Here is a 55482-nt window from a genome sequence, read left to right on the forward strand (position 1 = left end):
CAGGGCCGGGTCTTGCGGGCAGGCGGTGCAGTCTTTCCGGGCCTATACGCTGCCGGAGAAGTGGCAGGCTTCGGCGGCGGCGGCATGCACGGCTACCGCTCGTTGGAAGGGACATTTCTGGGCGGCTGCCTGTTTAGCGGGCGTGTGGCTGGGCGTGCGGCGGCTGGGGCGGCTTAGGCGATGGTTCGGAGAAAGGGCGTCTAAAGGTCTAGGGTCTAAGAACTGCTTCAAACCCAAATTAAAGGTATTAGCCCTCGCCCATTGCGGGACTTGCAGAGCTGCGGAGCAGAGAGGGGCGCTTGAGTTGCAATGCGGTGAGGGAAATGAGCAACGCGATTGCCCTTCCTTAAACCCTAGACCCTTAGACGCTCTTTATAGGCACCAAGCCCCCAGAAACGCCCCCTATTTCAAATACGGCGCAAACCGGGCCAAAGCTCCCGCATCCGGCGCAGAGGTGCGGGTCAGGCGGTTGCCTGCGAAGGCCAATAGCAGACGCTCTCCCGCTTTGCCCGCCTTTGCTCCAGCCGAGGTAGTTAGGCTAAATGGGCCGCCTAGCAGCGTTTGCATGGTCTGGCTGTCAAAAATCAGCATCGCGCCAGAGAGGGCAGGAGTGGTGGCCTTCACGCCGCCTGTAGCCGTGACGAATCCGGTTTTCACATACAGCGTGACTTTGTTGGCGGTCACGCCTTTAAGTCGTGCGTCGGCATAGGTCACGTTGCCTGTGGCGGTCAGGGTTCCGGCTTTCAGATCGTAGGTCACATTCTGCGCCCGCAGTGTGCCGCCTTGCCGAGTGGTCAGCGTGGCGTTTTGCGCCTTCAGCGCGGTGTCGGGGCTCAGTTGCATGGCCGACGCCACCAGCTTCAGCCCGCCCCGGCTGTCGGTGGCGGTTCCGCCCTGCGGCAGTTCGGTTGCGCCCGTTTCCAAATTCAGCGTTTGGGGGCCACGCGGCGTCACGGTCAGGCCGCCAAAGGTCACTGCCTGCGCCGAGCCTAAGCCGAGGGCCAGCAGGGTCAGGGCCAGCGTGAGGGGAAGTTTCAACATCTCTGTACCCTACCGCCCTGCCCATAAGCGGCGTGAGGATGGGCGTCAGATGACATTCAGAAAGCCTGATCTTAAAGCAACATTTATGGCTTTCCAGATCTCTACGGTAGTGTAATCACCTCACAATCTAAGGTTGTACAAACCTTGTACAGTCTACGTACAAAGGCACGGCAGCCGACCGTCTGGACGCACCAGCGGCCCCGCCGTCCTCACCCTAAGGAGCGCGTCATGGCCCTGTATCCGTCCAACCCAGTCAGCACCACCGGCACCATGTTGCCTAGCGCCCTCGACCTCCGCAGCCGCCCGATTCGCCGGGGCGACACGCTGTACTACGCCGGAGATCAGGCCCCCACGCTGTACCGAGTCGAAACGGGACTGTTGCGGGCCGTGCGCCTGACTCCCCAAGGCCGCAACCTGACCGTGCGCCACATGCGCCCCGGCGATATTTTCGGTGAAGAAACCTTGCACGACCAGCCCCGCAGCCATCAGGTCATGGCCCTCACCGACGCCACTATCACGCCCATTCACTTGCAGCACCTCACGGGCGCAGAGCTGTGGGAAGTCACGCGCAGCCTCAGCACCCAACTCCAGCGCGTGATGAACGACGGCGTTCATATTCAGGACGGCGAACTGCGCGAACGCATTGCCCGCTACCTGCTGAACCTCGCCGATTCCAGCTTGGGCGGATCGCACCCCGACAACCTGCGTTTTGTACGTGCCACACACGAACTGATTGCCGAGGGCACCGGAGCCACCCGCGAAAGCGTGAGCAAACTGATCGGCGAAATGCGCGACGACGGACTCTTGACGCCCGCCTACCGCTGCCTGACGCTGACCGATGAGCGGCAGTTGCGTGCCTTGAGCGGATATCACGGCTAAGAACAGTCAGGAGTAAGTGGGAACAGAGGAGGGCGGGGCACCTGAACGGGGTGGCCCGCCTTCCTCTTTGAGTAAAAGCAACCCCCCAGTCTGCTTCGCAGCCAGCCCCCCTCAAAGGGGAGCGCAAAAGCTGTTGTCCCCACCTCTAAGGGGGGGAGCACAAAAGCTTTCATCCCCACCTCTAAGGGGGGCGTTGCACCAGCAACGGGGGGGGTTCACCCACAACCTCAGCCCACACCCTCCCACCCCACCGCCCCTCTACAATGCGCCCAATGCGGATTAGACTTGACCCTTGGCCTGTAGATATAGAGGGTGGGCAACTTGCCCTGACGCCCTTTGAAGGTGAATTGATAGATATAGAAACGCCGCGTTGGGCAGCAGTGGCGGCGCGGCCTATTCCCGAACGCTTGGAGCGGGTGTACGTGGTAGACGGCAAGCGGCGGATGGAATCTCGCGTCTTTATTGAGGACGACGACGGCGCGGCGGGCATGGGCGGGTTCGGGGCGTATGTGGTGGGCGCGGTAAGCCTGTGCCCACACGGCACGCGGCCCGCCGAACTGACCGACGTGAAGGCGCTGCGGGTGCTGGCCCATGCGCCGGGGCTGCGGCTCGATCCCTGCACCCTTTCGCCGCGTGACCCGCACACTGGCACCCTGCTGTATAAGCCGGTAGAGAACACCACGTCTGACCCACTGGCGGCGCTGCACACTTTGCAGCAGGCAATGCTGGCCGCCGAACAGGAACTCTCGCACGGCTACGCGTCCGCCGTGCCGATAGATGAACAAGATGACCGCGAATGGCTGACCACCCTGAGCGTTCAGGACGGAACATTGCGCGGCAAAAACCTGTACGGCGCGGTGGTGGGCTGTGTCAAAACCATTCAGACCATGTACTTGCCCCCAGACCGGGCCTCACTGCTGGCCGAACTGAAACCCGGCGAGCGCACGCCGATTTTGCACATGCAGTACAACAACAAAACGGTCACCCGCTTTATCTGGTACGTGCGTTTGTGCGAGGCCGCGTTCTATCAGCATCCCATGAGCGGCGTGATGAGGCTGGAAATGTACGCGCCCGACGAACCCGACTTTTTGCCCCCGATTGTCCGGCAGGTGGCGAACCTGAGTGGCAACCTGCTGCTAAGGCTGGGGAGCCACGCCCACAAAGACCCCCGCGCCCCGCAAAACCTGATTCCCACCGCCGCGCTGGAGCAGGCGATGGCCCGCAGCATGGGCAGCGCCGATCTGGTCACGCGCCGGATTCGGGCGCACATTGCCCGCACCTTTGACCCAGCGGTCTTGGCATGAGACTGGTAGAACCCACGCCCACGATTGGCATGGTGTTGGGCACCGAGGACGCCACGCCCACGATCTTTTGGTTTGCCGTCACGCCCGGTTCCAGCGTGCAGCTCGACGACTTGGTGGTGGTGCAAACGCACAAACCAGACGGCCAGCCCGTCAACTTTTATGGTCTGGTGGACAGCGTCCGCAAGCGGCACGAGGGCATTACCTTCGAGTCCGATGTGGCCGATGTGGTGGCCGGAGTGCTGCCCGCTGCCGTGTCGTATGCCGCCCGCGTGCTGGTGACCCGTGTCAGCCCCGAAGACTTTATTCCGCCTCAGCCGGGCGATCTGGTGGCCCACGCACGCGGCGAGGCGCTGCACATGGCCCTCAGTGCCGACAAGATGGAGGAAGCCGCGTTTCCGGCAGGTCTGCTGGCCGATGGGCAAACCCTGCCGCTGAACTTCCGCTTCATCAACGGCGAAAGCGGCGGCCACATCAACATTTCCGGCATCAGTGGGGTGGCGACCAAAACCAGTTACGCGCTGTTCCTGCTGCACTCCATTTTCCGTAGCGGCGTAATGGATCGGGTAGCGGCCAAAAGCGGCGGCCAGATGGCGGGCACAGCGGGTGGGCGGGCCATTATTTTCAACGTGAAGGGCGAGGATTTGCTGTTTCTCGACAAGCCCAACTCTAAAGTGGTAGACCGCGAAGACAAAGCCCGCCTCGGCAAAGGCTTTGCCCAAGACCGCTACAGCATGTTGGGCCTGCCCATGACCCCCTTCCGCGACGTGCAGTTCTTGGCCCCGCCCCGTGAGAGCGCGGTGGGCGGCGTGATCGTGCCACACGTCGATCAGCGTTCCGAGGGCGTGACGCCGTTCGTGTTCACCCTGCGTGAATTCTGTCTGGGCCGGATGCTGCCCTACGTGTTCAGCGACGCGGGCGGCAGCCTGAACTTGGGATTCGTCATCGGCAACATCGAAGAAAAGCTCTTTAAGCTGGCGCAGGCGCAAAAAGATAACAGCGCTGCGCTGCACGTGGACGATTGGCAGGCCGAACCCGACCAGATCATCGATGAAGGCCTCAGCTTCGACGACCTCGGCAAAACCCGCATTCAAACGTTTTCGCAACTGATTTCGTACCTCGAATACAAGCTGCTGGAGGAAAACGACGGTTTGGGCGACAAGCGCTGGGTGCTGAACCAGAATCAGGGGACGCTTCGGGCCTTTACGCGCCGCTTGCGCGGTGTGCAAAAAACCCTGACGCCCCTCGTGCGCGGCGACCTGACGCCCCAGCAGGCTGAACAATTCCGACCCAACCTGATTCGCGGGCCGTACCAACTGAGCGTCGTGGATATTCACAACTTGTCTGGCCCCGCCCAGATGTTCGTGGTGGGCGTGCTGCTGCGCGATCTGTTCGAGCATAAGGAAAAAAACGGGCGGCAAGACACGGTATTTGTTGTGCTGGACGAGCTGAACAAGTACGCCCCACGCGAGGGCGGCGGCCCCATCAAAGACATTTTGTTGGACATTGCCGAGCGTGGCCGCAGCCTCGGCATCATCCTGATCGGGGCGCAGCAGACCGCCAGCGAAGTGGAGCGCCGAATCGTGTCCAACGCCGCGATTCGCGTGGTGGGCCGCCTCGATTTGGCCGAAGCCGAGCGGCCCGAATACCGCTTTTTGCCCCAAAGTTTCCGGGCGCGGGCGGGCATTTTGCAACCCGGCACGATGCTGATTTCTCAGCCGGATGTGCCGACGCCGCTGCTGGTCAATTATCCGTTTCCGGCGTGGGCCACACGTAAAGACGAGGTGGATGATTTGGCGGGGCGGCCTGTGGCGGAGGTGGGGGAGGACTGGCTGCGGTGAGGCGGGGCTTAAGCTTCAGCTTGAATTCGGCGATGTTTTAGGGCTTTTCCCACGTTGGATTCCCCCACCCCCCAGCCCCCGCACCCAAAGGGTGCAGGGGAGTTTGTCGCTCCGCTGAGGAGGATTGATCTTGTCGCGTCCAAACTGGGCTGAATCGTTCCCCTGAAGCGGAATTGCCAGTCGTCTTAGAACTGGAATTGGCCCGCGCGTTGCACGCACGACGGCCTCACACGGAGTTGGGCAGGGCCGATTTCGGGTAGGGAGGGTTTGCTTTTAGCTCCTCGCCCTTGAGGGGGGAGGTTGGGACTCGTAGAGCTACGCAGTAGAGGGGGTGAATGCGCGAAGCGATTGCCCTTCTTTCGCCTACTCTCTTACACCCAAACTGCTTCCGGCTCCATCCCTTCCGCTGGCGTTTTCCCGGCTTCCAAACCGCTATTTTGTACGGTCTGCACGGGTTTGAGGCTCATGTCGTGGTGGCATTCGATTTGGCAAGACAGGCGCACGCCGTCCGGGCCGCCGATTTGCATTCCTTTCTCAGTCAACTTGTCTTTCTCGGCCTGCGTCATGGCTTCCGGTTCGCCCGCGCTGAACTGGACTCGGCAGGTGGTGCAGCGGGCCACGCCGCCGCAGCGGTGCAAAATGTCGACTCCGCCGCGCTCTAAGGCCAGCACCAAACGTTCGCCTTCGCGGGCTTCCATCGTTCCGTACCCATCAACAGTGATCTGAATCATGCGGTCAATCTATCCGACTCGGCCCGCACCACATCTACGATGGCCCGCGCTCCGGCTTCTATTTGTGCCACAGTCAGGCCGCCATAGCCCAAGACTAGAGCTTGCTGGGGCGCTTCCTCCACCATAAAACGGCGCAGGGTTCCCGCAAAGACGCCGCGCAGGGCGAGGGCAGCGGCCACCCGATCGGCGTCGAGGGGCGGGGCCAGATGGAGGCAGGCGTGTAGGCCAGCTTCGATGCCGCCCAACCGTGCCAGCGGGTGTGAATCTTGGGTCAGTGGGGCCAAGGCCGACGCCAATGCCGCTTGCTGCTGTCCGTGCCAGCGCCGCGCCCGCCGCACATGGCGGTCAAGGTGGCCGCCCAACAAAAAGTGAATCAGGGCGTCTTGCGTAACGGTGTTGTGTCCGGCGTCGGTCAGCACCCGCGCCCGCTCCAGCGCAGGCAGCAGGGCCGCCGGAGACACCAAAAACCCCGTGCGAACCGCTGGTGTCAGCACTTTGCTCAGGGTGCCTAAATACAAAACCCGCCCGCCGCCGTCTGCCCCCTCGTCCAGCGCGGTCAGGGGCGGCAACGGCGGCGCACCGTAGCGGAATTCTCCATCGTAGTCGTCTTCTACAATCAGGGCGTCGTGTTGCCGCGCCCATTCCAGCAGGGCCAAGCGACGGGGCACGCCCATTCTCACCCCCAGCGGGTACTGATGAGACGGCGTGACCACTGCCAACCGCGCCGCAGGAAGGTTGTCCGTGATCAGGCCGTTTTCGTCTACGGGCACAGAAATGACCGTGTGGCCCGCATCAATCAGGACTTGCCTCGCGGCCCGGTAGCCCGGATTCTCGAACAGGACGCGGCTGCCACGCGGAAGCAGACCCGCGATCAAGCCCAGCGCACTTAGGCTGCCCGCCGTGACCATCAGCCGCGCCGGGTCAACAGTCAGCCCCCGCGAACGGGCCAAAAACGCTGCCAATGCCACGCGCAGGGGCCATTTTCCTGCCGCCGCACCGTAATCGCCGCCCGGTGGCGTGCGTGCTGCCGCCTGCCACGCAGCCCGCCACGCCCGCACATCCAGCAGGTGCGAGGCGGCCACACCGGGCTTAAACGAAATGCCTTCGGAGGGTTGGCCTGCGTCCACCGGGGCAGGTTCCGGCAGGACGAACCACGCGGGCAGGGCCGCTGCGCTCGGCAGTGTCGCAGGCCGGGCGGCTCCGGTTGCCACGCGCATTCCTACCCCCGGCACCGCGTCCAGCACGCCTTCTGCGGCCAGTTCTGCCAAGGCCAGCGTCACCACACCCCGCGTGACCCTCAGCGCCCCCGCCAACGCCCGCGATCCCGGCAGCACCACACCCGCCGCCAGCGTGCCAGAAGTGACCCCGGCCCGCAATTGGGCGGCCAGTTGCAGGTGCAGGGCGTCCGAGCCTCCCCGGTCAAGCGTGAGAGCAAGTGGCAGATTGGCCGACTGGGGTGGACTGGTCTTTTTGGCCAATCGCGGTACTGTTAAGGGGGCCACCATTTGGATAGTGTAGCGGTATGGGAAGTGATGTGATGATTGATCTACAACCGGGGGCAGTGGGGCAGAGCGGCGTGGCGGCTCCTGATCTTCGCCCGATAACAGCGGCTGAGGCGCATTTGGCCTTGCCTGCCCTACGGGAACTGCGCCCTCACGCGCCTTCTTTAGTCAGTGCTGAAGCTTTCGCTGCACACCTAAAAACCGCAGCACCGGAGCAGTACCGCTTGGCTGGAGCCTTCGAATCCGGGCGTGAGGAAGCCGCAGCAGTGGCAGGCTACCGGGTCATGACGACGTTGGCGTTTGGCCGGATGTTGTATCTCGACGATCTGTCTACGTTGCCTGCTGCACGCGGGCGCGGTCACGCTTTGGCCCTGCTGCGCTGGCTGGAAACTGAGGCACGGCGGCTGGAGTGCAAAGCGCTTCACCTCGATTCGGGTGTGGGGCCGCACCGCTTCGACGCCCACCGTCTGTACCTGAAAGCGGGTCTGAATATTACTTGCCATCATTTTGAGAAGGTGCTGTAAACAGAAGATTCCAAGCGTCTAAGTTTCTTCGCCCCTTACGCCCACAACACTCCAAATCCATGCCCCGAAGGAGCCGCCATGACCTCTTCCTATTACGATCCCCGCACCCGCGACCCCAGCATCAGCCGACGCCCCAACAATCGCCGCGACGATGAATGGATTACAGCGCTGCTGGCCCTCGTGCGCGTAGGCCGGATTTCTACCGTCTGGGTGGGCGACGACGGCGAAGCATTCCCGTTCATTACGCCGCTGGCTTTTGCTTACCGCCCCGACACACACGACATCGTGTATCACACCAATATCGCCGGACGACTGCGGGCCAATACCGAGCAACTTGCCCCCGCCCGCACCACCTTCGAGGCGTCCGAATTGGGGGCACTCTTGCCCAGCAACGATCCCCTCGAACTATCGGTGCAGTACCGTAGCGTTATGGCGTTTGGCACGGCGCGGGTGCTGACCGATGAAGCCGAAGCCCGCGCCGCCCTCACCGTCATGTCGGAGCGGGTCTTTCCGGGCCTCCAAATCGGACGCGATACCCGGCCTATTTCGGCGGGCGATTTGGCGCGAACCTGTGTGTATGCCCTGAGTATCACGCACTGGAGCGGCAAGGAAAACTGGCAGCCCGCCGCCGCCCAAACAGACGAGTGGCCCGATCTCTCACCAGAGTTGACCCATCTGAATCCTGCCCAAGACTGACCAACACAGCACTGACCGGCTTAAGCCTAAACTTTGTCCAATCTTGGCCCCGCTTCCGTCCTACACTGAATAACAATTAGAGCAGGAACCTTCAAGGAGGTCTTATGACCGTACAAGACCCTATTCAGACCGAAACCAACACCGTCCCTTCCAACTGGCTCAGCGCCGAAAATCGGCACGACAGCGGCGTGTACAACAAGCATCAAGTCGTCATGGTGCGCGGCAAAGGCTCTAACGTCTGGGACGAGAGTGGCCGCGAATACATTGACTGCGTGGGCGGTTACGGCGTCGCCACCATCGGCCACAGTCACCCCGACGTGGTGCAGGCCATCCGCGATCAGGCCGACACCCTGCTGGTGATGCCCCAGAGCCTGCCCAACGATAAGCGGGCCGAATTTCTGACCGAACTCGTGAGCGTGCTGCCCGAAGGCTTAGACCGCGTGTTTCTGTGCAACAGCGGCACCGAGGCGATGGAAGCAGCCAAAAAGTTTGCCATTACCGCGACGGGCCGCCAGCACTTCGTCAGCATGAAGCGTGGCTTCAGCGGGCGCTCGTTGGGAGCCTTGGCCCTGACGTGGGAGCCCAAGTACCGTGAGCCGTTCGGCGACGCTGTAGACAACAAAAACGTGTCGTTCGTGACCTACGGCAACATCGAAGAATTGCGGGCGGCCATTACCGAAGACACCGCCGCTGTGATTCTGGAACCCGTACAAGGAGAAGGCGGCGTGCGCCCCGCCAACGCTGATTTTATTCGTGCTGCACGCCAGATCACCCGCGAGAAGGGTGCGTTGCTGATTATGGACGAAATTCAGACCGGATTTTGCCGCACCGGAAAAATGTTTGCCGTAGAACACTTCTGCGCCGAAAGCTGCCAAGACGCCGACGGTATTCGCTGCGGCTGCAACGTGGCCGCCGACTGCTTGGTCAAACCCGACGGAATGACGCTGGCAAAAGCAATGGCGGGCGGCGTGCCCATCGGCGCATTCGTGATGACCGGCGAGGTGGCAGACAAGATGCCCAAGGGCGGACACGGCACCACGTTTGGCGGCAACCCCCTGAGCATGGCCGCTGGTGTGGCCGCAATCCGCGCCATGAAAAACGAAGGCATGGCCGAACAAGCCCGCGTGAAGGGCGAGTACTTTATGGAGAAACTGCGGGCCATCAAGTCCACCAAAATCCGTGAAGTGCGCGGCCTCGGCCTGATGATCGGCGTGGAGCTGAAAGAGAAGAGTGCGCCTTACATTGACGCACTGGAGCATCAGGAAGGCGTGCTGGCCCTGCAAGCCACGCCGCTGGTCGTGCGGTTCCTGCCACCTGTCGTCATCACCATAGAGCAGATCGACAGTGTTGTCGCGGCCTTCGAGCGTGTGCTGAACAGTGTGAATCCCCGTGCAGAGCGTGTGGCGCAATTGGCTGGGCAATCAGGCGAGAAACAAAGCGAATAACAAGCCTTTGTCCTCCCCTTAAGGGGGGGCGTTGCGTGAGCAACGGGGGGATTCACCTTCCATCTCCAATTTGAGTCGCGTGTAAACCCCCCAGTCTGCTTCGCAGCCAGCCCCCCTTAGAGGGGAGCGCAAAAGATGTTGTGTCCTCCGCTTAAGGGGGGACGTTGCACAGCAACGGGGGGGGTTTGCCTTCCAACTTTAACCAACCCAAGCAGGACAGCCCGCCCCTCCCGGCCTGCTGTCCTGCCCCTTTTTGCCCCCTTCATACCTGTTACCCGCCGGGTTCACGTCTGCCTGCCCCGCCAAAGTGCTGATGCTACTCAGGTCTTAACCGTGTAGCGTGAATGCTATGACGGTAACCTCTCCCCCTTCTTCTGAATCGATTCAAAATTCTCTACCGCCGCCTGCCCCGGCTCTTTCGCCTGCCCGTGAAATGGCGAGTATCGCCGTACCCGTCAGCCTCGAAATGGTGCTGCAACTGGTGCTGACTTTTGTGAATCAGGTCATCGTGGGCACGTTGGGCGCGGTGGCGGTGGCTGCGGTGGGCCTCACTGGAAGTGTCAGTTTCATGTTCTTCGTCACACTGGGTGCACTGGGTTCTGGCACCAGTATTTTGGTGGCGCGGCGGGCCGGGGCGGGCGATCAGGTGGGTGTGAACGGCACGCTTACTGTCGCATTAGGCGTTAGTCTGGTGGTTGCTGGCCTGCTGACTGTGCCCATCGTGCTGGGCGCGGGGCCACTCTTGCGGCTGGCGGGCGGCGCGGCAGACGTGACCGCTACGGCCATTCCTTATATGAAAGTCATGATGCTGGCGCTGGTGCCGGGGGTCATGGGCTGGATTCTAAGCGGGGCGCTGCGTTCTTTGGGCCACGCCCGCACGCCGATGGTCGCCACCATGATCACGGTACTCATCGAAAGCATCATCGCGTATGGCCTCGTGTTCGGCGTCGGCCCGCTGCCTGAACTTGGCGTGGTAGGCGCGGCGTGGGCCATTGTCATCGCGCAAACGCTGAAGCTGGCGCTGCTGGCCTATCAGGTGTACGGGCCGCGTCATCTGGCCGCGCTGGTGCTGCCTGCCCGCCACGCTTGGCGCAGCATTGCTGGCCCGCTGCTCACGGTGGCTGCGCCTTTGGCCTTTACCGAGTTTGCATGGAGCCTCGGTGGATTCATGTACGCCGCCGTCTTTGCCCGCGTGGGCACAGTCGCGCTGGCCGCCAGCCAAATCGTGATGACCCTAGAGGGCGTCTTTATCGTGGGCAGCTTTGGCCTGATGAGCGCCGCCACCGTCCTGATTGGCCGCTCGTTGGGAGCCGGAGACGCCCCCGGAGCCGTGGCATGGCTGCGCCGAATCTCGCGTGCGGGCCTGCTCACAGGCGCGGGCTTTGGTCTGCTGTTTGCCCTGAGCGCCCTGTTACTCGCGCCCCTCTTTCCGGCGGTGGGTGAAGAAGTGCGCCACATCGCCTTTTTCGGCATCCTGATCAATGCGGCCACACAGGTCTTCAAGGTTCGCAACATGATCGTGGGCGGCGGCGTGCTGCCCAGCGCAGGCGACGGCAAAGGCGTGATTCTGGGCGATGTGGTGGGCGCGTTTATAGTCGGCCTCCCGCTGGCGATCTGGCTGGGTCTGTATACGCCGCTGGGCGTCTGGGGCGTGTTTTTGGCACGTGGCCTAGAAGAAATCGTCAAGGTCATCATCTTCGAACTCCGCCGCCGCCGCATCAACTGGCCCAAGCTGGCGCAGGAGCAGCAGGGGAAAGAGGTTGTGGGTGGGCACTGATAGGTTTCTCCACTTTTAGAGCAGTTCTCCGAATTACGCCACCGAAAAAAGAGACTTTCGGTGGCTCCATTCTCCGTCCTGCTCGGTAAAACTCACTCGCTTCGCTCGGTCATTATTATGACAAATGCTGTAGAAGGCATAGAGATTTCTAGAACGTCGCGCTGTTTCGAAAATTCTTGGAAAAGACCAATAAGACAGGCAACCTTGCAACGGGTTGCCTGTCTTATTGGTTGTTGGCCGTTCAGATTTACCTACACTTCCAGCGTTTCCCGCAACTGCCGCACGCTCACGTCTTTGGCACGGGCGTCGAGGGCCACTGCGCCGTCCCTGAGGGCCACCACGCGCTGACCTAGATGCAGGGCTTCATCCAGTTGGTGCGTCACGAAGACTACCGTGATTTTTTGTTGCCACCAAATCCCCAACAATTCATCGGCCAACGAGGTGCGGGTCTGGATGTCGAGGGCGCTGAAGGGTTCGTCGAGCAGCAGCAGCCCCGGCTGAGTCGCCAGTGCGCGGGCAAGGCTCACCCGTTGGCGTTGTCCGCCCGACAATTCATGCACGCGGCGTTCTCCGTACCCCATCAGACCCACTTGCCGCAGGGCGTCGGTGATCCGGCTGTCGCGTTCGGTGCGGGGAATGCGCTGGCTCTCCAAGCCAAAAGCGATGTTGCCCGCCACCGTGCGCCACGGGAACAAGGCGGCTTCTTGCTGCACGAGGGTCAGGCGGGGGTGCGGCCCAGCAATGGGCGTGTCGGCCAGCAAAATTTGACCTTCTTGCGGCTTCAAAAAACCGGCCAACAGCGACAGCAGCGTGCTTTTGCCACTGCCACTCGGCCCCACCACGCACAGGAATTCTCCGGCTTCTACCTTCAAGTTCAGCGGCCCGACGCCTGCTTTAGCCCCAGCATTGCGCCCGGAATAACGGTAGCTCACGCCGTCTAGGGTCAGGCTGGCCCCGCGTCCATTGGCGGTTCGGGCGGTGGGTGGGGCCGGAGTCTGCATCGTGGCTGTCATGATTGCACCTCTAGGCCGTAGTCGCGGCGCACCCGGCCCTCGATGGCCCGCAGCACGGTATCGAACAGGCCGCCAATAATGCCGATGATGATGATGGTGCCGAGTACCAAGCCCACGTTGGCGGTATTGCGGCCCACTTCCAGTTGCTCGCCCAAGCTGGCGACACCTGCAATCAGCAGTTCGCCGCCCACCAACGCCCGCCAAGAAAAGCTCCATGCCGTCCGCAGTCCGGTTAGGATATTGGGCACCGACGCGGGCAACAGCACCCGCAAAGTGAGCCCCAACCCGCGTGCGCCGAGGGTGCGGCCCGCCACGCGCAGGGCAGGCGGCACGTTCAGGATGGCTCCCGACACGGCCAACGCCACTGGAATAAAGCCTTCCAGAATGACTACGAACAGCACGGCGCGTTCGTTCAGGCCCAAAAACAGGATGGCAAACGGCACGAAGGCGATGCTAGGCACGCTCTGAATACCTGTGAGGTACGCGCCCAACGTGGCCCGCAGCGGCAGCCAAGCGCCCATCAGCAGGCCCACGATGCCGCCCAGCACGACGGCGATGGCGTACCCGGTCAGTACCCGGCGCAGGCTGCCGCCAATGGCGCTCAGCAGTTTGCCGTCTTGCGGGCCAGTGCCGAAGAGGCCGTATTCGATTTCCTTCCAGACAGCGCTAGGGCTAGGAAACACATAGGGCGGATAGAGTTTGAGGACATCGGTGACCAGCCACCAGACGCTGAGAATCAGAGCCAGCCCGACAATTTGCCAACTCAGCACCCGCCAACGCGAAGGCTGACCAGACGGGGCACGCGGGAGTTCTGCGGGGCGTGTCGTCATCTTATTTCTTTAGGAACTGCGAGAGATCGGGCGCGGTGCGGGCGTATCCGGCTTCCACGTTCAGCGCCGAATACTCTTTCAGCGCCTCCAGATCAAGCGCGGTGGTAAAGCGCGTGCGGGAAAAGGCACGCTGCATTACACGGGGATCGATTTTGGCTCCGGTCAGCTTGAACAACTGGGAATTGACCGCTGCCTGCGCCGCTGCCGGGCTTTTGACTAAGAAGGCCACCGCGTCGGTGTGCGCTTTCAGGAACGCGGCCACGAGTTGCGGGTTGGCCTGTGCGAATTTGGTATTCACGATGACGATGGTGGTGGGGTATTTGCCGTCGCGCCACACGGTCTTCTCGGTGCCGATGATGCGGTGGCCCTGCGCTTGCAAGACTGCGCCCCAAGGTTCCGGCACCAGCGTCGCGTCTACCCGTTTGGCGGCAAAGGCGGCCAGCACGTCGGCGGGCGCAATGGGCGTAATCGTCACGGTGCCGCCGTCCGTCTTCGATTTCAGCGCGTTCTCGTTCAGGATGTGGCGCAGGCTGATGTCCTGCGTGTTGCCCAGACTGGGCACGGCCACGTTTTTGCCGCCCAAATCTTTATAACTCTTGATGGCGCTGTCTTTGCGGGCCACCAGCACCGCGCCAGCTTCACTTGCTCCGGCAATAAACTGGATGGGCATGCCGCGCCCAGCAGCATTGATGGCGGGGCCGGGGCCGATATAGGCGATGTCAATTTGCCCCGCTGCAAACGCCTCGGTCAGCGTGGTGCCCGACACGAATTCTTTGGGTTCCAATTTCACAGCCCCAAACGCCTTTTGGAAGGTGCCGCGCTCGAGGCCCACCAGTGCGGGCGCGTGCGTCAGGTTGGGAAAGAAGCCGAGGCGAACGCTGGTAGCGGCTTGTGCTTGGGCGCTAGGCGAGAGGACGGCAGCCAGCAGCAACGGCGCGGCGAGGGTTAAAAAACTTCGCTTGGTCAGGGTCAGATTTTGTTGCATAGAATTCCTCCAAAAGCGGCTGAGGGCAGTGAACACGATGGGCGGTTGAGGCACAAGCGAAAAAGACCGGAACTGCCTTCACAGGTTGTTCACGGCCTCTTTCAACTCTCGGCTCAATGGAATTAAGGCTGAACGCTGTACGCCACCCGCAGCACTTCGGCCACTTCGGGGCGGGTAAATTCGGCGGGCAACTGCTCTCCGGCCCGCAACTTCTCGCGCACTTTGGTGCCGCTGAGAACGAGGTGGTGGCTGCTGTCGTGGGGGCAGGTGCGCGGGCTGACCAGTTGGCCGCAGGTCTGGCAATAGAACGTATGCTCGAACTTCAAAATCTGAATACCCAGTTCCTGTGCTGTATACGTCCCGAAGATTTCCTGTGCGTCGTAGGTGCCGTAATAGCTGCCCACGCCTGCATGGTCGCGCCCCACGATAAAATGCGTGACGCCGTAGTTGCGCCGCGACAGGGCGTGCAAAATCGCCTCGCGTGGCCCGGCGTAGCGCATGGCCGCCGGGTACACGCTGAGCAGCGTGCGGGCCTGCGGGTAGTAGCGATCGAGCAGCACTTCATAGGCTTCCACGCGGGTGTGCGCGGGCACGTCATCGCCTTTGGTGGTGCCCACCAGTGGGTGCAGCAATAGGCCATCCACCAGTTCCAGCGCCACTTTTTGAAGGTACTCGTGCGCCCGGTGAATCGGGTTGCGGGTCTGAAAAGCCACGCTGGAGCGCCAGCCCCGCGCTTCTATCACTTGGCGTACTTCGGCGGGCGTGCGGTGGTGGCGGGCAAACGCGCCGCGTGGCACTTCAAACAAAGTTACCGGGCCGCTCAGGTTCACGTCGCCCTGTGCCAACAGCGCCGCCACACCCGGATGTGACGGGTCTTCGGTGCGGTACACCTCGCGGGATTCCAGCCCTTTTTGTGCGTCGAACTGCTCCTGCACGTCTATCCAGCCCACCGCCTCGCCGCCCCGCGTCAGCACCACGCGGCCCCGGAGAGTGCCTGCATCTTCGCGGCGCACAGGCAGCGTAATCGGAATGCTCCACGGCGTGCCATCAGCTAAACGCAGGTGCTCGATGATGCTGAGGTAATCGGTCTCGTTTACAAATCCGGTCAGCGGGGAATAGGCTCCAGTCGCCAGCATTTCTAGGTCGGCGTAGGCGCGGTCATCCAGTTCCAGTAGGGGCAAGCCAATCAGTTCGGCAGCTTCAAAGTCGTGTCCAGCACGTTGAATACGGTTGACCAAGCTTCCGCCGAGGGGCGTGGGCAGCGTGGCGGTGGGGTCGGTGGGGAGCAGGATGGTCATTGGGGTTCCTTGTGGGCCGGTCTAAGGGTCTGAGGGGCGAAGGTGTAGATGGTTGACGATGAAAGGTGGATAAGTTAGGTCAACTATTTGGACACAAAAAAAGCACGGAACATCGCGCCCTGTCTCCTCCCCTCAAGGGGGGGCGTTGCACAGCAACGGGGGGGTTTACACGCGGCTCCAAGCACAACCTCACAGCTTTCCGTCCCCGGCCCACAGGCCACATTCGGTTTTGCCCTTGCCTGCCCACCGTCCGGCGCGGGCGTCCTCTCCGGGTTTCACGGCGCGGGTGCAGGGCCAGCAGCCCACACTCAGGAATCCATCGGCATATAGCGGATTCACGGGCAGGGCGTGGGCGGCGGCGTAGGCCTCCAACTGCTCCCGTGTCCAGAACGCCAGCGGATTGATTTTGCGGCGTGCGCCTTCCTCGACAAATGGAATGTCGGCGCGGGTGCTGGCCTGATCGCGGCTGCGGGCATTCAGCAGGGCCGAGGGCGCACGCTGGCGCAAGTACGCCTGCAACGGGGACACCTTGCGTACCGCACAGCAGGCGTCCGGGTCGGCGGCGTACAACGTGGCGTCGGTCTGGCCGTCTTCAGGCGTGGCTCCCGCGTTCAGCGTCACAAACGTCATCTGCGGATACCGGGCCGCCAACTTATCCCGCGTGGTCAGCGTTTCAGGAAAGTGGTAGCCCGTATCCACGAACACCACTTCGCCCGTGTAGCCCGCCCGCGCTGCCAAGTCCAGCAGCACCACACCATTCAGGTTGAAGGCGCTGGGCATGGTCAGATCAGGATGGGTCTGAAGTGCCCAGCGAATCACGTCCAGCGGGTCGGTGTGGGCGTCGAAGGCAGGGGAGAAGACGGCGGTGGTCTGGGTGGGCCGTTCTTCCAGAGCGGTCATGCGGAAACGGTCTCTTTAAGGTCAGCCAGAGGGCGCAACAAGCTCAGGCATTCATCCACGCTCAGGCGGTCTGTTCTGAGGTGCAGATCAGGCGCGGTAGGCGCTTCGTAAGGGTCGGACACACCCGTAAAATGCGCGATCTCTCCGGCGATGGCCTTCAGATACAGCCCCTTCACGTCGCGCTCGGTCACGGTTTCCAGCGGCGCGTCTACAAAGATTTCGGCGGCGTTGGGCAGGGCGGCCAACACCTCGCGGCGGATATCGGCGTAAGGCGAAATAGCGCTGACCAGCACCGTGACGCCGTGCTGGGCGAGCAGTCCGGCCACGAACGCGATCCGCCGCACGTTGGTATCCCGGTCGGCCTTAGAAAAGCCGAGGCCTTTGCTGAGGTTCTCGCGCACGGCGTCCCCGTCCAACAGTTCGGTCTTCACGCCCGCCGCCAGCAATTCGGCGTGCAGAGCAGAAGCCAGCGTGCTTTTACCCGCGCCCGACAGCCCGGTGAACCACAGCACGCGGCCTTCCGGGGTAGCAGCCGCGCTCATGCGAACACTGCCTCTGCCACAGGCGCGTCAGTCAGCACCGTATCGGGCAAGAAATGGCCTTGGCCCACGCGGTCGGCGTACTCCACGAAGCTCTCGCCCGCCGCTTTGTTGGCCTTAAAGTCGCTGATGACTTTGTCGGTGTATTCGGTCAGACGTGTGGCAGGCACGATGCCCTTCAGTTTGGCTCCCAGCCGTTCCGCCTGCCCGATGCTGCCCGCCAAATGCACGTTGTAGACCTCTTCGGCCACGTCCTCACCGCTCTCATCTTTACGAATACGCTGCGCTCCCATGAAGCCCAAATCGGCCACCTGATAGCGCGTGCAGGCGTTGGAGCATCCGGTCAGATTGATGACGAACGGTACGTCCAGATCGGCGTGCTTCGGCTCCAGCTCATCGATCATGCCCGCCACCCGCGCCTTGGTTTCGGTCAGGGCAAGGCGGCAAAACTGCGTGCCTGTGCAGGCAATCGTGGTACCGCGTAGGGTAGCTTTGGGTGCCAAATCCAGCAGCGCGAGTTCAGCCACCAGCGCGTCCACGTCTTCCGTCTGCACATGCGGAATCATCATGTTCTGGAAGGCGGTGGTTCGCAGCACGCCCTTGCCGTAACGCTCCGACAGATCGGCCAGAGCGCGGGCCTTGGCAGGATTGATCCGGCCCACGGTGGTGGACAGCACCACGTAATTCAGGCCGTCACGCTGCGGGTTCACGCCCAGCACGTCGCTGCCGCCAAAGCGGGCCACGGGTGCGGCGGGGCCGTCCTGCAACTTGTAACCGAGGTATTCCGTTTCCACAATCTCACGGAATTTTTCGGGGCCGAGGTCTTTGATCAGGTACTTCAGGCGGCTCTTTTTGCGGTTCTGGCGGTAGCCGTGATCCCGGTAGGCTCCGGTAATGGCGCGGCCCACTTCGATCACCTGATCGGGCCGGATAAACACGCCGAGGCGCTTGGCAAGGTGCGCCACTGCGCCGAGGCCGCCGCCTACCCATACGTCAAAACCCACTTCGCCGTTCACTTCATGGGCCAAGAAGCCGATGTCGTTGATGTGGTGAATGCCTTCCAGTTCGGGCGTGGCCGTGATGCTGATCTTAAATTTGCGTGGCAGGTCTTCAAACTCTTTGTTGCCGCTCAGGCTGCCTTCCATCGCGGCGGCCAGCGGGCGAACGTCGATGCGCTCGCGGGCGTCCAGTCCGGCCAATGGCGATGCGATCACAGCCCGCACGGTGTCGCCGCAGGCTCCGCGAGTGTGCAGGCCCACCGTTTCCAAGCGGTTCAGAATGTCGGGAATATCTTGGATTCGCAGCCAGTGAAACTGGAAGGCCTGACGATCCGTCACGTCCAACAAGCCGCGCCCGTAGTCTTCGGCAATGCCCGCCACCACGCGCATTGTGGCTGCGCTCAGTTCGGCAGTCGGCACCTTCACACGCATCATCAGGAATCCGTCTTCTTGTGGCCGCTGAGGGTACACACCTGCCCACTTCAGCAGGTCAATTTTTTCGGGGTCGATCTGGCCCGCCGCCGCGTACTGGGGAATCAGGTCGAAGATTTCGAAGGGGGGCAGTTCTTTTTTCAGGGTTTCGATGTCAGACATGGCAAGTTTCCTTTGTGTACGGCTAGATTCAGCGGCTCAGAACGGCGTAGCGCAGGCGGCGGTATTGGAAGTACATCAGGCAACCCACACAGATTTTTTGCGACAAGTTCAGCGCGGCGAGGGCCACCACCATCAGCCCCAAAACGGTGCCCAGCACGGTCAGGCCCAGCACACCGCTCACTCCGGCGGCCAGCAAAAATACGCCGCCCACGCCCTGTGCAAAGTGATGGGCGCGGGGGTCTTTTTCCACCACGTCCGGCTTGAGGCCCAGCACCGGCCCCGACATTCGGTAGGCAGCCCGCAGCGGCGAGAGATCGGGGCGCACCGCACCCAACAACATGGCCGCGCCCAGTGCCAACAGCACGAGGAACGCCCAGCCGGAAACCGCGCCCAGCACGACGCCCAGCAGCGTTACGCCCACCACAGTCCACTGATTGAACCGCAGCGCCGCGAGGTCGGTGCGTGCGGCCACCTTCGGGGAAGGAGAGCTTGGGGAAGAAGGCAAAACCGTCATGCCCACAGCATAGCGTACTAGATGACAAGAATACTCAACTTGTCTGCTTTTGCGTCGGGGGGTGGTTCAGGTGTTGCTGGGGGCAGGGTCTAAGGGTCGAGGGGTCTAAGAAGGGCGCAGGGGCAATCGCTGACGCTCACTCCCCCCGCTGCTGGCGCAGCTCTGCGAGTCCCAGCCTCCCCCGCAAGGGGGGAAGAGCAAAAGAAGGGTTTCACGAGCTGACCGTAGACCCTTAGACCTACATCGCCCACACGCCCCGCTTAGGCGTTCGGCTTCAGCAGGTGGCCGAGGCAGTGGCCGTAGCTCACGCCCTGCCGTGCATCCACCACCAAATCTTGCACGCTGAACTCTTGCAGCACGGCCAGCATCGCGTCACGCATGCGGGTATAAATGGTGTTGCGGGCGTGGCAGCGCTCCTGCTCTACGCACTCTTCATGCCAGTTCAGGCTAATGCAACTCAGCGGTGCCACCGGGCCGTCTATGGCCCGCACCACTTCGCACAGGGAAATAAGCTGAGGCTTGCGGGCCAGTGCGTAGCCGCCGCCGATGCCTTTTTTGCTCTTCACCACGCCTTTGGCGGTCAGGGCAGCCAGAATCCGTACCAGATACGGGCGGTGAATCCCGGTGGCCTCGCTGATTTCGTCGCTGGAAATCCAGCGGGCGGGTTGGCCCACCACTTGGCCTGCTGGAGGCTCGGCGGCCACAGGCAACCCGTGTTGAAGTCCCAAATATCCAAGTGCCTGAAAAGCGTAAACGTCGGTGGCCGAAAGCCGCATAGCCGCCAGTGTAGCGCGGCGGTGCGCTTGTCACGCTGTTGCTGCTCGTCAGCGGCGTGTTAGCCTGCTCCCCGATGCCTGCGCTGCCTGCCTTTGCCCACGCCGTTACCGAGCGCACCCGCACCCTCAATACCCGGCTGTGTGTAGGCCTCGATCCCCGCGCCGACGCCTACCGCGACACGGCGCATCTGCGGCTGCATACGCTGGATGTGCTGGAAGCCACCGCGCCGTTTGCGGCCTGCGTCAAGCCTCAACTGGCTTTTTTTGAAGCCTTAGGCCTGCCCGGTTTTACCCTACTGGAAGAAGTTTGTGCGCTGGCCCGCACGCTGGGTCTGCCCGTGATTCTGGACGGCAAACGCGGCGATATTGGCAGTACCGCCGAAGCCTACGCCCACGCTTGGCTGGGCGGCCCCCACGCCGGAGACGCCCTCACGGTCAATCCATTTTTAGGCTTTGCCACCCTAACCCCGTTTGTGGCGGCGGCGCGGGCAAACGGCGGCGGCATTTTCGTGCTCGTGAAGACCAGCAATCCCGATCAGGCCGACGTGCAGGGCAGCGGCATCAGCGAGCGGGTGGCCGTAGAAGTGGCCCGCCTGAACGCGGAAGAAGAAGAGGGGGAGTTCGCAAGTGTGGGCGCAGTAGTAGGGGCCACGCATCCCCGTGACCTTGCCACCTTCCGCGCCCTGATGCCCCGCGCCTTGTTGTTGTTGCCGGGTTTGGGCGCACAAGGAGCCGCCGCCGCAGACCTCGCGCCTGCCTTTCATGCGGGGGGCACGGGCGCACTCGCCAGCGCCAGCCGAGGCGTGCAGTACGCCAGCGGGCTAGATGTAGCGGCGAGTGTGACGGCGGCCAAGCGGTTCCGGGATGAGTTGAATGCGGTACTCTAGCTGACCATGAAGCTTGCTGAAGCCCTGATCGAACGTGCCGACCTGCAAAAACGCGCTGCCCAACTGACAGAGCGAATTACGAGCAACCTGCAAATTCAGGAAGGCGAAGAGGTCTCCGAAGATCCCCGCGCCCTGATTGCCGAATATATGAGCGTAGTAGAGGCGTTGGAAGCGCTGCTGCCGCGCATTCACCGCACCAATCTCAGCACCCGCTTGGGCCTGCTGCAAGGTGCGCCCAGCCTGACCGAAGCCCTGACTGAGCGCGACATGTTGGATTTGCGCCTTAGGATGTTGCGCCTTGCAGCAGATGCGGCTTCTTTAAAACAGCAGCGATATAGCAACACCGAACTCCGCACCGTCGCCGTCATTCCGGCTCGCGACTTACAGGCTCAGGCCGACGCCTTGGCCCGCCAGCGCCGGGAACTGGAAACCCGGATTCAGCAGACCAATTGGTTGACAGAACTGACCGACTGAACCGATAATGAGCGCCGGAAACGCGGCACACTGCGGGCGAGGATTCACCCCCCGGCGGGGTAAGCCGACCTCCGAAGTGGGCAGACCGGGCTAATGCTCCAAAACTCTTACATTTCAGCCCATCACGCCGCACTTCTGACTGTTCAAGCTTCACACTCTTCACTTCCAGTTTCCTGACGCATGCCGCGTTTCCAGTGCGCTCCTCCACCAGTTGAGGGAGCGCTTTTTGTATTTCCTATGGCCGTTTCAACCCGTCCAGCAACCGCTGCACATCGTCCTCAGTGGTGTAGTGGGCGATGCTGGCCCGCACCACGCCTTCCGGGTACACGCCCAAATCTTGCAACGGCTGGACGGCGTAAAAATGCCCCGCGCCCACATCTACGCCGCGTGCGCTGAGGGCTTCGGCGGTATGGGCAGGCGTCTCACCTGCCACGCGGAAGGCCACCGTTCCCACCCGGCCCTCGGTGGTGTGCGGGCCGTACACCGTGACACCGGGCGTGTGCAACAGCCCGTCCAGCAGGCGCGTCAGCACAGGCCGTTCTAAGTCGGCAATGCGGGTAGAGGCGGCTTGAAGTGCAGTGCGTGTCAGCATTTCTCCACCGCCCAATTCGCGCAGATAATCCAGCGTGCCCAGCCAGCCCGCCAGCAGCTCAAACGGTGGCGTGCCGTATTCCATGCCCGTAATATCGCCTTCTGGTACAAAGCTGAGTTTGGGCCAAGGCAACTGCCCCCGCAGTTCGGGCCGAATCCACAGCGCCCCCAAGTGCGGCCCCCAGACCTTGTACGGGCTGAACGAGACGAAATCCGCGCCCCACACCCCTACATCGGGGAAGCTGTGTGGGGCAGCGTGAACGGCGTCTACCACCGTCCAAGCCCCGGCAGCGCGGGCCAAAGCCGAGACTTCGGGAATATTCACGGTCACGCCCAGCACGTTGCTGGCGGCGGTCACGGCCACGAGGCGAGTGTGGGGCGTCAGCAGGCTTCGCAGGTCGTCCAAATGCAGTTGCATGGTGGGCTGGCGGGCGTGCCACACGCGCACGGTGACGCCTACCCGCTCCAGTTCGCGCCAAGGACTGGCGTTGGCCTCATGCTCCAGCCCACTCAGAATGACTTCGTCGCCCGGCCCCCACAGCCGCGCAAAGGCCGCCGCCAAGCGGAAATTCAGGGCCGTAGCACTAGGGCCAAGTGCCACGTCGGGCGCTTCGGCATTCATAAGAAGGGCCGTCGCTGCCCGCGCCCGCGTTTTCAGGTCAAGTACCGCTTGTCCCGGCGCGTGGCTGGGCATGGCGTTGGTGGCCCCAAACTGCGTCAGGTGGGCCGTAATCGCCTCTATGCTGCGCCGGGGAAGCAGGCCGCCCGCCGCGTTGTCGAGGTACGCCCGCCCATGCAGCAGCGGCGGAAACTGGTCACGCAGGGCGTGCAGTGCGAATGGCAGAGTGTCGGTGGAAGGCATGGGGAGAGGATACGGCGTGAGCGGGGAATAGGCCATGAAAATACAAAAGCCAGCTGCAATTTGGGGAATTCAGAACCAAGGAAAACCGGAGGGGCAAGTAAGGTGAGACCATGAGTCCTGAGGAGTTTGACCGTGAGGTGCGTCAACTGGAAGGCATGCGCCTGAAACAGATTCGGTACTATGAGCACCCTGGGAGCTATCCCGCATGGCGGGGTCTCTCTGTGCTGGACGACATTTCTTACGGCGTCGACTTAATCGGTGAGGATCGTTCGTTCTGCGTAACTTGGGACAACACCTTTATTGATCACGGTTTGGGCATCTTCGAGGGAATTCTGTTGGATCGGTTGCACGACACACTTGTGACTAATGTGACGCAGGGCAGTCGGTGGTCGTCACTGGTTGGGCAACGAATTTTAGAGGCGCGTGTTCATTGGTACTTGGTCACAGAGGTGCAGCCGGACGATTTGGAGAAATACCCGCAGAGCATCGAGCTCCTGTTTGAGCAAGGAGACGTGGTGCTGCTCAGCGCAGCAATGCCACAGCCGGGAACTCAATCCCTGCTTGAGATGTCGGAGAATGTAGTTGTTCTGTTTGGTGATGACACCATCCGGGAACATGCCATAGGTGGGAGTCGTTCCGCTCGATAGTCCCCGATGTACAGCCAAATTGTTCGGTGTTCATCGCCCAAAACCCATAGCTCATGGCCTATTTCGCCGCCCCCCCAGCCACAGCACCGCGCCGCCCACCAACAGGCCCCACACCGGACTGCCCACGCCCCAGACCGTTACGCCGCTGGCCGTAATCGCCAATGTCAAAAAGGCGGCTTCCCGCTCCTGTCCCGCACCCAGAGCGGCCACCAAACTGCTGAGCGCCGTGCCCACCAACGCCAGCCCCGCCAGCGCCGACACCACCGCGACTGGAATGGCGGCCACTGCGCCCACCAGCCACCCAGCAAAAATGCCCAGCAGCAGATAGAAAAACGCCGCGCTGAGGCTGGCAGGCCAGCGCCGCGCCGGGTCGGGGTGGGCTTCTTCTCCGGCAGAAATGGCAGCGGTAATGGCGGCCAGATTGGTGGAATGCCCGCCGAACGGAGCCGCCACCAGACTGCCAATGCCCGACGCCGTAATGAGCGGACTGGCCGGGACGCGCCCGAAGCCGCACGCACGCAACACCGCCAGCCCCGGCAACTGCTGAGAAGCGAGCGTGAGAATGGTCATGGGCAGGGCCAAACTCAGGGCGGCCCGGACGCTAAAGGCTGGAGTTGTCCAGACCAACGTACCAAAAATGGACGTACCAGACAGGTTCATTTGGCCCACAAGTCCCGCCGCCAACGACAGGCCCGCGCCCACCACCAGCGCCGCCGGAACCGCCCAACGCGCAAAGTAAATTCGGCCCAGCACGAAGACGGCCAGCATACCGCCCACGGGAACTGGGGCCACCGGCAAGGCCCGGAATGCGCCCAGCACGAAGGGCAGCAACACGCCCGCCAACAGTGCATTCGCCAAAGCAGGCGGCAACCGCGACGTGACCCGCTCGAACGCGCCTGAGACGCCCAGTGCCAGCATCACAACGGCGCTCAGCACGTATGCGCCCAACACTTCGGGATAGGTGAGGCTGCTGCTGGCCGCCACCGAGGCCACCAGCGCCAGCCCCGGCGTACTCCACGCCATGCTGATGGGTGCCCGCGTGCGCCACGTCAGCGCCGCGCCCGAAATACTGATGGCAAGGTAACAGGCCAAGACCCAACTGGCCGTTTGGCCCGCCGACAGCCCAAAATCCCGCGCCGCGCCCACCAAGAGGCCGATGCTGCTGGCAGCCCCCACCAACACCACCACAAACCCCGCTATGCCCGCGCCCGCAGACCAATCGCGCCGCAAGTCGGCAAAGGTGGTGCGCTGCGCCGAAAGGCTCAAGAATCTGGCCCGGTCTGTACCGCTTTTCCGCCCACCCACACGCCGCTTGCCCCCGCCGATGAAGCCACGAACTGAGCCGTGAGCCGTGCAAACTGCCCCGGTTGCCGCTGCGCCCCGCGAATGCTTTCCGCGCCCTCTGGCAACTGGCCCCGCGCCGCCAGCACGCCCACCAAGCAGGCAAACATATTGGAACTCGCGGCGTCCTCGGTAAAGCCCTTCAGCGGCCCGAACGCCCGGAAACTCACGTCTTCGCGGCCTTCCGATTGCAGGGTGTACAGGATCAGGCCAGTGGTTTGAGTCGTTCTATTCAGGGCTGAAATGGCAATGTTGTCGGGTGTGAAGACGTCCAGCGTTGTCAAATCGGCCACCTGAACCAGCAGATTGGCGCGGCCTGCCGAAGCTGTCCAAGCCGCCCCGCTCAGGCTAATGGGCGAAAGATCGGTCTCTATTTCTACTGCCGTCACATCGCCCTGAAGCAGCAGCCATTCGCCGCCGCAGAGTTGCGCCCCCACGCTCTTGCCGCCCATCTGCACTTCGGTCACGTCCGCAATCTGACCCGCCCCAAACAGGTGCGCCAACGCTGCAACCGCCGCCGAATCGCTCTCGCCCTTTTCGCGGGTGGGCGTAAAAATACGTAAGGCCACACCCGAAAAATCCGCCAACTCGATGAAGGCGCTGAGCGGTGAGGCCGCAGCTTGGGCTTGCAGGTCGCCCGTGGCATCGCTGAATACAGCCACCGTTTTGCCCACAGGCGGGAACACGCGGTAAGAGGCGGGGGCGGTAGATTCGGGGTCGGTGCTCACGGGTTAGAGGGTAGCGTGTGGCGGGCTGGGGAAGCAGCCAAGTTCTAACTGCGTAGAACACAAAAGCTCTTGTCCCCACCTCTAAGGGGGGCGTTGCAAAGCAACGGGGGGGTTTACACGCCAACGCCGATTACGCGCTCACCCATTCCCGCAACACCTGTTCCAAGTGCGCGTCGTCCAGTTCATTGTGTTCGGCCAACGCCTTAATGTGATCGGTCACGCGGCGCAGGGCGTCCTCGCCGTAGTGCAGGCCCAGTTCGCGGGCGCGGTGGCCGATGGCGTGCTTGCCCGTGACCTTGCTGGCAGCCTGAATGCGGCGGCCCACGCCGAACACCCCCGGCGGAATCGCCTCGTATGCGCCGGGATTCAGGTAGATGGCCTTCAGGTGCATTCCGGCCTTGTGGTTGTAGGCAAATTCTCCGGTCAGATAGTTGTTCCACGGGATCGGCAGATCCACCATGCGGGCAATCATGCGGTCAAGTTCGGGCAGCAGTTCCAGATTGTATTTTTCGGTGAGGCCCTGAGGATCGAAAGTGAACATGCGGGCCAAAAAACCCCCCAGCGGCGTAATTCCGTTGCGTTCCCCGATGCCCAAAATGGTCGTGTCGATGTGCGTGGCCCCGGCTTCCACCGCTTCGTAGGCGTTGCTGATCGCGCAGCCCGTGTCGTTGTGGCCGTGAAACTCGATGCCGCAGCCGTCGTGAATCACTTTGCGAACCTCGCGCACCAGCGTATACACCTGCCGGGGCGTGGCGACGCCTACTGTATCGGCCAAGCCCACGCGGTGTACGCCCAATTTGGATACCGCAGCGTAGACCGCCATCAAATCGGCCTCTTCGCTGCGAAAGGTATCTTCGGCACTAAAGCGAATTTGCAGGTCTGGGCGGTTGGTTTTAATCCACCCGATGACCTCCTGCGCGGCCTCGATAATCTGGCCGATGTTCTTGCCGTGACTGAACTCGCGCAGAAAGCTGCTGGTGCCGAACAACAGGTCTAGGCCGTCTACACCCGTGTCTACGGCCCGCTGCACGTCGTCCATGTGGCAGCGTACATGGGTCAGAATTTTGGCGTTCAGTCCCAGTTCGGTCAGTTTGCGAATGTCGGCCTGCGTTTGCTGGCTCACCATCGGCGTGGTCACTTCTATAAATTCCACCCCGAAGGCGTCTAGGGCGCGGGCGATTTCTATTTTGTCGTCGGTCTTAAAGTTGCCCCGCGCAAATTGCTCGCCTTCCCGCAAGGTGGAATCGATGATGGCCCACGAGTGCGCGGGAATCAGCGGTGTGTAAGTGGCGTCGGCATCGGGGGAAAGAAGGTCATTGGTCATGGGTGTCTCTGGGCTGGATTCTGGACGCCCGGTTAATAAATGTCAAGTTTCTAGGGCACAATGCTTACCAATTGCAAAGTTTTTTAGCGGTAGGGCCTAGAGAATCCCGGCAGGCGGAGTCCGGGCCGCTGCCGTCAGTCCGGTCACTTCCTGATACACCTCGCGCACCGCCCGCACCATCTCGGCTTCGTTGCCCGCGCCGCTCAGGTCAAGCAGCGTCACCACTTCGCTAGGTTCGAGGCTGGCATTGCTGCACGCCCGCAGCAGCGCGTAATGAACCACGCTGGTGCCGGGGCGAGCGCCGCCCGCCGGAGTCCATGCCTGCCGCAGCCGGGGCATCAGCGCCGCCGCAAACCGCTTGATGTCGCCCTCGTTGCGCTTCAGTTCCTTGTGCAGCAGGCCCACCGAGCGCACGCCCACGTAATGCAGCAGGCTCGCCAAGCGCTGCGGGCGCTCCGGGTCAGACCAATGAGACAGCAGGCGCACGCCCAACTCTTTAGCCACCGCCGTATCCAGATCACGCACAGGCGGCAGCGTCAGTAGGTGGGTCATGCTCTGGGCGTCTATGAACACGTCGTCTGGAGCGGCGGCCACCCGTTCGGGCAAGGTGGCGGCGTAGTCGCGGGTCATGCGGTGCAGGGCCATAAATTCTTCGTCGGCCATTTCCAGCAGACCCGCCAAGCGGTAGAAGCGGCGGCGCACCTCACGCGGCACAGCGTCGCGGTTTTTGTAGCCCAAGTCGTGCTCTATTTCCGCCCAAGCGTGTTGAAGAATCGAGCGAATCTGCACCTCGAATCTGGCCCCACCCAAGCGCCCACCTACATCCAGTCCATCCTCTTGCAATCCGCTATCGGGCACGCGCACCACGTAATGCACGCCCATGTAGCCGAATCTATCGGGGTCATGCATCTTCGATTTGTCTATCGAGTGGTTCCAGTCCACCTGATGATGCTTTTCGATCAGGCGTGACACCACGCCCACATCCGACTCGAAGTAGGTGATGACGCGCACGGCCACCAGATCGGTCACGTCGTCCAGCGAGTCGTACCGGCCCGCCTTGCGCCGCAATTTGTCCTCTAGGCTCCCCGCCCGCTTGACCCGCCCGGTGATGTGGTGAATGTTGAGGCCCGCCGCCGTCAGCAGGCGCGTGGTGTGGGCCACCGCCGCGTCCCTGAGTGCTTCGTAGTCCGGTAACGCCTCCCGGTAAGCCCGCAGCAGATCGTCATTCATGGGTGCGGCCATGATAGGTCAGTCGGCGGAATGGGGGAGAGAGTTGTAAAGTTTTCTACATGATTTGGTGATGGGGTTTGGAAGATTGGGGTGCGAGTTTAGGAAGAGTCGCGTGTAAACCCCCAGTCTGCTGTGCAGCCAGCCCCCTAAGCTCGACTTTGGCCATTGAGGAGGGTCAGGCGGCATAGCAGAGCGCGTCTGTAAGGCGCTCGATGAACTCAAGTGGGACTTGAACCATTTCGCGTTCTGGTGCAGATGTGCGAACAGTCGGCACCTTCCACAAGGCTCGCCGAACCTCAGCGAGCGCATCAACGAAGGTCGGCAGAGTCTTGGCATACCAGGCGGCTCGACGAACCCTGACGGGATGACTCTTCCAGCGTTCGTGGGCCATCAGGGTGACGCGAGAGAACAGCCCCAGCAACGCTGGGGTTGTTCTGGCAATGGCCAGATCAGTCCACTGCCGCTGTGTTTCCACGCCCAGGTGTGCTCGAACCTCTTCACAGGTGACCTCAAGTTGCCAGCGCTGCACGAAGTACTCCAGCATCTGCCGTGGGGTCTGCAGCAGATCCGTGCAGAGCAGGGCCTGGGTAGAGAACTTGCCCTTGGGATCACGGATCAAGACCCAACGCACCCGAAGGGGTGGGAGGCCCGTGTGATACCAGACCGCCGTCTGAGAAATGATGTCCACCTCCCGATGGGTCTCCCCGTACCAGCGATTCAAGCGGACGCGCTCCCAGCGCGTCTGTGGATCATGAACCAGGGAGGCGAGGGTGGGAAGACGGTCGCCTTTCAGCCGGGGTCGGCCCATCTGGCCAGCCGCTCGATCGGGTGCTGGGTCGTAGAGCGCCGCATCCAAGCGAAGCTTGGTGATGACGGTTATTGGACGGTCTTGCTGGAGGTCGGAAAGCCACCTGATAGCCGCGTAGGCGCTGTCTGCTACCACGATCAGTGGCCGTCCAGGACACCACCGCTGGACCAAGCGAAGCATCTGCCGAGCCCAGTCCGTCACACTTTTATGCCGGTGACCGCGTTCTTCGTTGTACCGCTGTGACGGTACCAGTACCGTCAGGAACGGCAGCGCCCAGATACGATGGGCCCAGGGAATGGGGGTCAGCAGCATCAGGCTCAGCCAGCGGAGCCCGCTGGCCTTGACGAAGTGCCCGTGACTGGACCGCACCGGATCTCGGTAGATGCCCTTGGCGCTGATCTTCGCTCCAGTGCGTCGCTCTATGGTGTCGTCCAGACCGAGGACGAGCGGTCCTGAGGGCACACAGGCCGTCACGAGCAGACCGAGCAGCACGCGACTGGCTTGGAGACTCGACCAGCGCGCCCGACTCAACAGGCGGTGAAACGTCCCGAACCTTGGGTCGTCCGCCAAGCCGAGCACCCGCAACGCCGCGGTCACCGTCCGTTTTCCAGGAGAGAGCAGCGCCCCGACCACCAGGAGGTGCACCTGCGGCCAGATGCGCGCCGAAAACAGTGGAGCGAAGCTTCGCAGAACCCCCGTGAACCAAGTCGGAAGCCGTGTCATGCTCAAGTCTGACAGGGGAAGCAGCAGGCTGCTTCCCCTGTCAATGGCCAAAGTCGAGCTAAGAGGGGAGCGCAAGTGCTCTTAGTCTTCCCCTCAAGGGGGCGTTGCGTCAGCAACGGGGGGGTTCACCTTCCAAGTCAAATCAATAACTGCCGCTCGTCGCCCTCACCTCCCCGCACACATCCGGCCCATTCCGCGCCGTGCTAAACCCTCCCATATGCCGCTGCTGTCCCGCTTTGCCCTCCTCGCCACCCTGCTCGCCTGTTCTGCCCGCGCCGCCCCCGATGTGTTCGTGGCCTACCCACCCGAAGGTCACCGTGTGGCGTTCGATCATGTGATTTTAGAAGGCAGCGTGACGCCGGGAGCCAGCCTGAAGGTGAGCGGGCAGACGGTGACTGTGGGCGCAGACGGGCTATTTATGCTGTGGTGGCCGCTGCGGGTGGGCACCAACGATCTGCGGTTGGTCACTGCGGCGGGGGGGCAAACGGGCAGCCGCACCCTGCGCGTGATTCGCACTGTGCCCCGCGCCCTGCCTGCCACGCCTACCGCCCTAGACCGCGACAGCGTGACGCCGCGTATGAATCTGGAATTCTGGGACGCCGCCGCGGATGCTCCCGCCGAGCGCAGCATCCGGGTCAGTTTCCGGGGATCGCCGGGGGGCCGGGCTACGTTTCGGCTGGCGGGGGGCGCGGTGTTGCCTATGCAGGAAGGGCCAGCGGGCCAGTATTCGGCCACCTACACGCTGCCCGCTGCCGCCCGCGTGCAAAATGCCGCCTTCACAGTTTCCCTCACAGGCCGCGACGGGCGCACCACCGCTGCCGCCGCCCCCGGACGCCTGACCAGCACGGCGGCAGGCCCGCGCACCGCCACCCAGCGCCCCGATACCGTGCGTGGGCTGGGCCTCAACGACGCCACCAACGTCCTGAATACCCTCACTGGGGAACCGATGCTGTATCCCCGAAATGGCATGACTTTTGCGGTGGTGGGGCGGCAAGGCGACGACTTGCGGGTGAGGCTGGCCCCCGGCATATCGGCGTTGGTGACAGCGGCACAGGTGGCCCTGACCCCCGGTGCGCCGCGTGTGGGAGTGGCGGGAAGCGTTGTATTGGACGGTCTGCCCACTGTTGTCCCCACCTTGCCGGAAGTCTTGCCCGTACCCATTCCCCCGGCTCCAATCACCCCGCCCGAATCGCCCGTGCCTGAGCCTGCGCCCAATCCTTCTAACCCCGCCACGCCCGCGCCCACGTTGCCCGAATTGCCCCCGCAACCGACGCGCCCCAAGCAGGCCAACGTTCAGCCCATCACACCGCCGCCCGCCCCGACTGCGCCCACCGATGACCTGCGCGTGCGGGTGCCTTTGGGTGGCCTGCGCGTCCCCTTCACCCTCAATCAGGCCGATGATGGGCGCAGGCTGACACTGACGCTCTACGGCCTGTCTGCGCCTCCTGCCGTGCCTGCTCTGGCTGCCGATCCGCTGCTCTCGCGCCTGACTTCCGCATCTGCTGGCATAGGCGTATCACGCCTCACGCTGGAACTCACGGCGGCTCAGGCATGGGGCTTCAGCGCCAACTATGACGGCCCGGATTTGCTGCTGACGGTGCGCCGCCCACCTGTTTTGAATGCTTCTCAACCGCTGGCGGGCCGGGTCATCACGCTCGATCCGGGGCATGGCGGCACGCAATTGGGCGGTGCGGGCAGCCTACGCGTTCCCGAAAAAGGGCTGACCCTGCCCATCGCGCTAAGGGCCGCCGAACTCTTGAGGGCGCAGGGGGCCACCGTGAATCTGACCCGCAGCGCCGACGTGACGCTGGGGCTGTACGAACGTGGGGAAGCCGCCGAAGCCGCCCGCGCCGATCTGCTGGTGTCTATTCACGCCAATGCCCTGCCCGATGGACGTGACCCACGCGGCATTCGGGGGCCAGAAATCTACTTCACGCACCCGCAGGCGCAGGGTGTGGCAGCCCAAGTTTTGGCCTCTCTGCGCCGCACCTTGCCCGATCTCGGCCCCGGCGCAGGCCTGAAGCCGGGTGCAGATTTGGCCCTGACACGCCCCTCCACTCAAATCAGCCTCCTCGTAGAAACCGCGTACCTGACCGATCCCGGCAACCTGCGAATCTTGATGGACAAAAGCGGCCAAGAACGGCTGGCGCAGGCCATAGCAGGGGGAATTGCAGCGTTTTACGCGGGGCAGAAGTAGAGCGTGCGTCGTAGGTTGTGGGATGGGCGTCTAAGGGGCTAAGAAACCCCCAATTAAAGCCGTTGCCCTCGCCCCTTGCGGGAGCGGGGTAAGGGGGCGTCCAAGCAGCGAACCCGCCCCAACACCTTACGCCGCCCCCTATCAGCCCCCCGTCACGTTTACGCCGTACCCTGAAGCCATGACCCCGCGTCCCGCCCTGCTTGCTGCCTTATTGCTCTGGCCTGCTTGGATCGGGGCGCAATCCACCGCGCTGCCCGAACTGGCCCCGGTAGAAAACTGGCAGCCTATCTTCGTAGAACCGGCTCCCATTCCGGTGGGGACTTCGGTAGGTGTCCCGCCTGTCCCTGTTGCCGTGCCAATGGGCCTAACCGCCACCCTAATCGCGCCACGCAGTGTGGCGGGCGGTGTGCCCCTCACGTTGAAAGTTGCCAACGCTGGCAAAGCCGCCGTGCAACTTGGTGCGGGCCGCGACAATGATCAGAACTGCGCTGTTGCGCCGCTGGTGCGGGTCTTGCGGGTGGGCACGCGGGAAGTGGTGTATCCAGTGGCCGGGGAACCCAGATTGTGTGCCCAAGATTTCCGCACCGACACGGCAGGCAAAAGCGAGGCCGTGACCTATACCCGTGAGCTGGAGCTTGCGCCCGGTGAATACATGATCGAAGGCTGGTTTACAGGCTCGGTCAGCGGTGCATCTGCCAACGCGACATCGGCCAATGCTGTGCCTGTCAAACTCTCGGCCCAACCGGTGCGGGTGACGGTGCGGTGAAGCGGCTGAGAATGAAACAACGGCCAATCAAACAACTCGCGCTGCTGTTGATGCCCGCCCTGCTCAGCGGGTGCGCCGTGTTTGGCGGGTTGCGGGGGCCGACGCCTGCGCCCAAAGCTGAGCCGATTGCAGCCCCGATCCTTGCGCCAATTGCCAGCCCCAGCGTCCAGCCGGTAGCCGCCCCAATGCCGCCCGCCGTGTCTGCTTCGGTGGAACTGCCGCCCGTTCAACCCACTGCCCAACCCAGTCCCACGCCGCCCAAACCACAAATCAACATTCCGGCACCGCCCGCCAACCTCGGCCTGATCGCGGTTGCCAGCGCCTCTGCCGATGTCAAGGGCGTGACGGTCATCTTGGGGATTCGCAATAAATCCACTCGCCCCGTCACCTTCCGCTACACGCCGCAGGTCAATTGGGGATCATGCGAGTTGCCGCCGTTGGTGGCCCTCATGCGTTCCGACGGCAGATCGGTGACTGCGCCCAGCACGGGCGGGCGCATCGGCTGCACCGAAATTCTGCTGACGCGCACGCTGGCTCCCGGTGACACCCTGACCCTGAAACGAATCCTGCCGCCCCTGACGCTGGGAAGCTACCGCCTGACCGCATGGCTGGACGCCGAATCTGCCGGAATGCCGCTGCGGGTGCAGGCGGAATCGGTGGCGCTGGTGGTGCGCTAAGGCTCTGGGCCAATGCGCTGCTACACTCCCATGTTATGGATCTCAAGGCTCAACTCAAACTCGCCGTAGAAGCGGCTGCTGCCCAACTTGGCGCACCGGATACCGACGCGGCCATTCAGGAAACGCCCCCCAGCAAAGCGGGCGACTACGGCACGCCCGCCGCCTTCCTCATTGCCAAAGCACTGGGCGGCAACCCCGCGCAGATCGCCGCGCAACTGGCCGCCGCCGTGCAGCTTCCCGCCGGAATTCAGAAGGTGGAAGCGGCGGGGCCGTTCCTGAATTTCTTCGTGAACCGGGGCGAATTCGTGCGGAATGTGGTGGAGAATCCGGCCCAGATAGAGGCGCGGGTGGGCAAAGTGGTGATCGAACACACCAGCGTCAACCCGAACAAGGAACTGCATGTGGGCCACCTCCGGAACGTGGTGCTAGGCGACAGCATGGCCCGCATTTTCCGGGCGGCGGGTCACACCGTAGAGGTTCAGAATTACATCGACGACACCGGGCGGCAGGCGGCGGAATCCATCTTTGCGGTCAACCATTACGGTCTGACGTGGGACGGCGTGCAGAAATATGACCGCTGGCTGGGCGAGGGTTACGTGCGCCTGAATGCCGATCCACAAAAGGCCGCGCTGGAACCGGGCATTGCCGAAATCATGCACAAACTGGAAGCCGGAGAACTGCGCGAAGAAGTGGAAAAAGTGGTTCACGCGCACTTGCACACCTGCTTTCGCCTCGGCGCACGCTACGACCTGCTGAACTGGGAATCCGACGTGGTAGGCAGCGGTTTCCTCACGGAAGCCATGAATATTTTGAAGAACAGTCCGTACACTTCGCGCCCCACCGAGGGCAAGTATGTGGGCGCGTTCGTGATGGACGTGTCGGAATTTATGCCGGGGCTGGAAGAACCCAACGTGGTGCTGATCCGCACCGATGGAACCGCCATGTACGCCGCCAAAGACATCGGCTACCAGTTCTGGAAATTCGGCCTGTTTGAAGGCATGAAATTTAAGCCGTTTATCACCGATCCCGAAGGCCACACGGTCTGGACGAGCGCCCCCGATGGTCAGCCCGATGTGGAGCGGCGCTTTGGGCACGCGCAGGAAGTCATCAACGTAATCGATTCGCGCCAAGATCACCCACAGACGGTGGTTCGCAGCAGCCTCGGCGTGGCGGGTGAACAAGAGAAAAAAGAGCGCAGCATCCATCTCAGCTATGCTTTTGTGACGCTGGAAGGCCAAACCATCAGCGGGCGCAAGGGCATTGCGGTCAGTGCCGACGACGCGATGGACGAAGCCGAAAAGCGGGCGCTCAAGCTGTTGGCTGAAATTAACGAAGCTTTGGCTGTCACACCTGAAGCCCCCGAAATTGCCCGGCGCATCGGCATCGGTGCAATTCGTTTTGCCATGCTTAAGGCCGAACCCACCCGCCAGATCGACTTTCGTTGGGATCAGGCGTTGGCCCTCAACGGCGACACCGCGCCCTATCTGCAATACGCCGCAGTGCGTTCTTCTAGCATTCTCCGCAAGGGTCAAGAAGCTGGGTACGCCATTGACGGCACTGGAGCTGACTGGGACGCGCTGCTGGACGTAGACCTGACCCTCGCCAAAATCGTCGCCAAATTGCCCGAAGTGGTGGCCCAGTCGGTGCGCGTGCATTCGCCGCATGTGGTGGCCGCCTACGCCCTCGATTTAGCTACATCGCTGAATGCTTGGTACAACGCCAGAGACAAAGCTGGAAAACCTTTAACCAATGTGCTGCAAAGTCCAGAGGGAGTGCGCGAGGCTCGTTATGCCCTCGTCGCAAGGTTGCGCCGTGCCTTTGAGGAAACGCTGGATTTGATTGGAATTGAAGTTCCTAGCGCGATGTAAACGCAAACTCCACGTTGCCTGAAAAGAGTGACGCACCGCCCAAGGTTTTAAGCTCTGGGCGGTGCGTCATAAATTATTCTGCTGTTCCTACCGCTGCACCACGCCCCGTGCCAATTCCCGCGCTTCCAGCCGCCCAAAAAATCCGGCCAGTTGGCGGGCCAGCGTGACCGAAAAACGGTTGCCGCCCAAGTGTGGCCCGGTCAGTGCCACCCAATCGCTGACGCCTGCTTCGGCTTTGCTGTACACGAGGTCTGCGTTGGCCTTCATAGATACCACCGCGTCGTCTGGGCTGGCAGCCAAAAAGAGCGGCAGGGGCGCGTGATTCATCATCTCGGCCAGCGGATTCAGCGACGGCTCTGGTGGGGCCGTGCCCAAGCCGTAAGCATCGGCAATTTCGGTGCGGCGGGCCACAGAACCGCCCCACGCGCTTCTCAGGTCGGCCCAGCCGTCTATGAGGGCCACGCCGCTGACCAGATACGGGCTGCCCGGAAGCGCCGAACGCAGCGCCAGCAGCCCGCCCATGCTCAGGCCCAGCGCGTAGGTGCGGCCATTCCAATCAAATTGGCTTACGGCGTCGGCGTGCAGCCCCGCCACCTGATCCAGCGCGGCGGGGCTGCCCCAGGTGTTCGCGCCGCCGTCATCGCTGATCAGTACGGCAAAGGAAGCATCCAGCAGTGCCTGCACCAGCACATTCACTTGGGGGCTGGCGTGTAGGCGCTCGGCGCTTTGACCGCGTGGATGGGCCACCACCACCAGCGCACAGGCCTGTTTTCGGCAAGTGTCTGGAATCCGCAAAAAGGACGGCCCGCTCAGGCGGTTGAGGGTCACGGTTTCAGAGAGCATGGGTGCGGCATGGGGCGTTCCAGCAGGGGTCTGAAAGGGTGCAGGAGTGGGCAGCGCCGGAACGTTTTGGGGCGTGGCGGCCCGCGCATGGGGCACAAGCGCAGCGGTCAGCAAAAAAGAAAGAGTCAGAAGAGAGCGCATAGGAACGGGGCGCATCCTAGCGCGGTGGGAATGACGGCAACCTGACGGGCAGCGACACCTGAGCAGCACAGCTTCAGCGGCCAAACAGGAATGTTCCTACCCGCGTGCCCAGCAGCAAGCGCCCCAGCACCGCAGGCAGCGCCAGTGCGATTAGGGCGTACAGGGCCGTAGTCAGCAGCAACATGATGGGCCGTCCATCTGGGAAACCGCGCCGCTCCAGCAGTTGCAAAATGGCCGGGTGAATCAGGTAGATTTGCAAACTGACCGTGCCGATGGTAGCCACGCCGCGCCGCAGCCAGTCGGGGCCGCGCTCTAGGCGGTAGGCCAACCCCAACAGGCTCAGGGCCACAAGCGCCGTGTATGTCCAACTGAGGCCGCTGTACACCACTGGGGTCACCGGCGTGCCACTGGCATAGGCCAGCGCAATGGGCAGATACAGCGCGTAGACGGCCACCAGCAGCGGCAGCAGCACCAACCGACGCCTGCGCCACCACGCCTGAAATTCTTCTAACCGCGAGCCGACAGCCACGCCAAGCGCAATGGGCAGGGCGTACCACAGCACCGTACTGGCCGGAAAAGGCAGCCTCAAGACTTCACGGTTCAGCAGATACAGGCCCAGTTGCGCTGCCAGCCCGATCAGCAGGGCCGCTGTAATGCTGGGTTTGCGGCGGGCCAGCGGCAACAGGAAGGGCAACACCACATACACTTCCAGCGCCACCAGCAAAAAATACAGGTGAAAACTGGCTTTCCCGTACAGCAGCCAGTCGCGCCAGCGGGCCGGATCGGTGAGGGTATCGGGCGTGCGCTGGCCTGTCCACACGTACCAGCCGATATACAGCCCGCTCCAGAGCAGGTACGGCCACGCCCCCCGCGTCAGCCGCCGCCAAAAGTAGCGCCCCGCATCAAAGCGTTTGAGGAGGCTGCGGGTCAGCACCACCGCCGACAGGAACACGAAAGCGGGCACGGCAAAATGCAGGGTGCGGTTGAGGATCAGCAGGGCTTCGTGCGTCAGCGAGCCAGTTTCGGCGTGACGCAGGGCCATGCCGCTGGCGTGGTGGCCCACCACCTCCAAAATCGTGAGGCCCCGGAAAGTGTCTATGGGGGTCAGGCGGGCCGGAGTACGGACGGCAGGGCCGCTGGTAGGCGGCGAAGAGGAAAGAGGGGGAGGAAGCGCCGTCATTGGGTGGCTTACTGTAACGGCTTCACGCCGCCCTCAAGTTGACCTGCAACCAAGATGAAAAAAGAGCAAACGCGGCAGCGTGGGAGCGGTACTTGACTCACATCCGGGTCTATCTCTGGTGGTGGGTTGCGGATCAAACCAACGCCCCCTGCATCATCACTCTGCCGTCCTAGCCACCCTCAACTTCGCCCGCGTACCTCGAAGCCCGCTTCCCGCAAAATTTGGCTGGCGTGGGCCACGTCTTCCAAGGTTTCCAGCCCCAGCCGCATCGCGCCGCCTTCCTCGCGGATCGCCAGCACCTCTATGTCTTTGATGTTTACACCCGCTGCGCCGAGCGCCTGAGTCACCGCGCCAATTTGGTTGGGCTTGTCGGGCACGGCCACCACCAGATCGTGCTTGGGCGGCAGCAGGCTGCGGCGCACCACAGGCAAGCTGTCGCGGGTGCGCTTGCCTTCGGTGGCGGCGGCCAAGAGTTCTTCGGGCTCGTCTAGGTCGGCCTCTAGGCGCTCCAGTTGACGCCGGAAGCGGGCCAGAGCTTCGCGCAGGGCCACTTTATTTTCCACCACCATGTCGCGGCTCATGCGCGGGTCACCGCTGGCCACGCGGGTCAGGTCACGAAATCCCCCGGCGGCCAGCAGGCTCAGGCGTTCATCCCGCGCCACCATGTGCGTCAGGGCAAGGCTGGCGAGGTACGGCAAGTGGCTGACTGTAGCCACCAATGCGTCGTGTGCGTCGGGCGGCATGACCACCGGGGCCGCGCCCAGATGTTCCACCAGCATTCGGGCGCGGCTCAGGGCGGTCAGGGGCGTGTGATCGGTGGGCGTCAGCACCCACACGGCGTTTTCCAGCAGTGCCGCCCGCGCATGGGTCACGCCGCCGCGCTCGCTGCCCGCCATCGGGTGTCCGGGCACAAAATTTCGCACGCCCAGCGCCTCCATCTCGGCGGCAATTCCGGCTTTCACGCTGCCCACGTCGGTCACCAGTGCCGCCGGGTTCAAGTACGGCGCGAGGTCACGGGCCAGCGGCGTCAGCGCCCGCATCGGCGCGGCCAGCACCACCAAGTCGGCCCCGCGCAGCCATTCACCGGGCATGGCCCGCACTTCGTCCACCACGCCCAACGCTTCGGCTTCCCGCAGCACGTCCGGGTTGGCGTCGTAGCCGATGACGCGCCTTGCCAAGAACCGTTGCCGCAGTCCCAGCGCCACGCTGCCGCCGATGAGCCCCACGCCTGCCACGACAGCGGTGTCGAACAGTGGGGGAGGCAGGGGGGCAGAATCGGCGGACGGGTTGGCGGGCGTGGTCATGGGGGCGAGGCTAGCAGGAATGGGGGAGAGGGGGTCGGGGGCTGTCGGGACGGGGGTATGGAGCTTGTCCCACATTTCGCCCCACCCCCCAGCCCCCTACCCCACCGGGTAGGGGGAGCAGTCGCTCCGCTGAGGAGGATTGATCTTGTCGCATTTCGACTCGTATTGTTCGTTCTTTTGAACCGGAATTGCCAGTCGTCTCTGAACTGGAATTGGCCCGCGCGTTGCACGCACGACGGCCTCACCCGCAGTTGGGCGGGGAGGATTTGGAGGACTTAGGGTGGCGGTGTCGGGGTTTTGGCTCCCTCACCCTTGGCTGGTACAGCTCCGCAGGAGAGGGGGGACTCACAGAGCTGCGCCAGCAGAGGGGGTGAGTGAGCGCCAGCGATTGCCCTTCCCTAGACCCTCAACCCTTAGACGCCCACCCACCGCCGCCCCCCATATCCCCTATCCTGCCCCGCGTGCCTGATCCCTTCTTTCCCGGCCCCGAAGTCCTGCTCTACGGCCTGCCGTTGGCTTTCTTGGCGGGCTTTATAGACGCCGTAGCAGGCGGCGGCGGCACGATTACGCTGCCCACGCTGTTTTTTATGGGCCTTAGTCCGGCGCAGGCTGTGGCGACCAATAAACTCTTGGCTATTTTCGGTTCGGGCAGCGCCACCGTGCAGTATTGGCGCAAGGGGCATGTAGACCGGGCGCTGGTGCTGCGGCTCATTCCGCTGGCCCTAATCGGCAGCGCGTTGGGCGCATTTCTGGTGCGCTTCGTCGACCCCAACACCTTCCGCACGCTTGTCGGCGTGGTCATTTTGGGCGTGGGGGCGCTGGTGCTGGCGAACAAACGCTTCGGCCTAGAAGACCGCTATCCGGGCCTGACCAACCGCACTCTGGCCCTCACGCTGCCCGGTGCGCTGATCATCGGCGTGTACGACGGTTTTCTTGGCCCCGGCACAGGCACCTTCCTGATGTTCCTGTTCGCCCTCGTGGGCTTCAACCTCGTGCGGGCCAGCGGCAATGCCCGCACCATCAACTTTGCCACCAACTTCGGCGCGTTCCTGTTTTTCCTGATCGGCGGCCAAATGGTCTGGTGGATCGGCCTCCCGATGGGCCTCGCCAACGCCGCCGGAGCTTACCTAGGCGCACGCATGGCGATGCTCCGGGGCAGCGCCTTCGTAAAATGGATGTACGGCGGAATCGTGCTCCTAGTAGCGGCGCGGCTGCTGTTGACCTAAAAACCTCGGGTGCTAGGGGATCAAAGGCCGCCAAAGAACAAGGCTAGATTGTGGGCAGCAATCTTGCGGCACACATGGGCGCGAATGGATCGAAAAGAATTGAGCTGTGGAAGCATCAGGTGAAATGAGCGATCAAGACGAGAAAAAACCGTTTCTATCGTCTTTCTAAGGCCCATCCGTAACGCCCCACCAGGGGCGCGGTTGCTTCATGTTGCTTTTGGGTTGCGCGTAGACGCCACAGCCTTGGTAGCCCCGATCACCGAGTACCCATGCTCCCTCACGTTCGTCCAATAAGGTGCGAGCGAGCGGCGGATCACTTTCATTTCCAGCAGCGAGGGCAAAGCGGACGATCATGCCATGATCGTCCATGATGGCATGCAGCTTGAAGCCATAGAACCGTCCTTTCACACTGTCGCCTCCGTGCCCACCGCGTCCACTGCCCGCCTCGGTGATCGCTCGGGGTCGCGCATAGCGCGTCCCTGTGCACAGCACCAACGGTGTGCTGTCAATCACAGACACAGTGTCGTCGTCGAAGTGGGGCAGTCTCAGCGCAAGGTCGGCGTAAATGGTTTCCAAATTTAACTGAATTCGCAGGTATCGGCTGCGATCCGGTAGGCACGGAAACAGTGCCCGGTACGTCGAACGCACCTGAGCCAACCACTTCTGCCCTGACACTTCGCCAAGCACTTCGCCCACGAGCGCAATCGTCATCAGTTCGCCGTAACTGCCCTTCTGATTCGGTTCGTGGGGGAGCACAACTAAGCCGCTGCATGCAGCGGCTTGGAGATAATCATCTACGTACACGTAGATGAGCGTGAACAGGTCTTCGACGCTCTCCTGATCCAGCGGAAGTTCTTTGGTAGGCATACCGGAGCTTCCGCTTGTTCATGTCCCGTTCGCAACCCCTAGCACCCGAGGTTAAAAGGGATTTGCTGATACTGAGCGCCAGCGATTGCCCCTGCTTAGACCATTCCCAGGGCCGCCTGACCTGCCCCGCATGCCGTTCGCGCACACTGTAGCTATGACCAATCCAGACCCTCTGAGCACTCCAGCCCAGCCCACGTTCGACGCCCCCGCACCGCAAGTCACGATTCGGCACCCGGCCCCAGACGCACACTTGCCCATCCAGTCCGGCGAACACCCTTACCGGGAAATCTCTATTGGCCGGGCTGACCCCACCGAAGCGCCCCTGCCCGCCGACGATGAGGTTTAGGGTCTGAGAAGTGATAAGCCGAACCGTGCCTTCCCGCGCCTTCATATGGGCTGGGGCGCGGCAGAATAGGGCCATGACTCAGCCTACGCAACCAGCCACAACGCAGCAAGCTATCCTCGCGGGTGGCTGCTTTTGGTGTACCGAAGCCGTAATGACCGACGTGCGTGGCGTGCAAAAGGTGGAAAGTGGCTACATTGGCGGCCATACGCCCCAGCCCGATTACAACAGCGTATGCAGCGGCACCACCGGGCACGCCGAGGCCATTCGCGTCACTTTCGATCCGGCGCAGGTCAGCTTCCGCGATCTTTTGGGGCTGTTTTTTGCCACCCACGATCCCACCACGCTGAACCGTCAGGGCGGCGACGCGGGCACGCAATACCGCAGCGCCGTGTTTCCCCTGAATCCCCAGCAAGAACAAGACACCCGCGAAGTGATAGCCGACTTGACCGCGCAGGCCGTATTTGACCGCCCCATCGTGACTAGCATCGAACCCGCCACCACCTTCCATGTGGCCGAGGCCTACCATCAGGACTACTACGCCAACAATGCGCGGCAGCCGTACTGCATGGCCGTTATTGCGCCCAAAGTCGCCAAGCTCCGCAAATATTACGGAGACAAACTGCGGGCGTAACTTGGGGGGAGTGGGAGAACAGTGTCCTCCCCTCTAAGGGGGGGCATTGCAAAGCAATGGGGGGGGTTACGCGCTACGCCCGAATCACTCCCAGCCACTCCTCAATATCCGTCCGCAGCCGCTGGGCCAGCGGGTATTTCAGGTAACGGCGCATCTCGTCCGGGTCACGCGACTGACTGAACCACAGGTCAAACGTCTCCCCGATGCTGGGTGCGCCGTCTGGGGCAGCTTCGCGGCGCACGGGGTCACCTTGCCCCACGTCGCCTTCCTGAATTACGCGAGCATAAAAACCGGGGCGGCGCACCCGTGCAAAGCGTTTCACGAAGCCCAGATCGTTCATGCGGGCGGCGAGCACCATGCAGGGAATCCGGGCAGCGGTGGCCTCCAGCACGGCGCTCCCCACCCAAAAGCGTTCGCCTATGCGCACGTCTGCCGATTCCAGTCCCGCCATGAGCAGGTTCTCGCCAAACGTGCCGGGGTCAAGCGAGTCGCCCAATTCTTCAGCCCAGTGGTCATAGTCTTCTTGGGTGTACACATACACCGCCTGACCGGGGCCGCCGTGATGCCGGGTGTCCATCACATGATCGCCTTCCAGTCCCAGTCTTGCCACACGTACCCGGCCCGCTGCGGCCTGCTTATGAATCCCCGTGATTTCGGTGCGCGGGGCGGCGCTGGCGGGGCCGATGATGAGGGCCGTAGGCTGGCCGATATTCACACTGAGAATCTGGAGGGCGGGTGCGGGCATGCGTCAAGGTAGCGGAGAACTGGGCTGCCGCAGAGCTTGCGCCCTAGCCTGTGTGCGCCCTAGTCTGTGGCCGCCCGTAATCCCTGTCCCGGTTGTCCCGCGCCTCTTGTGGTGAAATAGAGCCGTGAGCCAGACCCGCCGTCCTACTCCATCTTCCTCTTTGCCCACGTTGGCCGAGCGCGGGCGTGTGCCGACGCTGGCGGTGCTGCTGTGCATTTTCATGCTCACAGTCACGCCGTTTTTGGGCGGGCTGATTCAGGGCCAAACGGCGAATCTGGCCCGCAACATTCTGTACGCCTGCGCGACGGCGGTGCTGCTGGGGCAGGTGTGGCGCGGCAGCGTGTGGGCGTGGCGCATTACGCTCAGTCTGTCTATGGCGGCGGGCCTGCTGGTGTTTGTCGTGGGCATGTTGGCCGGAGGGGTCAGTTGGCAAGGCTGGGTCATCAGCATTGCCGGAATCGCGTTTTTGCTGCTGGGCACGGCATTAGTCGCCACACCCGCCATTCGCGCCTTTCTGGACGCCCGCTGGCTGTCGCGTAGTTCGGCAGGTAGGAAGGCCACTCAGAAATCTGGCCGCCCATGACCCAGCCCCGCGATACAGGCACACGCAGATTTACGGTGCAGGGCACCAATAACCCGTTCGTGTGCGGCCACTGCGGGCAAGAAGTCCAGCCCCTCAAAAACGGCAGCGTGCGGAACCATTGCCCCCACTGTCTGCACAGCAAACATGTGGACATTTTGCCCGGAGACCGCGCCAGCCTCTGTCATGGCCTGATGAAGCCAGTGGGCGTGGAGCAGAGCGGCAAAAAAGGTTGGGTCATCGTGCATGATTGCCAGAAATGCGGCTTCGTGGGCCGCAACCGCGCCGCACTAGATGACCCGGCCCAGCCCGACGATTGGGAGACGTTGATAGCCATCAGCAGCAAGCGGGAATAGTCGGTCAAACTGATAACGAAATCAGCGCCCCTGTCGTGTTGGGGGCGCTGATTCTAGGTTGGGTTGTTGTAGATGTGTGACGGTGAGTTTGGGTGCTGGGGCGGATTCGCCGCTGAATTGCCCCCTCATCCCGCTCTTGCAGAGCGCCCCTCTCCCATGAGTGGAGAGGGCAAGGGCAAGTGCAAAAAGCTTTATGTAGCTCCCTCTCCCTTGAGGGGGGAGGGCCGGGGAGGAGGGCCGGGGACTCGCAGAGCTGCGAAGCAGAGGGGGTGAATGAGCAACGCGATTGCCCTTGCCCTTCCTTAGACCCTCAGACCCTTAGACGCCTTGAACCCTCAACTCTTGCAGCGCAAATCCTTCCCGAAATACTTGGTACTCAGGGCCGCGTAAGCACTGCTGCGCTGCATCTTGATCAGGCCCAGATTTAGGGCAAAGCGGGTGCTGTCGTTGTCTTCACGCACCATCATGCCAATCGGCACGCTCCACAGCGGGGGGCCAAAATGCACGTTGGCTTTGGGGTACAACTTCTTGACCATGCCTTCGGCCACGCTGTAAGCCACCGTCGCGTCTACAGCTTTGGAAAATACGGCTAGCACGACATCGTTGTTGCTGGGATACACGTTGACCTGTTTGTCGAAGGGCAATTTCTGCACATACGAAGTCATGATGGAACCGGCGATGACGCCGATCTTCTTGCCTGCCAGATCGGTGTGAACATTGATGTTGGGATCGAGCGACACCACCGATACGCCGAGGCAAGCGGTAGAGGACGTAAAGTCCACCTTGTTTTCACGGGTGCTGGTAATGCCCAGCGCACTGATCGCCACGTCTACCTTGTCGTCTTGTAGCAGGGTGGTCAATTGATCGATTCGAGCAATTTCGTAGGTCACTTTGACGCCCAGATCGGCAGCCAACGCTTCCAGCAATTCCACTTCGAAGCCGAAATGCTTGCCCGCATTGACCAACGAAAAGGGCGGCACATCGGCAGGCGTCGCCACGCGCAGCACGCCGGAAGCTTTGATTTGAGACAGGTTGCGGGCCTGTGCAGAGGGAGCGGCCAACAGCAGGGTCAGCAGGGCGGCGGTGAGGGTGCGGGCGGCAAATAGAGTGGAAGTCATGGTGTCCTTTTGGTGCTTATGTGTCGGTGCTAGTAGGAGAAGTGGGGGCGGGCGGTTCGGGCCGAAATTGCACGGGCCAAAGCATCACAGGCCTCGCCTGCGTCAGTCGTTGTTGCACACGCCAAGACCTGCCGACGCTGAGGGCGGTCAGTCGATGTCTGGAACGGCATCCAGAACCCTGCGAGTAAGTTGTAGGGCTTAAGCATAGAAGGCCGACTCTTTCAAGACCGTCACCACCCAACTGACCAACAAGTAAGGCATGGACTTAATCAGATAAGCTGAATATCAGGATAGTCAGTACGGAACGCAGCCACTTGGTGACAGGGGCGAACTGAGCAGGGTGGGCCGCCCCGCTGCGCCGGGTTGGTATGCTTCCGGGCATGGTTCTTTGGGTGGTAGTGGTGTTTATCGTTCTCAGCGCGACGCTGATTTTGGCCCTGACTTACGGCCCCATGAAGGCGGCGGCCAACGTGCGGGTCATCCGGTCTATCGCGGGCGTACAGTACGCGGCGGCGGCGGTTCTGGCAGGCGCACGTATCGCGGGCATCGCATGACGGCTGGCCTCCATCTAGGAGAAGTTCACACCGTTGATCTGCACTTTCAAGGGACGCCGGGTGTCGTGGCCTCTTCCGTTTTCGAAACAGGCGACGGCTTGGCCCTCGTAGACACTGGCCCAAGCTCTACCTTGCCCGCGCTAGAAGCGGGTTTGGCCGCCTTGGGCGCACGCTTGGAAGACGTCCGGCATGTGCTGCTCACGCACATTCATCTGGATCATGCGGGGGCGGCGGGCACGGTGTTGGCGCGGGTGCCGGGGGCGCGGGCTTACGTGCATACACGCGGCGCGGCGCATCTGTCGCGGCCCGAACGCTTGGTGGCGAGTGCCACGCAAATTTACGGCGATCAGATGGAAGCTCTGTGGGGCGAGTTCTTGCCCGTACCCGCCGAACGACTGACTGTGCTGGCAGGCGGCGAAACGCTGCGGCTAGGGCAGGTGGACGTGCTGCCGCTGTACACCCCCGGCCACGCGGTTCACCATTTGGCGTATCACGTAGGCGATGACCTGTTTGTGGGCGACGTGGGCGGCATCCGGCTAGACGAACGCCAATCGCCCCGCGCCCCCACCCCGCCGCCCGACATCGATCTAGACGCTTGGCGGGCCAGTAGTGCCTTGCTGCGCGAAGTGGACGCCCGCACCTTGCATCTGGCCCACTTCGGAGCCTATGCCCAAGCTGGAACGCACTGGGACGCGCTGCTGGCTAACCTTCATACCGATGCACAGCGCATTCACGCGGGGTTGGTGGCGGGGCAAGAACCGCAAGCCTTGTCGGACGCTTTCACTGCCGCGCTGCTGGCCGAATTGCACGGGGAAAGCCCCGACTTGCCCGCCCGCTACGAATTTGCCTGCCCACCGTGGATGAGCGTGCAGGGGCTGGTGCGTTACTGGCAACGTCAAGCGGCGCGTGCCCCGGCTCAAGACGACACCACACAGGAAAGCACCACACAGGCGGCCCGCTGATGCGCGTGCTGGTCATCGGCGGCGGTGGGCGCGAACACGCCATCGTGGACGCCTGCGCCCGCAAGGGTCACGAGGTGCTGTGTACTCCCGGCAATCCCGGTATCGCGGCGCTGGCCCGCCTTCTACCCAGCCCCCAAGACGCCGACAGCCTTGCAGAATTGGCCGTGCAAGAAGGCGTAGACGTGGTGATCGTGGGGCCGGAAGCCTACCTTGCAGCGGGCGTGGTGGACGCCTGCATGGGGCGCGGCGTGCCTGCCTTTGGCCCCACCCGCGCCGCCAGCCGCTTGGAGGGCGACAAGGCGTGGAGCAAGGCCTTCATGACCCGTCACGGCATTCCCACCGCCCAACACCGGGCTTTCACTGGGTTGGCCGAAGCCTTGGCACACGCGGCCACTTGCCCCCTCCCCACCGTAATCAAGGACGCGGGCCTGCGGGCGGGCAAGGGCGTCACGATTGCCCACACCCACGCCGAAGCCGAGGCCGCGCTGCACGACATTTTTACGCAATCCGGCGCGAGTGTGGTCGTCGAAGACTTCATGACCGGGCAAGAAGTGACGGTGCTGGCCCTCACCGACGGCGAACGGTACGCGCTCACGCCACCCAGTCAGGATCACAAAACTATTTTTGAAGGCGACATCGGCCCCATGACCGGCGGCATGGGCGTCATCTGCCCGTTCCCGCTGCCTGCTGACGCCTTAGCCGTCATCCAGTCCGACATCATCGAGCGCACGTTGGCCGGAATGCGGGCCGAAGGATTGCCTTACACGGGCGTGCTGTACGCGGGCCTGATGCTGACGCCGACTGGCCCGAAAGTGGTGGAATTCAACGCCCGCTTTGGCGACCCCGAAGCCGAAGCCGTGTTGCCGCTGCTGGAGTCCGACCTTGCCCAGCACGCACTCGACGCCGCACGCGGCCAGCTTGACCCGGTAAGCGTGCGGTTCCGGGCCGGAGCCAGCGCCGTCATCATCTTGGCCGCTCCCGGTTATCCCGCCGAACCGCAAAAGGGCATTCCGATCACGCTGCCGCCCACCGGGGCAGGGGAGATCATTTACCACGCCGGAACTGCCTTGCAAGAGGGCAAACTGGTGAGTAGTGGCGGGCGCGTGTTGGCCGTTACTGCCACTGCCGATACCCTGAATGCTGCGCTGGGCCGTGCTTATGCCTTGGCAGACCGGGTGGCCTTTGCAGGCGCACAACTGCGGCGCGACATCGGCGCACGCATCGGCGCATTCCCTGAAAAACAGACTGAATCAGACCCCGTTTGACCAACCGCCCTTCCTTGCGCTAGTATCCGCTCCGCGCTCGATCTTGTGTTGGTTGCAAGCACAGCGTAGGCCGGAGTGGCGGAATTGGTAGACGCACTCGACTCAAAATCGAACGGGAAACCGTGGGGGTTCGAGTCCCCCCTTCGGCACCACCAAGACAGCAATCGCCCCTGCCCAAACGCGGGGGCTTTTGCTTGCCTACTCAACGTCTTTTCCCAAGGAGATTATCTTGAAATTTTCCGTTTTTCTTCCTCTGCTAGCGCTCTTTTCTGGCCTATCGATGGCCTCTGCCGCTCCTTGGCGAGACGCCCTGAAGCCCTACGAAGTCCGTGAAAACACACTTTGTAACGCCCTCAAAAAGTACGGCGGCGTGGCGCAGGGCTATACGGCCTACCGGATCACCAAAACGCCATTTTTTATCGTTAAATCCACCATCGACAATGCTTTTTATCTCGACAGCTTCAAGCCTGTGGGCGATACATCGGACAAGGGGCAAGGGTTTTATAGCAACGAGCAGAGCAAAGACGGCAAAACGACCCACATCATCCACTTCGACACCGTAGACCGCTACACCACCGATATTTGCATCATCGAGCTCTTGCAAAACAAGTAGGGAGCAAGCAGAGACAGCCTGAACTCGCACCCCTGCTCGGCTCCGTCAGAAATGGCGCAGACCGGGTGGTGTAAACTGGGGCCACACAGCGGTGAAGGCGGGTGCAAGTGGCTCCCCTCACCGACTCCTCCGAGGTAAATCATGATTCTGACCCTATTCATCGTATTGTTCGCCCTCGTCAGTGTGGGCCTGATCTTTTTCGTGCTGCTGCAAGTGCCTAAGCAGGCCGGACTCTCGGCCAGCATGGCGTCCGGCGGCTCGCTGTTGGGCGGGCGCGGCGTAGAAGGCGGCCTCGTGCGGATCACCAGCATTCTGGGCGGCTTCTTTATGCTGCTGGCCCTGCTGATCAGCTTCGTTTCGCGCTGAGGCGGGGCAAGTTGAGCTGAACGTAAGAAAAATCACTTCACTACTCGCCCGCCGTTCCTTTAAAGAACAGGCGGGCATTCTCATAGCAGGCCGCTCGCTAAGGCGAATCAGAGTTGTGTGAGATATGAATTGCCAATTGAAAGAAAAAAGACTATTTCCCTTGATGACCGTTAGGCTTGACGTTGGTATGACACTGCTACCCCTGAGTTTCGTAATTTATATCCTTGATTTGCACTAAGCCTATTCATATATTGACGGCGCTGGAACAAATAGATCAACGCGAAATGCGCCCTTGGTAGACACCAAAGGCCCCGTTCACGTTTCCAGAATTTTCGGAGGCATCCCATGAAAAAAGCTCTGTTTGTTGCTCTTGCCCTAGCTGCTACCTCTGCTTCTGCGGCCCCTTTCGTGTACCCGGCGGCGTGGACTGCCGAGCAGAACACCGCCAACAAGCGCGGCGGTGAACTGCGCCTCGGCGTCTTGTCGGATTTCAAAACCATTAATCCCTTTACTTCGGCAGAAGCCGACAGTATTCCCGGCACGATGGACAACGGCACCGGCCTGTTTACCCAAGACCCCCGCAATGATGAATTCTTGCCCTACATGGCCGACGCCAAGCCTGTTGTCAGCAACAGTGGTAAGCGGTTTGTGGTCAAAATCCGTCAGGGCATGAAGTTCAGCGACGGTCAGGCCATCACCGCCGACGACTGGATCACCACGTGGAAGATTCACACCGACGACAAAGTAGGGAGCAACTCCTACGATTCGTTCTTCCTGAACGATAAACCCATCACCATTAAAAAGCTCGATAACTACACCTTACAATTTGATTTCCCGCAGGTCAGCTCGGGTGCCTACGAGCGCATGAGCTTTGCGCCTTGGCCCGACCATGTGTTCGGCAAGGCCTATCGTGAGGGCGGCGCAGAAGCGGTGAAGAAGCTCTGGACATTGGGCACGCCTGCCAGCCAAATCGTGTCGCCCGGAATGTGGGTGCTGGAAAGCTTCCGCGCCGGAGAGCGCAGTGTGTTCGCCAAAAACCCCAATTGGGGCGACTGGAACAAAGACAGCCGGGGCAATGCGCTGCCTTATCTCGACAAGCTTTCTTACCGGGTCACGGGCGACGCTAATGCGTCACTGGCGGCCTTCCTTGCTGGACAGATCGACACGGTAGGCATGCGTAACGCCGACGACTTGGCGCAAACCAAGCGGGCCATTGACGGCGGTAGCCTCAAAGCCACCTTGATCCCCAATGTCAGCCCGCAGGCCCAAAGCTCTTGGATGACTTTCAACTGGAACAAAGCCAGCAATCCTACCTTGCAAAAACTGTTCCGTGACGTGCGTTTCCGCCGTGCCATGAGCCATATTGCCAACCGTAAGGCAATGGTTGATTTGGCGTTGGGCGGTTTGGGAACAGAAACGTATTTCAGCGTCTATCCCATTTTCTCCCAGCAAATCGCCGCCGGAGCCAGTGCGCCCAAGTACAGCTACAACCTCGCGCAGGCCAGCAAGCTCCTTGCCCAAATCGGCTACACCAAGAAGAACGCACAGGGCTACCTCGTGGATAAGGCTGGGAAAGTGTTGGAATTCAACCTCAGCACCAATGCGGGCAACACCACCCGTGAGCAACTAGGCCGCATCTTTGCCGACGAAGCCAAGAAGGTCGGCGTCAAGGTCAACTTTACGCCCATTGACTTTAACAACCTCGTGGGCCAACTGACTTCCAAGGGCGAAGACCGTCCCTTCGACGCTATTTTGCTGGGCCTCAGTGGTGGCAGCAACGTCTGGTCGTTCGGGGCCAACGTCACGCCCTGCGGTACCAACTTGCACAGCTACAACAACCCCACCAACGGCAAGTGCCTGACCGCCCAGGAAAGCCTGATGACCAAGCTGTACTACCAAGGCGACGCTGAACTTGACGACGCCAAGCGCCGCGCCATCGGTGGACAGCTGATGAAGGCCGAAGGCGAATTGCAGCCCGTGATCTACCTCGTGGGCGGCAACTACCACGTTGCGTACAACGAGCGTATTGGCGGCGAATACCCCCGCGCCCTGATGAACGCTTATTACCTCCAGCGTGATCAGGCCCTGACCTTCGTCAAGTAACCTCCCGCCCGCACGATTTCGGGGGGTGGCTCGCGCAAGCGGGCTGCCCCCAATCGCGTGAATCCCAAGCGTTCCGTACTCCAACTGGAAGAGCGTCAGTTTCGTCACTCCATATCCGGCTCGCCCGTGTTCCTGCTCCCTTTGGCCGAATTCGTTCATGAATAAACGGATTAATCGGAATTTGTTTCAGGAGTACCCATGATTCCATTTCTCCTGCGGCGGTTGGTTCAGTCCATCCCGACGCTCCTTCTCGCCAGCCTCCTCATCTTCTTCGTCATTCAATTGGCTCCCGGCGATTTCCTTACGCCTGCCAAGCTCAATCCCAATATCAGCAGCGAGCAACTTGCCGCCCTAGAACGCAACTTTGGCCTAGACCGCCCCGCATGGCAGCAATACCTTTTCTGGATGGGCAATATGTTTCAGGGCAACTTTGGTTTGTCGTTTCAATACCAGCAACCTGTCTTGGACATCATTTGGCCGCGCATTCTCAATTCGCTGTATCTGGCTCTGATGAGCCTGATTCTGTTCTATTCCATTGCCATTCCGCTGGGCGTGTACGGCGCAGTTCGCCAGAATTCGCCGGGCGACAATGCCGTCAACATCGTGTTGTACTTCCTACTCGGGTTCCCCAGTTTCTTTCTGGCCCTGATCGTTATTTATTTCATTCTCCAACTTCGCAATGCCACTGGCCTCGATATTCCTATTGGCGGCATGACCAGCAACAACTTTGAAGAACTGTCCCCATTTGGGCAATTGCTCGATATTTTGAAACATCTGATCATTCCGGCACTTGTTTTGGCTATTTCGGATGCAGCGGGCCTGACGCGGGTCATTCGCGGCCAAATGCTGGAAGTCATGCGCTCGGATTATGTGCGAACGGCGCGGGCCAAAGGCGTCAGCGAGCACACCGCGATCTGGAAGCACACCTTCCGCAACGCCATTTTGCCCATCGTGGCAGGCATCGGCAGCTTGTTGCCCGCCCTCATCAGTGGCGTGGGTTTTCTGGAAGTGGTGTTTGCCTATCCGGGCATCACACCCATGCTGCTCACGGCCATCGGTACGCAAGATTTGTACCTGATCGCCGGGTTTACCGTCATCACTACCGTTCTCCTGATTATCGGTAATGTCATCAGCGATATTTTGCTGGCCGTCGTCGATCCCCGTGTCAAGGTCTCCTGAGGAACAGTGTTATGACCACTACACTTCCTGACCGTCCCCTTAAATCCGCTCCAGCACGCAGCCAGTCTCAGTTTGGGGTGGCTTGGTCGCAGTTTCGCAAGAACCGCCTCGCCAAAATCGGCGGTTTCATGCTGATCTTGCTGTATACGCTGGCCCTCTTCGCGCCGTTTATCGCGCCCGATGGCCTGTCCAACTACTCCACGTCCAATATCACGCGCTTTCACCCGCCCACACCGATTAGCATCCGCGATCCGCAAACGGGCGGCCTGACGCGGCCTTTCGTGTATCAGTACGGCCAAAAACTGAACATGGATACGTTCGTCAACGAGTACAAGCCCACCACCACCCGCTGTCCTATTTATTTTGGCGTGCGTGGCGATGAATACCGCGTGCTAGGCCTGTTTCCCGGCACTCTGCACCTGTTCGGCACCGGCACAGAAAACCCTAACTGCAAGGTGTACCTGTTCGGCGGCGAGGCACTGGGCCGAGACCTGTTCACCCGCACCATCTACGCGTCCCAAATCTCGCTCACCATCGGCGTCGGCGCGGTGCTGATCTCAACGGTCATCGGCCTCCTGATGGGCGCAATGGCGGCCTTTTTCGGCGGCGTCGCGGATACCCTGATCATGCGCCTCGTCGAAGTGTTGGCGGCCATTCCCAGCCTGTTCTTGCTCATTTTGCTGCGCTCGGTGTTTCCGCAGGACATCAACCCGATTTTTGCGCTGTATATGATTCTGGGCCTCTTGGCCTTCATCGGTTGGGGGGGGTTGGCGCGGGTGGTGCGCGGGCAGATGCTCAGCGTGCGCGAGCAAGATTTCGTGTCGGCGGCGCAGGCCCTCGGCGCGGGCAATGGCCGGATCATGTGGCGGCACATGCTGCCCACCATGACCACCTACATCATCGTCACGCTCAGCCTGTCTATTCCCGGCTACATCCTGTTGGAATCGGGCCTCAGCTTCCTCGGCATCGGCGCAGTGGAGCCGTATGTGTCGTGGGGCGGCCTGCTCAGTCAGGCGCAGGAAGGCGGCTTTGCCAGCATCACCCAGCGGCCTTGGGTACTTATTCCGGGCTTTTTCATCGTGTTTACCGTCATGTGTTACCAACTGTTGGGCGACGGTCTGCGCGACGCCTTCGATCCGCGCAAGCGCCAGTAAAACTACAGTGAGTGGTCAGTGGGGAGTAGGAAGTGGAAAAAGCCTATGGTGGCTGCCTAATCTCTGCCCCTCTCACTTCTGAAAACACCGTCTAGATTACGGCAAATTCCGTGATCGATACCTTCCCAACACTTTCCCCCGCCGTTTTCCGTCCCTCTTCGCCATCCCCCGCCATGCTTGCCCCGGCATTGGGTTGTATGATGCACTTCATGTTTCAGGAGAAGAAATGACCCATCAGGGTGAAGTTCTGCTGGCCGTCAACGGCCTCAAGACGTACTTCAACACCGACGACGGAGTCGTCAAAAGTGTTGACGGCGTAACGTTCCACATCAACAAAGGCGAAACCCTCGCTGTGGTGGGAGAATCCGGCTCCGGCAAAAGCGTCACCAGCCTCAGCGTCATGCGCCTGATTCCGATGCCGCCCGGCAAAATCGTGGAAGGCGAGGTGTTGTTTACTGGCAAAGACGGCAAGCAAAAGAACCTCGTGACCTTGCCCGAAGCCGAGATGCGTAAGATTCGCGGCAACGACATTTCCATGATTTTTCAGGAACCCATGACCAGCCTGAACCCGGTGTACACGGTGGGCGATCAGATTGCCGAGGCGGTGATGCTGCACCAGAACAAGAATAAGAAAGACGCGATGGTGGTAGCCACCGATATGCTGCGGTTCGTGGGTATTCCGGCCCCCGAAAAGCGCGTCAACGAGTACCCGCACCAGTTGTCGGGCGGCATGCGTCAGCGCGTGATGATTGCGATGGCCCTGTCTTGCAAGCCCGCGCTCCTGATTGCCGACGAACCCACCACCGCCCTCGACGTGACCATTCAGGCCCAGATTCTGGACTTGATGCGCAAGCTGCAATCCGAAGTGGGCATGAGCATCTTGTTCATCACGCACAACCTTGGCGTGGTGGCCGAAATGGCAGACCGCGTGGTGGTCATGTACGGCGGGCGCGTGGTAGAGGAAGGCGACGTGATCGAGATTTTCAAGGCTCCGCGCCATCCGTACACGATGGGCCTGCTGAACTCTATTCCGCGCCCCGGCGAGCATGTGCATATTCCCGGCCAACCCAAAGGCCGCCTAGAAGCCATTCCCGGCAACGTGCCCAACCCGCTGAACTTGCCTGTAGGCTGCGCCTTCGAGCCGCGCTGCAAGTTTGCCGTGCCCGATTGCAGCAAGGCTGTGCCTGCCCTTGAGGACACCGGAGGCGGCCACATGGCCCGCTGCATTCGCTGGCGCGAGTTCGATCAGGCCCAGCAGCATGAGGTGAGCGCATGACTTCTCCTACATCCGTTCAATCGGCCAGTGGCAGCCGCCGCAACATGCCCACCACCGGCGACACGCTGCTGGAAGTCAATAACTTAGAGAAATACTTTCCCATTCGCGGCGGCCTGCTGTCCCGCGTGGTGGGCAACGTCAAGGCCGTCAACGACATTTCGTTCAAGATCGGACGCGGTGAAGTGGTAGGCCTTGTGGGCGAGTCGGGATCGGGCAAAACTACCGCTGGGCGGGCCATTTTGCGCCTGATCGAACCAACGGGCGGGCAAGTGCTGTTCAACGGCACCGACGTGACCAAGCTCAGCAAAGGCCAGATGCGTGATTACCGCCGCGAAATGCAGATCATTTTCCAAGATCCGTTCGCGTCGCTGAACCCGCGTATGACCGTGTCGGACATCATCGGTGAGGCCATGCAGATTCACAACCTGCACCCCGGCAAAGCCCGCGTAGACCGGATCGCGGAACTGCTGCAAAAAGTCGGCCTGCGCCCCGAGCATATGCGCCGCTACCCCCACGAGTTTTCGGGCGGCCAGCGCCAGCGCATCGGCATTGCCCGCGCTCTGGCGGTAGACCCGGCCTTTATCGTGGCCGACGAGCCTGTTTCGGCGCTCGACGTGTCCATTCAGGCTCAGGTCGTGAACCTGCTGCAAGACCTTCAGGAAGAATTGGGCCTCACGGTGCTGTTCATCGCCCACGATTTGGCTGTGGTGGAGTATATCTGCGACAGAATCATCGTGATGTACTTGGGCCGAATCATGGAAATCGCGCCCAGCCGCGAGCTGAACAACAATCCCAAGCACCCCTACACCGAAGCCCTGCTGTCGGCTGCGCCCGTGCCTGATCCTACCATCAAGCGCCAACGCATCATCTTGGAAGGCGACATTCCCAGCCCGATCAATCCGCCGAGTGGCTGCGTGTTCCGAACCCGTTGCCGCTACGCGATTGCCGAGTGCGCCAACGTGATTCCCGAACTGCGTGAAGTGGCCCCAAATCACTTCAAAGCCTGTATCCGCGACGATATTCTCTAAATCTGCTTGACTTGACTGCCGCTCCTTCGGGGGCGGTTTTTTGCTGTTGTCTCTGCCTTGTTTGGGCAAAATTCAAAGGTGGCTTAGTGAATGACGGTGCCGAGTAAACCCCCAGTCTGCTTTGCAGCCAGCCTCCTTAAGGGGAGCGCAACAGCTTTTATACGAAACTAAACTGAATCAGTAGGAACGCCGCTCGCACGCCCCCTCACCCCGCTGCTGTGCAGCGCCCCTCTCCCATGAGTGGAGAGGGAAAAGAGATGCACGAGACCCTTTTTAATTTCGTATTGATCCTCCCCTTGAGGGGGGGCGTTGCGTGAGCGACGGGGGTTGATCTGTCA

At 61.9% G+C, this 55482-nt stretch carries 54 protein-coding genes and 1 tRNA gene (1 of these 55 cut by a window edge); 31 read left to right on the forward strand and 24 right to left on the reverse strand.

Features of this window, described 5'->3' with window-relative positions; genetic code table 11:
* Nucleotides 1–177 carry the end of an FAD-binding dehydrogenase gene (locus tag E7T06_RS00240; RefSeq protein ID WP_136363847.1) on the forward strand. It extends 1500 nt beyond the left edge of the window, so only the last 177 of its 1677 coding nucleotides appear in the window; its start codon lies beyond the left edge, outside the window; it ends in the stop codon at nucleotides 175–177.
* Nucleotides 178–402: 225 nt separating this feature from the next.
* Here E7T06_RS00240 and E7T06_RS00245 read toward each other — a convergent pair whose 3' ends face one another.
* Nucleotides 403–1041: a hypothetical protein gene (locus E7T06_RS00245; protein ID WP_136363848.1), complete on the reverse strand. Its 639-nt coding sequence runs from the start codon at nucleotides 1039–1041 to the stop codon at nucleotides 403–405.
* 270 nt (nucleotides 1042–1311) lie between these two features.
* On the opposite strand from E7T06_RS00245, the gene E7T06_RS00250 reads away from it, so the two are divergent.
* The 3 genes from E7T06_RS00250 to E7T06_RS00260 all read left to right on the forward strand — a co-directional run bounded on the left by E7T06_RS00250 (nucleotide 1312) and on the right by E7T06_RS00260 (nucleotide 5062).
* Nucleotides 1312–1920, forward strand: a complete 609-nt coding sequence (locus tag E7T06_RS00250) for a Crp/Fnr family transcriptional regulator (protein ID WP_136364007.1) — start codon at nucleotides 1312–1314, stop codon at nucleotides 1918–1920.
* Between the two features lie 263 nt (nucleotides 1921–2183).
* Nucleotides 2184–3224 (forward strand): nuclease, encoded by a 1041-nt coding sequence (locus tag E7T06_RS00255; RefSeq protein ID WP_136363849.1) that lies wholly within the window; start codon nucleotides 2184–2186, stop codon nucleotides 3222–3224.
* A complete protein-coding gene (locus E7T06_RS00260; protein WP_136363850.1) occupies nucleotides 3221–5062 on the forward strand; it encodes an ATP-binding protein in 1842 nt (613 codons plus the stop codon). The genes E7T06_RS00255 and E7T06_RS00260 overlap by 4 nt, the downstream gene beginning before the upstream one ends.
* A gap of 371 nt (nucleotides 5063–5433) precedes the next feature.
* On the opposite strand, the gene E7T06_RS00265 is transcribed toward E7T06_RS00260, so the two are convergent.
* On the reverse strand, nucleotides 5434–5793 hold the full coding sequence (locus tag E7T06_RS00265) for a 2Fe-2S iron-sulfur cluster-binding protein (protein ID WP_136363851.1): 360 nt from the start codon (nucleotides 5791–5793) through the stop codon (nucleotides 5434–5436).
* Nucleotides 5790–7298, reverse strand: coding sequence for a PLP-dependent aminotransferase family protein (locus E7T06_RS00270; RefSeq protein ID WP_240740764.1), 1509 nt, complete (start codon nucleotides 7296–7298; stop codon nucleotides 5790–5792). Before E7T06_RS00270 ends, E7T06_RS00265 begins: the two co-directional genes overlap by 4 nt.
* A gap of 32 nt (nucleotides 7299–7330) precedes the next feature.
* Here E7T06_RS00270 and E7T06_RS00275 point away from each other — a divergent pair, with 32 nt between their 5' ends.
* From E7T06_RS00275 to E7T06_RS00290, 4 genes are all read left to right on the forward strand, one after another.
* Nucleotides 7331–7819, forward strand: coding sequence for a GNAT family N-acetyltransferase (locus E7T06_RS00275; protein ID WP_136363852.1), 489 nt, complete (start codon nucleotides 7331–7333; stop codon nucleotides 7817–7819).
* A 78-nt stretch (nucleotides 7820–7897) separates the two neighbouring features.
* Nucleotides 7898–8515, forward strand: coding sequence for a pyridoxamine 5'-phosphate oxidase family protein (locus E7T06_RS00280; protein ID WP_136363853.1), 618 nt, complete (start codon nucleotides 7898–7900; stop codon nucleotides 8513–8515).
* A gap of 104 nt (nucleotides 8516–8619) precedes the next feature.
* Complete coding sequence (locus tag E7T06_RS00285; protein WP_136363854.1) at nucleotides 8620–9960, forward strand: aminotransferase class III-fold pyridoxal phosphate-dependent enzyme; 1341 nt, start codon at nucleotides 8620–8622, stop codon at nucleotides 9958–9960.
* Between the two features lie 349 nt (nucleotides 9961–10309).
* A complete protein-coding gene (locus E7T06_RS00290; protein WP_136363855.1) occupies nucleotides 10310–11737 on the forward strand; it encodes an MATE family efflux transporter in 1428 nt (475 codons plus the stop codon).
* A 251-nt stretch (nucleotides 11738–11988) separates the two neighbouring features.
* On the opposite strand, the gene E7T06_RS00295 is transcribed toward E7T06_RS00290, so the two are convergent.
* The 9 genes from E7T06_RS00295 to E7T06_RS00335 all read right to left on the reverse strand — a co-directional run bounded on the left by E7T06_RS00295 (nucleotide 11989) and on the right by E7T06_RS00335 (nucleotide 20184).
* A complete protein-coding gene (locus tag E7T06_RS00295; protein ID WP_136363856.1) occupies nucleotides 11989–12750 on the reverse strand; it encodes an ABC transporter ATP-binding protein in 762 nt (253 codons plus the stop codon).
* Entirely contained in the window at nucleotides 12747–13580 is an 834-nt protein-coding gene (locus E7T06_RS00300) for an ABC transporter permease (protein ID WP_136363857.1), read from the reverse strand. Before E7T06_RS00300 ends, E7T06_RS00295 begins: the two co-directional genes overlap by 4 nt.
* A gap of 1 nt (nucleotide 13581) precedes the next feature.
* The gene (locus E7T06_RS00305; RefSeq protein ID WP_136363858.1) at nucleotides 13582–14565 is read right to left on the reverse strand and encodes an ABC transporter substrate-binding protein; all 984 of its coding nucleotides are present in this window, start codon (nucleotides 14563–14565) and stop codon (nucleotides 13582–13584) included.
* 122 nt (nucleotides 14566–14687) lie between these two features.
* Nucleotides 14688–15863: a sulfate adenylyltransferase gene (gene sat, locus E7T06_RS00310; protein ID WP_136363859.1), complete on the reverse strand. Its 1176-nt coding sequence runs from the start codon at nucleotides 15861–15863 to the stop codon at nucleotides 14688–14690.
* Between the two features lie 189 nt (nucleotides 15864–16052).
* Entirely contained in the window at nucleotides 16053–16763 is a 711-nt protein-coding gene (locus E7T06_RS00315; protein WP_136363860.1) for a phosphoadenylyl-sulfate reductase, read from the reverse strand.
* Nucleotides 16760–17305, reverse strand: coding sequence for an adenylyl-sulfate kinase (cysC, locus tag E7T06_RS00320; protein WP_136363861.1), 546 nt, complete (start codon nucleotides 17303–17305; stop codon nucleotides 16760–16762). The genes E7T06_RS00315 and cysC overlap by 4 nt, the downstream gene beginning before the upstream one ends.
* Nucleotides 17302–18894 carry a nitrite/sulfite reductase gene (locus E7T06_RS00325; RefSeq protein WP_136363862.1) on the reverse strand — a complete coding sequence of 531 codons (1593 nt, stop codon included), beginning with the start codon at nucleotides 18892–18894 and terminating at the stop codon, nucleotides 17302–17304. The genes cysC and E7T06_RS00325 overlap by 4 nt, the downstream gene beginning before the upstream one ends.
* A gap of 28 nt (nucleotides 18895–18922) precedes the next feature.
* A complete protein-coding gene (locus E7T06_RS00330) occupies nucleotides 18923–19408 on the reverse strand; it encodes a DUF4395 domain-containing protein (RefSeq protein ID WP_136363863.1) in 486 nt (161 codons plus the stop codon).
* A 260-nt stretch (nucleotides 19409–19668) separates the two neighbouring features.
* Nucleotides 19669–20184, reverse strand: a complete 516-nt coding sequence (locus E7T06_RS00335; protein ID WP_136363864.1) for an RrF2 family transcriptional regulator — start codon at nucleotides 20182–20184, stop codon at nucleotides 19669–19671.
* 74 nt (nucleotides 20185–20258) lie between these two features.
* On the opposite strand from E7T06_RS00335, the gene pyrF reads away from it, so the two are divergent.
* Both pyrF and E7T06_RS00345 read left to right on the forward strand, forming a co-directional pair.
* On the forward strand, nucleotides 20259–21071 hold the full coding sequence (pyrF, locus tag E7T06_RS00340) for an orotidine-5'-phosphate decarboxylase (RefSeq protein ID WP_136363865.1): 813 nt from the start codon (nucleotides 20259–20261) through the stop codon (nucleotides 21069–21071).
* 6 nt (nucleotides 21072–21077) lie between these two features.
* Nucleotides 21078–21545, forward strand: coding sequence for a DIP1984 family protein (locus E7T06_RS00345; RefSeq protein WP_136363866.1), 468 nt, complete (start codon nucleotides 21078–21080; stop codon nucleotides 21543–21545).
* Nucleotides 21546–21780: 235 nt separating this feature from the next.
* Here the strand turns inward: E7T06_RS00345 and E7T06_RS00350 are convergent, their stop codons facing one another.
* Nucleotides 21781–22998 (reverse strand): cysteine desulfurase-like protein, encoded by a 1218-nt coding sequence (locus E7T06_RS00350; RefSeq protein WP_136363867.1) that lies wholly within the window; start codon nucleotides 22996–22998, stop codon nucleotides 21781–21783.
* A 110-nt stretch (nucleotides 22999–23108) separates the two neighbouring features.
* On the opposite strand from E7T06_RS00350, the gene E7T06_RS00355 reads away from it, so the two are divergent.
* Complete coding sequence (locus E7T06_RS00355; RefSeq protein WP_136363868.1) at nucleotides 23109–23645, forward strand: hypothetical protein; 537 nt, start codon at nucleotides 23109–23111, stop codon at nucleotides 23643–23645.
* Between the two features lie 51 nt (nucleotides 23646–23696).
* Here E7T06_RS00355 and E7T06_RS00360 read toward each other — a convergent pair whose 3' ends face one another.
* From E7T06_RS00360 to E7T06_RS00380, 5 genes are all read right to left on the reverse strand, one after another.
* Entirely contained in the window at nucleotides 23697–24950 is a 1254-nt protein-coding gene (locus E7T06_RS00360; RefSeq protein ID WP_240740765.1) for a benzoate/H(+) symporter BenE family transporter, read from the reverse strand.
* On the reverse strand, nucleotides 24908–25714 hold the full coding sequence (locus E7T06_RS00365) for a PhzF family phenazine biosynthesis protein (RefSeq protein WP_240740766.1): 807 nt from the start codon (nucleotides 25712–25714) through the stop codon (nucleotides 24908–24910). Before E7T06_RS00365 ends, E7T06_RS00360 begins: the two co-directional genes overlap by 43 nt.
* A 130-nt stretch (nucleotides 25715–25844) precedes the next feature.
* Nucleotides 25845–27038 (reverse strand): homocitrate synthase, encoded by a 1194-nt coding sequence (lysS, locus tag E7T06_RS00370; protein ID WP_136363869.1) that lies wholly within the window; start codon nucleotides 27036–27038, stop codon nucleotides 25845–25847.
* 96 nt (nucleotides 27039–27134) lie between these two features.
* On the reverse strand, nucleotides 27135–28268 hold the full coding sequence (locus E7T06_RS00375) for a GTP pyrophosphokinase family protein (protein WP_136363870.1): 1134 nt from the start codon (nucleotides 28266–28268) through the stop codon (nucleotides 27135–27137).
* A 175-nt stretch (nucleotides 28269–28443) separates the two neighbouring features.
* Nucleotides 28444–29799, reverse strand: a complete 1356-nt coding sequence (locus tag E7T06_RS00380; protein ID WP_168733305.1) for a transposase — start codon at nucleotides 29797–29799, stop codon at nucleotides 28444–28446.
* 217 nt (nucleotides 29800–30016) lie between these two features.
* Between E7T06_RS00380 and E7T06_RS00385 the strand changes: the two genes are divergently transcribed.
* From E7T06_RS00385 to E7T06_RS00400, 4 genes are all read left to right on the forward strand, one after another.
* Nucleotides 30017–31996: an N-acetylmuramoyl-L-alanine amidase gene (locus tag E7T06_RS00385; protein ID WP_136363871.1), complete on the forward strand. Its 1980-nt coding sequence runs from the start codon at nucleotides 30017–30019 to the stop codon at nucleotides 31994–31996.
* A 178-nt stretch (nucleotides 31997–32174) separates the two neighbouring features.
* Nucleotides 32175–32762, forward strand: a complete 588-nt coding sequence (locus tag E7T06_RS00390) for a hypothetical protein (RefSeq protein ID WP_205750761.1) — start codon at nucleotides 32175–32177, stop codon at nucleotides 32760–32762.
* Between the two features lie 11 nt (nucleotides 32763–32773).
* A complete protein-coding gene (locus tag E7T06_RS00395) occupies nucleotides 32774–33439 on the forward strand; it encodes a hypothetical protein (RefSeq protein WP_136363872.1) in 666 nt (221 codons plus the stop codon).
* A 35-nt stretch (nucleotides 33440–33474) separates the two neighbouring features.
* A complete protein-coding gene (locus E7T06_RS00400) occupies nucleotides 33475–35307 on the forward strand; it encodes an arginine--tRNA ligase (protein WP_136363873.1) in 1833 nt (610 codons plus the stop codon).
* A gap of 87 nt (nucleotides 35308–35394) precedes the next feature.
* On the opposite strand, the gene E7T06_RS00405 is transcribed toward E7T06_RS00400, so the two are convergent.
* The 3 genes from E7T06_RS00405 to E7T06_RS00415 form a co-directional block, all read right to left on the reverse strand.
* On the reverse strand, nucleotides 35395–36291 hold the full coding sequence (locus E7T06_RS00405; RefSeq protein ID WP_240740767.1) for an alpha/beta hydrolase: 897 nt from the start codon (nucleotides 36289–36291) through the stop codon (nucleotides 35395–35397).
* A 73-nt stretch (nucleotides 36292–36364) separates the two neighbouring features.
* The gene (locus E7T06_RS00410) at nucleotides 36365–37471 is read right to left on the reverse strand and encodes an acyltransferase (RefSeq protein ID WP_136363874.1); all 1107 of its coding nucleotides are present in this window, start codon (nucleotides 37469–37471) and stop codon (nucleotides 36365–36367) included.
* A gap of 179 nt (nucleotides 37472–37650) precedes the next feature.
* Complete coding sequence (locus E7T06_RS00415; protein WP_136363875.1) at nucleotides 37651–38775, reverse strand: prephenate dehydrogenase; 1125 nt, start codon at nucleotides 38773–38775, stop codon at nucleotides 37651–37653.
* Between the two features lie 461 nt (nucleotides 38776–39236).
* On the opposite strand from E7T06_RS00415, the gene E7T06_RS00420 reads away from it, so the two are divergent.
* The gene (locus tag E7T06_RS00420; protein WP_136363876.1) at nucleotides 39237–40001 is read left to right on the forward strand and encodes a TSUP family transporter; all 765 of its coding nucleotides are present in this window, start codon (nucleotides 39237–39239) and stop codon (nucleotides 39999–40001) included.
* 165 nt (nucleotides 40002–40166) lie between these two features.
* Here E7T06_RS00420 and E7T06_RS00425 read toward each other — a convergent pair whose 3' ends face one another.
* On the reverse strand, nucleotides 40167–40868 hold the full coding sequence (locus tag E7T06_RS00425) for a transposase (RefSeq protein WP_240740768.1): 702 nt from the start codon (nucleotides 40866–40868) through the stop codon (nucleotides 40167–40169).
* Between the two features lie 154 nt (nucleotides 40869–41022).
* Between E7T06_RS00425 and E7T06_RS00430 the strand changes: the two genes are divergently transcribed.
* Complete coding sequence (locus tag E7T06_RS00430) at nucleotides 41023–41214, forward strand: hypothetical protein (RefSeq protein WP_136363877.1); 192 nt, start codon at nucleotides 41023–41025, stop codon at nucleotides 41212–41214.
* A 73-nt stretch (nucleotides 41215–41287) separates the two neighbouring features.
* Complete coding sequence (msrA, locus tag E7T06_RS00435; protein ID WP_136363878.1) at nucleotides 41288–41845, forward strand: peptide-methionine (S)-S-oxide reductase MsrA; 558 nt, start codon at nucleotides 41288–41290, stop codon at nucleotides 41843–41845.
* A 73-nt stretch (nucleotides 41846–41918) separates the two neighbouring features.
* Here msrA and E7T06_RS00440 read toward each other — a convergent pair whose 3' ends face one another.
* Nucleotides 41919–42590 (reverse strand): MOSC domain-containing protein, encoded by a 672-nt coding sequence (locus tag E7T06_RS00440; protein WP_136363879.1) that lies wholly within the window; start codon nucleotides 42588–42590, stop codon nucleotides 41919–41921.
* Nucleotides 42591–42714: 124 nt separating this feature from the next.
* On the opposite strand from E7T06_RS00440, the gene E7T06_RS00445 reads away from it, so the two are divergent.
* Together E7T06_RS00445 and E7T06_RS00450 are read left to right on the forward strand one after the other, a co-directional pair.
* Nucleotides 42715–43173 carry a hypothetical protein gene (locus E7T06_RS00445; protein WP_136363880.1) on the forward strand — a complete coding sequence of 153 codons (459 nt, stop codon included), beginning with the start codon at nucleotides 42715–42717 and terminating at the stop codon, nucleotides 43171–43173.
* Nucleotides 43170–43526, forward strand: coding sequence for an RNHCP domain-containing protein (locus tag E7T06_RS00450; RefSeq protein WP_136363881.1), 357 nt, complete (start codon nucleotides 43170–43172; stop codon nucleotides 43524–43526). The genes E7T06_RS00445 and E7T06_RS00450 overlap by 4 nt, the downstream gene beginning before the upstream one ends.
* 335 nt (nucleotides 43527–43861) lie before the next feature.
* Here E7T06_RS00450 and E7T06_RS00455 read toward each other — a convergent pair whose 3' ends face one another.
* Nucleotides 43862–44644 carry a transporter substrate-binding domain-containing protein gene (locus E7T06_RS00455; protein WP_136363882.1) on the reverse strand — a complete coding sequence of 261 codons (783 nt, stop codon included), beginning with the start codon at nucleotides 44642–44644 and terminating at the stop codon, nucleotides 43862–43864.
* Between the two features lie 380 nt (nucleotides 44645–45024).
* Between E7T06_RS00455 and E7T06_RS00460 the strand changes: the two genes are divergently transcribed.
* From E7T06_RS00460 to E7T06_RS00510, 11 genes are all read left to right on the forward strand, one after another.
* Nucleotides 45025–45198, forward strand: a complete 174-nt coding sequence (locus E7T06_RS00460; protein WP_168733306.1) for a hypothetical protein — start codon at nucleotides 45025–45027, stop codon at nucleotides 45196–45198.
* A complete protein-coding gene (locus E7T06_RS00465) occupies nucleotides 45195–46160 on the forward strand; it encodes an MBL fold metallo-hydrolase (protein WP_136363884.1) in 966 nt (321 codons plus the stop codon). The genes E7T06_RS00460 and E7T06_RS00465 overlap by 4 nt, the downstream gene beginning before the upstream one ends.
* A complete protein-coding gene (purD, locus tag E7T06_RS00470) occupies nucleotides 46160–47425 on the forward strand; it encodes a phosphoribosylamine--glycine ligase (protein ID WP_136363885.1) in 1266 nt (421 codons plus the stop codon). Before E7T06_RS00465 ends, purD begins: the two co-directional genes overlap by 1 nt.
* Before the next feature lie 69 nt (nucleotides 47426–47494).
* Nucleotides 47495–47577, forward strand: a tRNA-Leu gene (locus E7T06_RS00475).
* Nucleotides 47578–47705: 128 nt separating this feature from the next.
* Entirely contained in the window at nucleotides 47706–48038 is a 333-nt protein-coding gene (locus E7T06_RS00480; protein WP_136363886.1) for a hypothetical protein, read from the forward strand.
* A 141-nt stretch (nucleotides 48039–48179) separates the two neighbouring features.
* The gene (secG, locus tag E7T06_RS00485) at nucleotides 48180–48404 is read left to right on the forward strand and encodes a preprotein translocase subunit SecG (RefSeq protein WP_136363887.1); all 225 of its coding nucleotides are present in this window, start codon (nucleotides 48180–48182) and stop codon (nucleotides 48402–48404) included.
* 345 nt (nucleotides 48405–48749) lie between these two features.
* Nucleotides 48750–50507 (forward strand): ABC transporter substrate-binding protein, encoded by a 1758-nt coding sequence (locus E7T06_RS00490; protein ID WP_136363888.1) that lies wholly within the window; start codon nucleotides 48750–48752, stop codon nucleotides 50505–50507.
* Nucleotides 50508–50705: 198 nt separating this feature from the next.
* The gene (locus E7T06_RS00495; protein ID WP_136363889.1) at nucleotides 50706–51686 is read left to right on the forward strand and encodes an ABC transporter permease; all 981 of its coding nucleotides are present in this window, start codon (nucleotides 50706–50708) and stop codon (nucleotides 51684–51686) included.
* A gap of 11 nt (nucleotides 51687–51697) precedes the next feature.
* Nucleotides 51698–52840 (forward strand): ABC transporter permease, encoded by a 1143-nt coding sequence (locus tag E7T06_RS00500; RefSeq protein ID WP_136363890.1) that lies wholly within the window; start codon nucleotides 51698–51700, stop codon nucleotides 52838–52840.
* Between the two features lie 226 nt (nucleotides 52841–53066).
* Nucleotides 53067–54116 carry an ABC transporter ATP-binding protein gene (locus E7T06_RS00505; protein ID WP_136363891.1) on the forward strand — a complete coding sequence of 350 codons (1050 nt, stop codon included), beginning with the start codon at nucleotides 53067–53069 and terminating at the stop codon, nucleotides 54114–54116.
* A gap of 44 nt (nucleotides 54117–54160) precedes the next feature.
* Nucleotides 54161–55144 (forward strand): oligopeptide/dipeptide ABC transporter ATP-binding protein, encoded by a 984-nt coding sequence (locus tag E7T06_RS00510; protein ID WP_157451230.1) that lies wholly within the window; start codon nucleotides 54161–54163, stop codon nucleotides 55142–55144.
* Nucleotides 55145–55482 lie beyond the last annotated feature (338 nt).

Origin of the sequence: Deinococcus sp. Arct2-2 (assembly GCF_004801315.1) — a bacterium.
Taxonomy (GTDB): Bacteria; Deinococcota; Deinococci; order Deinococcales; family Deinococcaceae; genus Deinococcus.

What these genes read in the sequence shown, in the direction of transcription:
- E7T06_RS00245 (WP_136363848.1), bottom strand. Translation starts at nt 1,041, where the DNA reads ATGTTGAAACTTCCCCTCACGCTGGCCCTGACCCTGCTGGCCCTCGGC.
- E7T06_RS00250 (WP_136364007.1), top strand. Translation starts at nt 1,312, where the DNA reads ATGTTGCCTAGCGCCCTCGACCTCCGCAGCCGCCCGATTCGCCGGGGC.
- E7T06_RS00255 (WP_136363849.1), top strand. Translation starts at nt 2,184, where the DNA reads ATGCGCCCAATGCGGATTAGACTTGACCCTTGGCCTGTAGATATAGAG.
- E7T06_RS00260 (WP_136363850.1), top strand. Translation starts at nt 3,221, where the DNA reads ATGAGACTGGTAGAACCCACGCCCACGATTGGCATGGTGTTGGGCACC.
- E7T06_RS00265 (WP_136363851.1), bottom strand. Translation starts at nt 5,793, where the DNA reads ATGATTCAGATCACTGTTGATGGGTACGGAACGATGGAAGCCCGCGAA.
- E7T06_RS00270 (WP_240740764.1), bottom strand. Translation starts at nt 7,298, where the DNA reads ATGGTGGCCCCCTTAACAGTACCGCGATTGGCCAAAAAGACCAGTCCA.
- E7T06_RS00275 (WP_136363852.1), top strand. Translation starts at nt 7,331, where the DNA reads ATGATTGATCTACAACCGGGGGCAGTGGGGCAGAGCGGCGTGGCGGCT.
- E7T06_RS00280 (WP_136363853.1), top strand. Translation starts at nt 7,898, where the DNA reads ATGACCTCTTCCTATTACGATCCCCGCACCCGCGACCCCAGCATCAGC.
- E7T06_RS00285 (WP_136363854.1), top strand. Translation starts at nt 8,620, where the DNA reads ATGACCGTACAAGACCCTATTCAGACCGAAACCAACACCGTCCCTTCC.
- E7T06_RS00290 (WP_136363855.1), top strand. Translation starts at nt 10,310, where the DNA reads ATGACGGTAACCTCTCCCCCTTCTTCTGAATCGATTCAAAATTCTCTA.
- E7T06_RS00295 (WP_136363856.1), bottom strand. Translation starts at nt 12,750, where the DNA reads ATGACAGCCACGATGCAGACTCCGGCCCCACCCACCGCCCGAACCGCC.
- E7T06_RS00300 (WP_136363857.1), bottom strand. Translation starts at nt 13,580, where the DNA reads ATGACGACACGCCCCGCAGAACTCCCGCGTGCCCCGTCTGGTCAGCCT.
- E7T06_RS00305 (WP_136363858.1), bottom strand. Translation starts at nt 14,565, where the DNA reads ATGCAACAAAATCTGACCCTGACCAAGCGAAGTTTTTTAACCCTCGCC.
- sat (WP_136363859.1), bottom strand. Translation starts at nt 15,863, where the DNA reads ATGACCATCCTGCTCCCCACCGACCCCACCGCCACGCTGCCCACGCCC.
- E7T06_RS00315 (WP_136363860.1), bottom strand. Translation starts at nt 16,763, where the DNA reads ATGACCGCTCTGGAAGAACGGCCCACCCAGACCACCGCCGTCTTCTCC.
- cysC (WP_136363861.1), bottom strand. Translation starts at nt 17,305, where the DNA reads ATGAGCGCGGCTGCTACCCCGGAAGGCCGCGTGCTGTGGTTCACCGGG.
- E7T06_RS00325 (WP_136363862.1), bottom strand. Translation starts at nt 18,894, where the DNA reads ATGTCTGACATCGAAACCCTGAAAAAAGAACTGCCCCCCTTCGAAATC.
- E7T06_RS00330 (WP_136363863.1), bottom strand. Translation starts at nt 19,408, where the DNA reads ATGACGGTTTTGCCTTCTTCCCCAAGCTCTCCTTCCCCGAAGGTGGCC.
- E7T06_RS00335 (WP_136363864.1), bottom strand. Translation starts at nt 20,184, where the DNA reads ATGCGGCTTTCGGCCACCGACGTTTACGCTTTTCAGGCACTTGGATAT.
- pyrF (WP_136363865.1), top strand. Translation starts at nt 20,259, where the DNA reads ATGCCTGCGCTGCCTGCCTTTGCCCACGCCGTTACCGAGCGCACCCGC.
- E7T06_RS00345 (WP_136363866.1), top strand. Translation starts at nt 21,078, where the DNA reads ATGAAGCTTGCTGAAGCCCTGATCGAACGTGCCGACCTGCAAAAACGC.
- E7T06_RS00350 (WP_136363867.1), bottom strand. Translation starts at nt 22,998, where the DNA reads ATGCCTTCCACCGACACTCTGCCATTCGCACTGCACGCCCTGCGTGAC.
- E7T06_RS00355 (WP_136363868.1), top strand. Translation starts at nt 23,109, where the DNA reads ATGAGTCCTGAGGAGTTTGACCGTGAGGTGCGTCAACTGGAAGGCATG.
- lysS (WP_136363869.1), bottom strand. Translation starts at nt 27,038, where the DNA reads ATGACCAATGACCTTCTTTCCCCCGATGCCGACGCCACTTACACACCG.
- E7T06_RS00375 (WP_136363870.1), bottom strand. Translation starts at nt 28,268, where the DNA reads ATGAATGACGATCTGCTGCGGGCTTACCGGGAGGCGTTACCGGACTAC.
- E7T06_RS00380 (WP_168733305.1), bottom strand. Translation starts at nt 29,799, where the DNA reads ATGACACGGCTTCCGACTTGGTTCACGGGGGTTCTGCGAAGCTTCGCT.
- E7T06_RS00385 (WP_136363871.1), top strand. Translation starts at nt 30,017, where the DNA reads ATGCCGCTGCTGTCCCGCTTTGCCCTCCTCGCCACCCTGCTCGCCTGT.
- E7T06_RS00390 (WP_205750761.1), top strand. Translation starts at nt 32,175, where the DNA reads ATGACCCCGCGTCCCGCCCTGCTTGCTGCCTTATTGCTCTGGCCTGCT.
- E7T06_RS00395 (WP_136363872.1), top strand. Translation starts at nt 32,774, where the DNA reads ATGAAACAACGGCCAATCAAACAACTCGCGCTGCTGTTGATGCCCGCC.
- E7T06_RS00400 (WP_136363873.1), top strand. Translation starts at nt 33,475, where the DNA reads ATGGATCTCAAGGCTCAACTCAAACTCGCCGTAGAAGCGGCTGCTGCC.
- E7T06_RS00405 (WP_240740767.1), bottom strand. Translation starts at nt 36,291, where the DNA reads ATGCGCTCTCTTCTGACTCTTTCTTTTTTGCTGACCGCTGCGCTTGTG.
- E7T06_RS00410 (WP_136363874.1), bottom strand. Translation starts at nt 37,471, where the DNA reads ATGACGGCGCTTCCTCCCCCTCTTTCCTCTTCGCCGCCTACCAGCGGC.
- E7T06_RS00415 (WP_136363875.1), bottom strand. Translation starts at nt 38,775, where the DNA reads ATGACCACGCCCGCCAACCCGTCCGCCGATTCTGCCCCCCTGCCTCCC.
- E7T06_RS00425 (WP_240740768.1), bottom strand. Translation starts at nt 40,868, where the DNA reads ATGCCTACCAAAGAACTTCCGCTGGATCAGGAGAGCGTCGAAGACCTG.
- E7T06_RS00430 (WP_136363877.1), top strand. Translation starts at nt 41,023, where the DNA reads ATGACCAATCCAGACCCTCTGAGCACTCCAGCCCAGCCCACGTTCGAC.
- msrA (WP_136363878.1), top strand. Translation starts at nt 41,288, where the DNA reads ATGACTCAGCCTACGCAACCAGCCACAACGCAGCAAGCTATCCTCGCG.
- E7T06_RS00440 (WP_136363879.1), bottom strand. Translation starts at nt 42,590, where the DNA reads ATGCCCGCACCCGCCCTCCAGATTCTCAGTGTGAATATCGGCCAGCCT.
- E7T06_RS00450 (WP_136363881.1), top strand. Translation starts at nt 43,170, where the DNA reads ATGACCCAGCCCCGCGATACAGGCACACGCAGATTTACGGTGCAGGGC.
- E7T06_RS00455 (WP_136363882.1), bottom strand. Translation starts at nt 44,644, where the DNA reads ATGACTTCCACTCTATTTGCCGCCCGCACCCTCACCGCCGCCCTGCTG.
- E7T06_RS00460 (WP_168733306.1), top strand. Translation starts at nt 45,025, where the DNA reads ATGGTTCTTTGGGTGGTAGTGGTGTTTATCGTTCTCAGCGCGACGCTG.
- E7T06_RS00465 (WP_136363884.1), top strand. Translation starts at nt 45,195, where the DNA reads ATGACGGCTGGCCTCCATCTAGGAGAAGTTCACACCGTTGATCTGCAC.
- purD (WP_136363885.1), top strand. Translation starts at nt 46,160, where the DNA reads ATGCGCGTGCTGGTCATCGGCGGCGGTGGGCGCGAACACGCCATCGTG.
- E7T06_RS00480 (WP_136363886.1), top strand. Translation starts at nt 47,706, where the DNA reads ATGGCCTCTGCCGCTCCTTGGCGAGACGCCCTGAAGCCCTACGAAGTC.
- secG (WP_136363887.1), top strand. Translation starts at nt 48,180, where the DNA reads ATGATTCTGACCCTATTCATCGTATTGTTCGCCCTCGTCAGTGTGGGC.
- E7T06_RS00490 (WP_136363888.1), top strand. Translation starts at nt 48,750, where the DNA reads ATGAAAAAAGCTCTGTTTGTTGCTCTTGCCCTAGCTGCTACCTCTGCT.
- E7T06_RS00495 (WP_136363889.1), top strand. Translation starts at nt 50,706, where the DNA reads ATGATTCCATTTCTCCTGCGGCGGTTGGTTCAGTCCATCCCGACGCTC.
- E7T06_RS00500 (WP_136363890.1), top strand. Translation starts at nt 51,698, where the DNA reads ATGACCACTACACTTCCTGACCGTCCCCTTAAATCCGCTCCAGCACGC.
- E7T06_RS00505 (WP_136363891.1), top strand. Translation starts at nt 53,067, where the DNA reads ATGACCCATCAGGGTGAAGTTCTGCTGGCCGTCAACGGCCTCAAGACG.
- E7T06_RS00510 (WP_157451230.1), top strand. Translation starts at nt 54,161, where the DNA reads ATGCCCACCACCGGCGACACGCTGCTGGAAGTCAATAACTTAGAGAAA.